Genomic DNA, 57,077 nt, shown 5'->3' with positions numbered 1-57,077 from the left:
TCTTATGATACACTGAAGGAAATGGATTTTGGGAGGTAGCATCATGCGATTAACTGTTTATCTTGCTGGAGAAATTCATAGTTCGTGGCGCGAGGAAATCAAGAAAAAATCACTGGCGCTAAAGTTGCCGGTCGACTTTGTGGGGCCGATGGAAGACCATGAGCGTTCTGACAACATCGGCGAGGAGATTCTAGGTGAACAGCCGAATGCTGTTTTCAAAGACGAAGCCGCCTCAAGCTTCAATAACCTGCGGACCGGCGTCCTGATCCATAAAGCAGATCTCGTCATTGCCCTTTTCGGCGAGCAGTACAAACAATGGAACACAGCAATGGATGCCAGCAGCGCAATTGCATCCGGCAAACCGCTGATTCTGATCCGTCCAGAAAAATTGCACCATCCACTTAAGGAACTGTCGCGCAAAGCAAGCGCCACCGTCGAGACTGTCGACCAGGCGATTAAAGCTTTGGCTTATATTCTCGAATAATAGAAAACCCGGCCATCTATACTCATCGATGGCCGGGTTTTCTATTGGTTTTAGAAATGCGATTCATTCATCTAAAAATACGACCAGTAACAGATAAAATACGACTCATTACTCGTAAAATATGACCAGTAGTGGCAAAAACACGACTCTGGAGAAGTTTCCCACAAAAAAGCCCTTAAAAGGGCTCTTTTTTATTGGTACCAAGATCCAACAATCGGATAATCGAATTTGTCGTTGTTCAATGCTCTGACAATGCCCATAATCGGCACAATAACTGTCATTAAACCGAAGATGATTAGCATCGGAATTCCAATGACCACAAACATCAGCAAGAACGAAATAAACAACAAGACACTCATCACAACTTGAAACAGCAAAGCTTGGATTGCCAACTTTTTCACTTCACGGTCTTCGGTAATGAGAAACACAATAAACGGCACCAAAAATGGGGCAAAGAACGCACTGGCATGGACAAGTACTTTCAAACCGGTATTCTCCATTACATTCATCTCCAGTCTTTTTCTAATAATATACTTACGGCTGACTGGCTGAAAAGTTTCAAAAGTTGAACATTATTTAATGTGCAAAACAACTTTGCCGAATTGTTTTCCACGGCTCAAATGGTCAAACGCCTCCTGCGCATTTTCCAGATCAAAAACCTGGTCGATCACTGGATGCGTATTGTGTTTTTCCATATGCGCCAGCATGTCGCGCAGTTCTTCGCGGCTGCCCATTGTTGAACCGAACAATTGGTATTGCCCGTAAAAGAAACTGCGAAGATTAAAATCGACGTTGTCATCCGTTGTAGCACCAAAAATGACAATGCGGCCGCCTTTTTTCAAGACATCCAACGACCGGTTGAATGTTGCTGCACCGACACTGTCAATCACGAGATCGATGGTTTCATCCGCCAGTTCCTGCTTCCAGTCGCTGTCTGTCGCAATGGCACGATCCGCCCCGATTTCAAGTGCGTGTTTTCTTTTTTCATCGCTTCTTGACGTGACAATTACCCGAGCACCTTCATTTTTAGCAAATTGAATCAAATACGTTGCGACACCGCTGCCGGCACCGGGAATAAAAAGCGTCTCCCCTTTTTTCACTGCGCCTTTTGTAAACAACGCCCGGTATCCTGTCAAGCCTGCCAGCGCCAAAGAACCGGCTTCTTCCCACGATAAATACCCAGGCTTTTTCTCAACTTGTTCCGCAGACAACGCTACCTTTTCAGCAAATGTTCCGTGATCAGGCATCCCCAGAATGTCAAACTCGGCTGGCGGCGCTTCACTATTCTCATACCAACGGAGCGCCGGATTGATGATCACTTCATCTCCAACGGAGAGTCCACTGACTCCTTCTCCGACCGCTTCAATAATGCCTGCTCCATCAGAGCCGATGATGAGTGCTTCCGGCCGGTTGCCATAACGCTTCGGCAGCCCTAAATCGCGCCGATTAATGCCTGCGGTCTTTAACCCAACCACCACTTCGCCGGCTTTCAATTCCGGCTCCTTCATATCTTTCACTTTCAATTCACCAGATTCTATGACAAATGCTTTCACTTACATCACCCTTCCTCTGTTATCAACTTACTCTATCTTCAGTTTAACAGTTCTCAGGATGCTTTTTCCTTTAAAAGCCTTTTTTAAACAGGTATGCCTTTTTATATCAGCATTGTTCCGGCTGGACAGCTTCCGCTAGCAGCTTCTGTATCGCCAAACTTTATTCTCTATTTCCCGTTCACATTCTCCTGCATGACGCAGAAACTCCAAATGAGCCAAGGTTTCACCTACCGCAAAACGCATTTCATGAACCGTCAATGGCCGCTTGAAAAGCCGTTCACATGTTTCGTAGACTGTCGAAGCTGCTTGAATTGCATCGAACGTTTCTTCGAGCCGCTCGCTATGATGTCTCTTCAATTCCTCAATACGGCTATTGGCGCCGTAAAACGGCTTGCCGTGCGACGGGATCACAAATTCAGCATCCAGTTTTTTCATTTTGTCTAAGGATGCTAAATAAGATGCCAGCGGATTTTTATTTCCATGGTACCAATAAGAAATATTCGGCGTGATTTTCGGAAGAATATGGTCTGCGGAAAGCAGCACATTTTTATCTTTATTATAAAAGCAAACCATGCCGTCTGAATGGCCTGGCACAAAGATTACTTCATATTCAAAGAGCCCAATCCGGACTTTTTCGCCTTCTTCGAAATAGTGGCCAATTTTCGGCAGCGGATTTACAAGCTCTTGAAAACCTGCAGTATTGCCTGCCAGTTGTTCTGACATCTCATCCGGCACTCCAGAAATGCTGTAATGCTCAGGCATCGTCTCTAAAAAACGAGACTGCCAAGAAGACAGACCCAAATCGGCATCTGTCTTCGTCATTGACACTTTTGCTCCCGTCCTTTCCTGAAGTCCTCCGGCATATCCAAAATGATCCGGATGGTAATGGGTAATCAGCAAATTCGTCACATTCCGCTTTCCAATGGTCTGCTCCCATAACTTTCTTGTATAGTCATTGTTCAATCCAGCATCGATAATCGTCCAGCCCGTCTCATCTTCTGCCATAAAGCAATTAACATGGTTCAAGCGGAATGGCAAATCGATGCGGACAGCCTCAATCCCTAATTGGTCAAGCATGTAACCCCTTCTTTCCAGAAATTACGGTTTTAACACCAGTTTGCCGATGGTTTTTCGCCCTTGCAATAATCGATGTACTTCTGCTGCTTCTTCAAGCGGATAAGTCCCGCCGATTGTCAGTTTCAAATCGCCGTTCGCCATGTAGCCAAGCAATTCTTTAAAGCTGCTTTGGAACAATTCGGGTTTGCGCATGATCTGCGGCAGGAAAAAGCCGATAACGGACTGGTTTTTCCGCATCAACTGGCCGGGATGGAACGTTGCCTGCTCGCCGCTGGCCGCACCGAAAATCACCAGCCGGCCGAACGGAGCAAGACATTTTACTGTCTGATTGAATACTTCACCGCCGACCATTTCAAGCGCTACGTCGACGCCTTTGCCTTCAGTGATTTCTTTTACTTTGTCCACCCAGCCGTCTTCGGAGTAATTCACTAGATGTGTCGCTCCCATGGATTTAGCATGGGCAAGCTTTTCCTTGGTACTTGCCGTCGCAATGATTTTTCCCGCTCCGAATAGCTTCGCGAGCTGAACCGCAATCGTGCCCACTCCGCCGGCAGCCGCATGGATCAAGACACTTTCTCCCGGTTCCAGGCGCCCCATCGTTTTCAAGATGTGATAAGCGCTCAAGCCTTGAAGCGGCAAAGCGACCGCTTGTTCATCATCCACCCCGTCCGGGATAGGCGTTAATATCCGTTCATTTACTGCGACGTATTCAGAGTAGCCATCGGATTCAACCAACGCCACCACCCGGTCTCCTTTCCGGAATTTTCTTACGCCGCTTCCGGTTTCCACAATAACGCCGGCTATTTCTGATCCGGGCACATACGGAAGCTTCGTCGGCACTACATATTTCCCTTCGCGCCTTGCGGTATCAGCATAATTGACGCCGCTCGCCTTCACTTCGATCAGCACTTCATTTTCTGCCGGCTGAGGCTTGGCGGTTTCTGTCCACTGCAAGACCTCCGGACCGCCAAACTTCTCAAATTTTATAACTTTCATCCATGTTCCTCCTAGGAAATATATTGTTCTGCAGACAGTATTTTTTCTGCAATGGCTCGTTTTGCCGCTTTTCCGCCTGCCCGCTGCAATCGGCTCAGCTCACCCGAAAGCATCCGTACATTGTCGTGAAGACCTTTTTCTGAAACAGTTCCTTGAAGCAATTTTCGGGCATTCATTTCCACTTCCAATAACGCATCATCCACCAGCGATTTTACCAGCTGTATTTTAAAGGCCGCTGTTTCCTCACCTTGTGCTTTAACGGATTTTACTGTTCTGAGCACGGCCGATTCTACTGCAAACAGGGTGATGCCAATGCCTGCAAGTTTCATCAATGTTTCCTGTTCTTCACTAAGTGCGCTTCCATATGTCTCGTAGGCAGCTCCTGCGCATAGCAGAAACACTCGCCGTATGGCACGGACCGCCTCTATTTCCCGGGAAATAACGCCAATCGACTCCACTTTCGGCGACTTGAGTTCTGACAGTGCCTGTTTGACCGCTTCTGTAAGCGGTGCTTGGCCTTTCACAGCTGCTTTTAGAAGATTGCCTGGAATGATCAGGCGATTCACTTCATTGGTCCCTTCAAAAATCCGGTTGATGCGCGAATCGCGGTACATTTGCTCAATTTTATACTCTTTGATAAAACCGTAGCCTCCATGCAATTGCAGCGCTTCATCGGCAATATAATCAAGCGTCTCGGAACCATACACTTTGCAGACAGCACATTCAGTGGCATATTCCGTCATCCGTTTCGCCACGAGCCCCTGGTCCTCGGATTCATATAATCCGCCAAGCGCTTCCTCTAAATAACCAGCAGTCCGGTATTGGAGCGATTCAGAAGCATAAATGCGGAGCGCCATATCGGCAATTTTCTCCTGAGTCGCTGTAAAGTCGGCAATGGCTCTGCCAAACTGGTGGCGCTCTTTCGTATATGTGACCGTTTGCTCTAGGCCGTATTTTGCTGCCCCCATCGTTGCAGACCCTAAATTATAGCGTCCGAGATTCAGCACATTCAAGGCAATGACATGCCCTTTCCCAACTTCCCCAAGAAGGTTTTCAACGGGCACTTCACAATCGTCAAAAATCACTGTCCTGGTGGATGAGCCTTTGATGCCCATTTTCTGTTCTTCCGCTCCAAGCGATAAACCTGGAAAATCTTTTTCCACGATAAACGCTGTAAATGCCGTGCCATCCACTTTTGCGTACACGATGAATGTATCGGAAAATGCCGCATTGGTGATGAACATTTTCATGCCATTCAGTATGTAATGGGTCCCAGCTTCGTTAAGCTTTGCAGTGGTCTTTGCCGCCAAGGCATCCGACCCCGCATTCGGTTCGGTTAAGCAATAGGCTCCGATGAATTCTCCTGAAGCAAGCTTTGGCAGATATTTTTCTTTTTGCTCCGCTGTTCCAAAATAGGTAATGGGCAATGTCGCAATGCACGTATGATTTGAATGCGCTACACTATAGCTTCCTGCTGCCCCCAACACTTCCCCGACAATGCCTTTGCTTATTTTATCGAGACCCAGGCCTCCATATCGCTCTGGTATGCTATGCGCCAAAAGCCCAAGTGCGCCGGCTTTTTCAAGCAGCTCTTTAACTGCTCCAAAATCCTGCTGCTCGATTTGTTCATTACGGGGGCGCACTTCAGTTTCTAAAAACCGCTTAGCAGTCTTTGCAATCAGCGTATGCTCTTCCGTGAAATCCTCTGGTGTAAAAACCGACTTCGCGTCTGTTTCTTCATATAAAAAGCTCCCACCCCGGTGAGTCAATGTTTTATGCTCCATGCCGTCCAATCCCCTTTACGTTTTCTTCGCGGTTGCAAGTGCATGCTGAATAAGGCTTTTGACAAAACCGCCAAAATGGGCGAAACGCGGATCCGATGTCTGGCCCTTCTTATACCGGTAATAAATTTGCTGGCAAATGACTGCCAGTTTGAAATATGCGAATGTCAAATAAAAATGGATATTTGAGACATCCCGGCCACTTTTCTCTGCATAACGCGCAATAAACTCTTTCCGCGAATAAAATCCTTTCCCTACCGTTACGGGAGCCTTGCCAAAACCTGTTTTCAAGAGTTCAGGGTCATCGGCTTCAATCCAATAACTCATCGCCGCTCCTAAATCCGCAAGCGGATCCCCCACTGTCGTCATTTCCCAATCGAACAAGCCGGTAAGCTCTGAAAAATCGTCTGCGAACATCACATTGTTAAGCTTAAAATCATAATGGATGATGGTCGGTTCCGGCGATTTCGGAATGTTCCCAAGCATCCACGCTGACAAGTCTGCCACTTCCGGGATATCATCGGTTTTGGAACGATCATAGCGCCCTATCCAGCCGTTGACTTGGCGTTCCATAAACCCTTCCGGCTTCGCCAAATCAGCTAATGCAGTTTGGGTATAATCGATGGCATGCAGTTTGACCAGCGTATCCACCATGAGTTCTGAAATTTTGCGGCCCAGTTCTTCTGACGGTTCTGTTCCTTTTGGAAATTCTGTATCAATCACTAGGCCGTAACGCCTTTCCATGATGAAAAACGGGCTACCGACGATTGCTGAATCTTGCGAGAAAACATACGGTTTCGGTGCTGCCGGAAAAATCGGATTTAGAGCAGACAGGATTTTGAATTCCCGTTCCACGTCATGTGCTTTTGGCGCAACTGGCCCAAGCGGCGGCCTCCTTAATACTGCTTGCCATCCATTGATGGAAAGCGCATAAGTCAAATTCGAATGGCCTGCACCAAACTGACGGATTTTCAGTTCGCCATCCGGCAGCCCTTTTATATGCTCTTCCAAAAACTGCTGGAGCAAGACGCTGTTCAGCTCTTCCCCCGATCGTACAGGAATCGTGTCACGTGTTCTCCCAGCCATTTTTCACACCTCTTTTAGATGCATCTCAAGTTTTTCACGGATATGGTCGGGAAGCCGTTCACTTTTTTGCGTAGTAAAGTCAAAATAAACCGCTCCGGCATCCCCTTCCGCAATCAATTCGCCAGTTGCTGCATCCGTGATCCGATGACCGATCTTGAAACTGGAGTTGCCGATTTTCGTGACAAAAGAAGTGATTTTCAAGCGCTGATCAAAATAAGCTTGCTTGTAAAACAGGCAATTCGCTGAAATCATGATGACATTCCATTTATCAATTGTTATTTCCAGCCCCAATTCTCTAAAAAACTCAACCCGTGCTTCTTCCAGATAGATGAAATAACTGATATTGCTGACATGCCCTAATGCATCGGTTTCACTGAAGCGAACTTTTACTGTGATGTCATGTGCCATCATTCTTCACTCCTTTATCTATTCTGAAATGCCGGTTTTCTTTTTTCGATAAACGCTTTTACTCCTTCCTGCACGTCTTCAGTCTGGAAGACTTCTTCAAAAAGTTCTGCTTCCAGGTCAATCCCTTGGTCAAGCGGCAATTCCAGGCCTTGGTCAACCGCTTTTTTGATGCGCGACAAAGCCGGCAATGAAAAACGGCCAATGCGATTCGCCATCTTCCGGGCCGTTTCCAGACCTTCTCCGCTGGCGGCCACTTTATTGACCAATCCAATACGCTCCGCTTCCACTGCAGAGACCGCTTCTCCCGTAAACATCAGTTCTTTTGCTTTCGCTTCTCCAACAAGCCTCGGTAAACGCTGAGTTCCACCACCGCCAGGAAATAGCCCAAGCGTAATTTCCGGCAACCCAATTTGTGCATGCTCTTCTGCAATCCGAATATCACAGCACAGAGCCACTTCAAAGCCGCCACCGAGCGTCAATCCGTTCAGCATAGCAATCACCGGCTTCTCAAAATGGTCAATCCGGTTTAACACAGCATGCGTTTCAAGAAATTCCTTCTTAATTCCTTGTTTCCCGATCAATTGCGGAAACTCTTTGATATCGGCACCGGCCGCAAAAATTTTCTCTCCTTGTCCCGTAATAATCACCGCATTGACTTCTTCATCTTTTCCCAGCTCCTGAAACGCTTTGTCCAGTTCTTTGAATACTCCATTGCCGATGACATTCATCGGTGGATTGTTTATCGTGATGACCGCATAATGGTCTATCTTTTCAATATTCAGCAGTTGTGTCATGGCGCTTTCACCTCATCTTTTTTATAATCATAAAAGCCCTTTCCGGTTTTCCGGCCAAGTTCCCTAGCCTTTACTTTCTCTTCAATAAAAGCAGGAGGCTTATCCGCCGGGTCTCCGGTTTCCGAGTATTGCTGTTGCATGACGTAATAAACCACGTCTATGCCGGACAAATCCATTAATTCAAATGGACCGATTGGATGCCGAAGTGCTTTTTTTACAATTAAATCAATTTCCTTGAAATCGGCAATGCCTTCTTCGTACAAATGAATTGCTTCTTTTTGAAGCGCTCCGAGAATCCGGTTCGCGACAAAGCCTGAAATTTCTTTCCGCAGCAACACTCCTGTACGGTTGATCCTTTTGCATAATTCGAGTGAAATTTGTGCAGTGTCTTCGGATGTTTTTTCGCTCATGACCACTTCGACACAATCCATGACCAGCGGCGGAAAAAAGAAGTGCATATTGCAGACTTTCTCAGGGCGACCTGTCACTTCTGCCAGCAATGAATTGACGATTGTTGAACTGTTTGATGCAAGGATGGCATGTTTCGGAGCAATATGATCCAATTGCTTGAAAATCTCACGCTTTACCTCTAATTTTTCGGTCACAGCTTCAATCACGTAATCGGCATCGCCAGCCGCTTTTTCCAAGTCACTGGTAAATTGCAGCCGATTAAAAGCTTCTACTTTTTCGGGTTCCGTGATTTTCTGTTTCAGCACCCACTGGCCCATGAGTATTTCCAATGCTTTCCGAGCTTTTATCAAAGCTTCTTCATCAATATCAAAAAGCGCTGTATGAATGCCGCCAAGTGCGCATAGCATCGCAATTTGATGTCCCATCTGCCCTGCTCCGATTACCGCTATTTTATGGATCCGCAAATCATTCACTGCTGTTCTCCTCCTTCAAGTTAAGTAATCCCGTTCAATATCAGGTCGCTGTAGATTGCTGCCAAACGCTCGGCGGATATTTCGCCGTTCGGGTTGAACCATTGGTAACTCCAGTTTGTGACTCCCAAAATAGCGAATGCCACAATATCAGGCGGCATTTCATTCCGAAACTCCCCTTCCTCAATTCCCTGGGAAATCAGCTTTTCAATATTCAGCCGGAATTGTTCCCGTTTCTTCTTCACTTTTTCTGCATTTTCGGAAGCCAAATGCCTCATTTCTCTGAAAAAGACCCGGGCGCTCGGCCCATGATCTTGGATGTCGCCTATCAGCAGTTCCACAATCGCTTGAAGCTTTTCCCGATTGTACATCTCGGTTTCCTGGATTGCTTCCTGTCTTCTCAGCAAATCGTCGATATAATTTGAATGGATATCCATTAAAAGCTGCTCTTTACTTGGAAAGTAATAATAGAAAGTTCCCTTTGTAACTCCGAGAACATCCACGATATCCTGAATGGATGTCTCACTAAAGCCCTTTTGCTCGAATAGCAGTATGCTTTGCTGTTTGATTTTTGCTTTCATGCTTTCCCCCGCCATTCTTTATCTCGCTTAATATTGAAGTTTCTCTTTATCCCGCTTTAACGGGCAGTAGGACTCCCGCTTCAGATGGCGTGCATGCCGCCGTCTACAATCACTACATCTCCGGTCACATAATCCGAAGCCTTTGAAGCTAAAAACACTGCTGCCCCTTTCAGGTCTTCTTCCGTGCCAAACCGACGCAATGGCGTCTGATCGAGCAATCGGTCGCCGCCTTGTTCAATCAGCGCTTTCGACATTTTTGTCGGGAAAAATCCTGGTGCTAGTGCATTGACGTTTATATTGAACTGGCCCCACTTGGCTGCTAAATCCTTTGTGAAAGTGATGACAGCCCCTTTGCTGGTATTGTAGCCAATAGTATCCATCAAGCGCGGATCGATTCCACCAAGGCCGGCTACAGACGCAATGTTGATGATCTTGCCGCTTTTTTGCCGGATCATCGTTTCTCCCACTTCACGGCTCATGAGAAATGTACCGGTTACGTTGACTTCCATAACTTTATGCCAGGCATCCAGCGGCATATCGAGGACAGGAGCCCCCCATGTAGCCCCGGAATTATTGACTAAAATATCGATTGTGCCAAACTCCTCCAGCGTTTTTCGGACTACTCTTTTAACGTCTTCGGGATTTGTAACATCACAGACAAGCGCAAGAGATTTAACGCCTTTTTGCTTCAACTGTTCACTGATTTCTTCGCAAGCGTCTAATTTTCTTGAGCATACAACTACATTTGCGCCTGCCTCTGCGAAACCTTCAGCGATTTGTGCTCCCAATCCCCGACCGCCTCCTGTTACAATTGCCGTCTTGCCTTCCAATTTGAAAAGATCCAGTACGTTCATCCCATCATTCCCCCATCCGTCTCTTATAGCGTTCCGTTACTAACCGGTCGGTATGTTCAGAATACTTAAATATATGTTAACGCTTTCATTTTTAGAATGCAAGACACGGTACGAGGATTTTCTCCATAAAAAATAACCGATAGACTGGCTCTTCACCAATCCATCGGTCATTCCGGCAAAAACGTTTGAATTTGCTTTAAATCCACATTGCCTCCAGATAAAACAATGGCAATTTTTTTGCCGTGAACTCCTAATTTCCCTGCCAACATAGCAGCGACTGCGGCAGCACCCGAAGGTTCAACCAATTGCTTCGTCCGCTCCAGCATGAATTGAAAAGCTTCTTTGATTTCTTCCTCCGTGACTAACACCAAATCGTCCAGATATTCCTGCAAAATAGGAAACGTCAACTGTCCAGGTTGTGAAGTGCGCAAGCCATCTGCAATTGTCGAGGTTCTGGAAATGGCAGTGATGTGTTTGTTCGCCAGAGACAAGTATGTATCGTTGGCGGTATCCGGCTCAACCCCAATGACCCGGATATCCGGATTAATTCCTTTTATGGCAATCAAGATTCCACTGATTAATCCACCGCCGCCGATTGGAACGACAATGATATCGAGATCCGCTACTTGCTCCAGCAGTTCGAGGCCAAGCGTTCCTTGACCGGCGATTACATGCGGATGATCATACGGCGGGATGTAGATGCCATTGTTTTCTTCTGCCAATTGCGTGGCTTTTGGAATCCGTTCAGCCGAAGTCAGCCCACAGTAAATAACTTTTCCGTTATACCCTTCAATCGCCAACACTTTTGCCCGGTTCGCGTCTTCCGGCACAACGATAGCCGCGGGTACTCCAAGCTGATCGGCAATGTACGCCACTGCTTGTCCATGATTCCCGGAAGAAGCCGCTGTAATGAATTCCGCCCCTTCTTTGACAGCTTGCTTCACTGCATTCGCAGCTCCTCGTATTTTGAATGAGCCCGTTTTTTGCAGATGCTCCGATTTTAAATAAATTTGGTTTCCAGTCCGTCCATTTAAAAGACTAGACGTTAAGACAGGCGTTTTGTGGATCATCCCCGCAATCTCATTTCGTGCTCTTTTTACATCATCAAGGTTTACCATATAGTCCCCCTCCTTATAATGGCCCCATCTTATCACAGTTAGCAAAAGCAGTAAGACTTTTCAGTTTTCACAAGCAGGCAGCACGGGTACAAATAAGGGAAAGAGTGAGGTAAAATGATAAGCTAAGCATTCTGCTTGAAAGGAGAATTATAAATGCTGAAACGATTGGTTATTACCGGATATAAACAACATGAACTTGGAATTTTCGACGATAAGCACCCCGGCGTTCAATTTATCAAAAAAGCGCTTGAAAATCGCTTGCGTGTTCTGCTGGATGAAGGTTTGGAATGGGTCATAATAAGCGGCCAACTTGGGGTAGAAACATGGGCAGCAGAAGTCGTTTTGGATTTGCAGGAAGAATTCCCTGAATTAAAATATGCAGTGCTCACGCCTTTTCTCGACCAGGAAAAGAAATGGAATGAAGCGAAGCAGGAAAAATACCAAATGATTCTTGAAAATGCAGATTTCCACCGCAGCTTGACTAACCGCCCATACGAAGCGCCGTGGCAATTTATCGAGAAAAACAAGTTTTTCTTGCGCAATTCAGACGGCATTCTGATTGTTTATGATGAAGAAATGGACGGCTCTCCTAAATATACCAAAAAAGAAGCTGAGCTTTACGCTGAAAAGAATGACTATGAAGTCATGACAATAACTGCCGACGACTTGCGGGTAGTGACCGAAGAAGAGCAGATGAACGAATGGGACTGAAGAAACTCTTCTTTCAGGAACTTCTGCGCTTTCCGGCAATTAGTTGACCCAAACAATTATTTTCGGTAACCTTATGAACTATGCCTTATAAAAACCTGAAGGAGGAATTATGAAGAAAGCTTCGAAAGTATTTTACATCACGTTTGCTTTAGTTATTTTGACTGTCGCCTTTGGCGTCATAGCACCTGGAACCTTTGAAAAAGCGACTGGCAGCATCCGCAGTTTCATCGATGCAAGCTTTGGCTGGTATTACTTGATGTTAATGGGAGTAATTCTGATTTTAGTCTTTGTTATCATCATCAGTCCTTACGGAAAAATCCGGCTTGGAAAAGATACGGACCGGCCGGAATTCTCGACAATCTCCTGGGTCTCCATGCTGTTCTCTGCAGGGATGGGAATCGGACTTGTGTTTTATGGCGCTTCTGAGCCGCTCAGCCATTTCGCGGTGCAGCCGGCCACCGCTGAACCTGGAACCGATGAGGCTTTTAAAGAATCTCTTCAGCGCACTTACTATCATTGGGGAATCCATGTTTGGGCGATGTACGGAATCGTTGCATTGGCATTAGCCTTTTTCCAGTTCCGCAAAGGAGAACCTGCGTTAATTTCATCAACACTGAAGCCGATTTTCGGTAAGAAAATGGAAGGGCCATTAGGAACACTTGTTGACGTGCTTGCTGTTTTTGCTACCGTCTTTGGTGTTGCAACTTCACTCGGCTTTGGCGCTGCTCAAATTAACGGCGGACTTGCATACCTGTTCGGTGTGCCACAGGAATCATGGGTCCAATTTATCATCATTTTTATCGTTACTGTCCTTTTTATCGCTTCAGCTTGGTCAGGGTTAAATAAAGGCATCAAGTATTTATCCAACACTAACATGGTGCTGGCTATCATCCTGCTAATTGCGGTCATCATTATTGGACCGACTTTGCTGATTCTCAATTTGTTCACTGAAACATTTGGAATCTATATACAAAACTTGATCGGTTTGAGTTTCCAATCAGCGCCGCTAGATGCTGAAAACCGCTCATGGCTGAATATGTGGACTATTTTCTATTGGGCTTGGTGGATTTCATGGGCGCCATTTGTCAGTATGTTCATTGCCCGGATTTCCAAAGGAAGGACCATTCGCGAATTCTTGGTTGGCGTTGTATTGACACCGACCATTTTCGGTGCTTTCTGGTTTTCTGTTTTTGGTACGACAGCAATCGATATTCAAAAAAGCGGCGTCGACTTGACTGTATTCCCTACTGAACAAACTCTGTTTGCGATGTTCAATGAAATGCCGCTTGGCTTCACGATGTCACTTTTCGCTATACTGCTGGTCGGTACGTTCTTTATCACGTCTGCTGACTCAGCTACCTTCGTTCTTGGCATGCAATCAACCAACGGTTCACTTTTGCCAAGCAACCAAATTAAAATTCTTTGGGGCATTGCACAGTCGCTCGTTGCCGCCATTCTATTATCTGTTGGCGGATTGGCGGCTGTCCAGAATACTATCATTGTGGCAGCTCTTCCATTCTCTTTTGTCATGATTTTAATGATTTTCTCCTTATTCAAAGCTTTGAATGAAGAAGTTAAGCACAGCAAACCCGCAAAAAAGTAATAGCAACTCCCCTCTGGTTTCATTGCCTGGGGGCTTTTTTGTGCATAAATACTGGCAGGATGGGTATAGAGAGAATAATTAAAATATTTTGGAGGTGTCTGACAAATGGATGGAAACATTAAATCAGCTGGTCCCGGAACAGAAAACCCAACCGGTGTAGAAGAAATCGAAGGGCAGACGCGGGCGATTATCCAGAGCTCGTTGAATGCATTACTCGACAGCAAAACTTTCTTGCCGGAACTCAAAGACAGAATGCGGACACAGGCCTTCACCTCGATGAGCGCAATCCTTTCGACTCCGAACAAAATACATAAATCATTCCTTCGTATTCCGCTGGATGATGGCAGTGTAGTTCGGATTCCTTCTTTCCGTGTTCAGCATAATGACGCACTAGGGCCTTATAAAGGCGGCATCCGGTTTCATGAAAGCGTAAACGAAGAAGAAGTCGTCAATCTGGCTTTTTTGATGACTTTAAAAAATGCGCTTCACAATGTCCCATTCGGCGGAGGCAAAGGCGGCATCATCCTGAATCCGAGGCATTATTCGGAAAAGGAACTCAATCTGATTTGCCGCAAATACGTCCGTTATTTTTCAGATGTCATCGGCCCGGACAAAGATATTCCTGCACCGGATGTAGGTTCCGGGGAACGTGAAATGGACTGGATGATGGCTGAGTACAAGAAAATCAAGCATGGTTCTCCTTATCTTGGCAGTTTTACCGGAAAAAGTGTTGCTAACGGCGGATCGTTAGGGCGAAGAGAAGCCACCGGCAAGGGAGTTTACTTTACTTTCCGCTATTTGTTTTCCGACTACGTAAGGGATCACGCGGAAGAATTGGCAGCATCGGACAACCCTTTCGCTGCTACTGCCCTTGCTCACTCAAATCGGCAGCTTAAAGTGGCTGTTCAAGGATTTGGCAATGTAGGCTCTATTGCAGCATGGGAAGCTTATAGCAGCACGGAAATTGATAACCGGGTTGTCGCAGTCAGTGACCGCAATGTCACACTTTACAACGAGGACGGCTTAGACATTCCTGCGTTGATTGCCTTTGCCAACACGAATCGCGGAGATTTGCCGTCTACAATGGACCAAATAGCTCAAGCCGGGGTAGCCGCAACCCTTAAAGGCCGGGATGAGCTTCTAACATTGCCGGTTGATGTCTTGATTCTCGCCGCTTTGGAAAACCAGATCCACGAGGGAAATATGCGGGACATCCATGCACGCATTATTGTGGAAGGTGCGAATGCCCCTACCACTCAAGAAGCAGATGAATACTTAAGTGACCAAGGCGTCATTATCGTTCCGGATATTCTCGCCAATGCGGGTGGCGTTATCGTATCTTATTTGGAATGGCTGCAAGGCCGTGAAACGCAGTTCTATACCGAAGAAGAAGTATTCCGGCTGCTTCTGGCAAAAATGAAGTCGACGATGGATATCATTTTGCCGCAGTTTTTCGGAGACCCCTTCCCGCTTCGGCAAAATTGCTTTATCCATTCCGTCATGAGACTGACAACTGTCTTATACCGCCAAGGAAAACTGTACTAAACGAAAAAATGTTGAAGCCTTAATTGGCTTCAACGTTTTTTATTTTTCGCTGTTTCTCCGTTCATGGGAAATGGAATATGCGGCTCTTCGAAAATTGAGGATTTGGTCTTCTGAACATTCTATTCCTTCTGTAACAACGGTCGGATCAAATTTCAGTGAATCTGCACGCTCTGCCAGCTGAGTAAGAGTCAATTGGCCAATAGTGACTTTGCGCCGGTCTTTTGGCCAGGCAATCGTCGGATCAGCCGTTGGATCGCCTTCTTCCCCCAGCACGATATTCAACCGGAAACTGACAGGTTCTTTCTGCAAGCGGTCTTCAATTTCCCATTCATAATAGCCAAAAGGCAATGAGCCAGCATCCTTAGGCGATAAAGTTTCCATTCCTGCATCCGGCTCCCATTCATACTTGATCGGAATGCGTTTACCTTCTTGATCAATAAAGTAAAAAGCATGGATTGAATGATAGCGGCCTGTCGCAAAACTGGCAGGCGCATGCATTTTCTTAATCACTTTGATGGCAGCCCGGCTTTCCGGATATTGAATCAGCAGCTTCGCCAATTCACGAAGACGCGGCTTTCCTCTTTTGAACGATGTCACAATACCCAAAATCTTAGTAAACGCTTCCGGTGTTTTGGCAAGAAAGATTGGAGAATTGACGCCTACAATATTGGTTATCTCTCCTTCAGGCAGTTGAAATTGCACGGCCAGTCCTTTTACGGGCGACATGATATCTGTCCAAGTAGGATCCGGCGAACTATGGGAAAATCGTGCAACGGCTTTTATCTCCCCGCCTTGAAGATGCGGAGCTGTCGTATACTCTTTTGCAAGGCCATTTGCTGAAAATATTGCTTCGTATATCACACCTCTCGCATGCGCCCGCCGGTACTCAGGGTGTTCACCAAATACTTTTTCAATCCGGTCCACTGCTACTCCAGCTAGTTGTTTTTTTTCCATTTTCTCACCTCTTAACCTATGCTATACCCTTTTGATATGTAAATATCCATTAGATGGCTTCTGTTATTGCAGTAAAAAACTGATAAACAAAATACCCGGAAAAACCAATTAATACAGCTCCTGCAATGACAGAAAACCCTTTAATCATGGACCGGCTCATTACTTTCCGAGTAGTGGCCACAATGGTCAATAACCCTATATCGTGCAATACAATGCCTGTTAAAACACCTGTTGCGATCATTATAAAACTGCTTGGGTCTGCTGCATCATACGAGTTAGTCAGTACTGCTCCAAATACACTTAACCAAAATACGATGTTGCCCGGGGATATGGCCACAAGAAATCCGTTTCGATAAGAAGAGCTTAACGATTTAGCAGACTTCTCACCTGCTAACGCAATGTCGCTATCGGCGTTTTTAATTGAACCCCAGCCTATTAAAAATAAAAACACAGCGCCAATGAGCCACATCGGTATTTGAATAAAAGGAAGCTGCAGAAGAGAAGCTAATCCAAAGTACAAAGCGACGATTAAAACAAAATCAACAGTGAGACCGCCTAATCCAACTACCCATCCATGCATGAATCCATTTTTCAGGCCTTGTTTTGTCATTTCTATTGTAATTGCTCCTACTGGCATTGCGATAGCCAGCCCTGCAATAACATATGTAAAAAATAACACCATCACCTTCACTCCTCCAGCCAAAATTCAATCTTTTTTTATATTATCATAAAATATCAAACAATTTATAATCATTCTATTAACTTAATAATTATTAACATCTCTTTCATAAAGATAAAAAAATAGAAGGAAGAGAGGTTGCCGGTTTGAACTGAGCACCTTCTCTTCCTTTGTATTCAAAAAATCATTAGTTGGCATTTCAACTTAACAGAAAAATCATTACTGTGGCTCCACATGAACATGCACGTCAATGACATCATGTTCCTTCATCAGCACATTTTCCACATTTTCGGAGATATCGTGAGCCGCTCCTATTCCCAATTTGGAATTAACCAGTATGATGACATCCACTACAGGATTGTTTCCATACTTGCGTGCTTTTATGCTTTTAATTCCCTTAACACCGGATACTGTATAGATGGATTCCTTATACACTTCCAGCTGATTCTCATCAAATCCGTCTGTTAAATCATGGGAAGCCTGCCTGAAAATATCCCATCCGGTTTTACATATCAGCAAACCTACAGCTAGAGCTGCGACCGGATCCAGCCAAGGCAATCCAAGCTGAGAACCGAGAATCCCGATTACGGCTCCGATACTGACCCATGCATCGGATAAATTGTCCTTCGCCGCAGCCATTACGGATTGGCTCTGGATTTTCAAAGCCAGTTTCTTATTATATCTATATACTAAGTACATAATGGCAGCGCTAAACAACCCGATCCAGGCTGCAATCGGATCCGGCTCTTCCACTTGTCGGAAAAATACAGACAAAGTAGCACCGTATAGCACTTGAAGTCCTACTGCTACCATGACAAAAGCTGCTATTAAAGAAGCAACGGGTTCCGCTTTCCAATGGCCATAACGATGTTCTTTGTCCGGAGGGCGCTGGGAAATCTTTAAACCAACGAGAACAGCTACGGAAGCAACAATATCAGTAGTATTGTTCAGTCCATCTGCTTTCAATGCTTCAGAACCTGCTATATGGCCAACCGTTAATTTTAATGCTGCTAAAAAGAGATACACAATAATGCTTAGACGGGCTCCCCGCTCGCCCATTTTTAAATCAAGGTATTTTTGCTCCACATGCTATCCCTCCAACATCATTCCTAAAACAGCATACCAGAGGGCTATTGAGTGGGTCTACAGCAATCTTCTTTCCCGAGTTAATGAAAATAGTTCTCCTAAAATAATGTTTCCTGCGGGAAACAGCTTAAAGATTTCGACTATATCATTAACTATCCAGATACTTGTCTTGTTAAATTTTTAACGCAAATAACAATAAAAAAACCGCAGGAAAGCTGCGGCTTTAATGTTTCTTCTATTTAATAGAAATCTTTTCGTATTCCTCATTGATGTTATCCATCGTTTGGGATAGTTGCTCTCCCCACTGATCATTGGCCTCATTAAATACAACAGTGATTCAATCACGTAGTCGATCCGCTTATTTTATCGGTTCCACAACTGGAAATTACTACAGTAGAAATCAATAAAAGTAAAAGCAATTTGAAATTCATTTATAATATCTTTTCTCTTTACGGACTGGCCATGAATTTGTTCAAATATATCATCTGCCCATTTAACCCCCTCCACGCTACTGGTGGTCCGCCCATAACCACCAGCCAAAAGTCGCTGCAATGCCCGCCAAACTCGTTCCTAAGACAACCAGCAAACTGCCGAACGGCAAAACCGGCTCATCCCCTGCTACTCCACTATACAAAGCCGGAACAGCCCAAGGAAAATAGTGGCCATAACCGATTGCTGCAATAATTTGAGCCACCACCACCATAAAAATGACGAAACCGAGTGGAGCCAGATATCCTCTTCCAAAGCATGCAAAAAAAGCTGCAGGTGTACTTAACGCTATAGTTAGAAGGGTGGTAATAAGCAGAACGTATAAGCCGTTGCCTAGGATATTAGCAGACCATCCAGGAAGCCCAATAAAAAAGCCGATTAAAATACCCAGAATTATTACATGCCCGCTTAATAATAGAGTCGCTATAAAAACAGCTAAAAATTTTGCAATTACAATGATTGAGCGGTGGTATGGAAGAGCCAATAAATCTTTTAAGGTCCGGTCTGCATACTCTCTTCCGAATATCCAACTGGTGACAAAACCAAAGATCAGAATGCCTCCAACAGCAATGATTTGCGCCAACATACTGAAATAAGCCGGCCAATTCGCTTCACCCAGAATTTGAGCTTTTTCCCCTACCAATCCCGAACGTTCCGCAAGTTCAGGGTTTTTCAAAATGAACATAAAAAATCCGCCCATTAAAGGAGCAACAGTAAAAGCCGCCAAAGTAATCCAAATCATTTTCGACTTGCGCACCTTCAGATTCTCGATCCAGAATGCTGTAAGTAAATTATTCACTGCCTCCCTCTCCTTTTTTGCCAATCGCCCTTAAGAAATAGGACTCCAGATTCTCTTCCTCCACCGCTAATCGAGTTGGAGGACATCCTTTATTGACGAGTAAACGAGCGATATTGTCGGGATTTTGAATAGCAGATTGATCATAGCTTTCGATTAATCCTTCTTCATTCAGGAAGCAGTTGGTTCCCGCTTCCGACAAAGCCGATATAGCTAATTTTTTATGCCGGGAGTCGAGCAATAGACGCTGTTTCAAAAGCCGGCTTAGTCGGGCTGATTCCACTTCCTGAAGCAGGCAGCCTTCGTGGATGATGCCGATTTTGGTGGCGATTTTTGCAACTTCATCCAGTAGATGGCTTGAGATGAAAATTGTCTTATTCTCATTCACGGCTAAATGCTGAAGCAGTTCCCGCACTTCGACTATGCCTGCTGGATCAAGTCCGTTGACCGGCTCATCCAGAATTAAGATATCGGGATTGTGCAAAAGGGCTTTAGCAATTCCGAGACGCTGGGCATTGCCTAACGAAAGGTGTTTTGCTTTCTTGTCTGCATATGCCGCTAATTTAAGGTGGTCCATCACCCGCAAAATTGCCATAGGGTCGGATATCCTACGAAGCCGGCAAAATATATCCAAATTTTCTTTGACGGTCAGTTCTGGATAAGCATACGGCGTTTCCACCATATAGCCCACTTTTTCCCATAAACTGAAATTCGACAATTTAACTTGCTGACTATTGAGAAAACAGCGCCCATGTGTCGGCCGGATTAATCCAAGCAGCATTCGGATAGTTGTCGTCTTTCCTGATCCATTCAGCCCAATAAAGCCATAAATTTCCCCTTCGGCTACTTCCAAAGAAACATTATCCACTGCTCTGATTTTTTGATAATGTTTTGATAAATGCTCCGTTTGAATGATTTTCTTCATAAGCCACCTCTTTCATAATTCAAAAACCTGAAATTCTCCTGTTTGAATTGAGGGCTTTATGCACACATTATGATCTTATTAACAAGAAAATTCAATTTATCATTTGCTGATCCGCCGCAGATTGAATATCTTGTATAAAAACGGGAATACAGAAAAGGAACTTTAAAATTAAAGGAGGCAGCTGCATGGATATCAAACATGAAAACGATCGATTCGTGGTAATGGAAGACTCAGAGGAACTTGGATTTATCTCTTATGTTGCAAACGGGGATGTATTGACCGTGGACCATACCGAAGTTTCACCTCAACTGGAAGGCCAAGGTGTAGGGAAAAAACTGGTAGAGCGGGTTGTCCAGTATGCCCGTGAAGAAGGCAAAACCATCGATGCCCAGTGTCCGTTTACCAGCGCCGTTATTGAAAAAAATCCAGAATTCCAGGACATCCTGGCAAAATAGCTCGAGCATCCGCGAAAGCGGGTGTTTTTATTTTGTCCGCTGCCCTGTTTCAGACGTCTCAGTGCGGGAACAATAGGAATAAGTAATTGAAGAGAAAGGGGTTTTTTAAGTGGAACAGTCACTGGAAGAGGCAGTGAAAATACACGCTCGTCCCTTTGATTCAGATGAAGATTTATCCCCAATTATCGAAGCGATCGGAGACGCGAAAATTGTCATGCTTGGTGAAGCAAGCCACGGGACGTCGGAATTCTATACGGTTCGAGCCGAACTATCCAAACGCTTGATTCAGGAAAAAGGTTTTTCGATTATCGCCGTAGAGGGAGACTGGCCATCAGCCCAGCAAGTAAACCGCTATATTAAAAGCTATGGGGATGCCAAAAAAACTCCTCATGACGTCTTGCAGGCTTTTACCCGCTGGCCGACCTGGATGTGGGCCAACGAAGAAATCGTCAATTTTATCGGCTGGTTAAAGAAGCATAATGCGCAAAGCGCCCACAAAACCGGATTTTATGGAATTGACATTTACAGCTTATGGGAATCTATGGACGAAGTTGTCCATTATTTGACTCATACCAATCCCGCCGGTGGGGACTTAGAGCTGGCAAAAAAAGCATTTTCCTGTTTTGAACCATTTAATCGTGAACCGGAAGGCTATGCCATTTCATCTACTAATTTCTCAACCGTTTGCATCGATGAAGTCACTAAGCTGCTGTCTTCCATCCGGGCCAACGAAGAACATTATAGGGATGAGCAAGAAAGCGATTTGAATCTGGAAATCAATGCATTAGTCACAAAAAATGCGGAGGATTATTACCGGGCAATGGTAAAGAGCGGCGAAATTTCCTGGAATATTCGCGATGAACATATGGTGGAAGCAATCAATGAAGTTCGCGATTATCATGGAAAAGATGCCAAAATCATTATCTGGGAACATAATACGCATATCGGAGATGCCCGGGCAACGGATATGAGAAATGATGGCATGCTCAATGTCGGGCAGGTTCTCCGTGAACAAAACCGGCCGGAAGATGTTTTCGCAGTAGGGTTTGGCACTTACGAAGGGACCGTAATCGCATCGGAAGCGTGGGGTGTTCGCTATAAGGTGATGGATGTTCCGCCTGCCCGCCTCAATTCCTGGGAAGAAATTCTGCACCGCACCGGAGCTCACAATAAATACCTCATTTTTGATGCCAACAACTTTTCGTTGTTTGATCGATGGACAGGCCACCGGGCTATCGGAGTGGTCTACAACCCTAAATACGAAGCACGCGGCAATTATGTGCCCTCAAGAATTTCCAGCCGCTATGACGCTTTTATATTCATTGACCGGACTAAGGCGTTGACTCCTTTAGAAGTTAGAAACCCTATTCTTTAAATAAAAATTGATGAAATCAATAGCATAGCAATACACGAAAGGAGACCAAATAGCGATGAAAAAAATGATGGTTCTCTTATTGTTTGCTGCAGCCGCCATTCTATTGATGCTATTCAGTTTTCAAAACGGCATAGGAACCTCTTGGGACAAACTTCTTAAAGAGAATGGGCAATCTGAAAAAGCGATTCCGGCTGCTGGACAGAAAGCCCAGGCAGAAGAAGAAAAACCAGCAATCGAGGAAATGTTTGAAGCGGAAAAAGAAGTGGTCATCCATATCGAAGGCATGGAAGAGAAAGTGAAAATGCAGTTGAACAAAGGAAAAAATGAAGACTATGTGATTTACATCGATGAAGAGCGCTACAAAATGATTAAAGGTGAAGGCGATGAACCGGATGTCATTACTACAAAAGAACCGCTCCCTGAACAATATCCGGAAGTGTTGATGACAATCGAACAAGTGCCGGAAATAGACCCTGACACCTTGGTTGATCAAGTTGAAGCTGATTTAAAAGAAGAGTTTCCGGATCTTCGGGAAGTTGAACAAGTGACTGAACCGGTGGAAGGCTATCAGCTCCATGGCATTGCAAACGGAGGACAGAAATGGGATGATCCGGTCGTCCATGCATACGTCATCAGCAATGGCCAATCCGGCAGTTTCGTCATTACGGAACGTTACTTCCTTGAAGCTGCAGAAGGGCATGGTGCCCGTTTCTACGCTATGCTGCAGGAATTCTATATTGTGGAACTTGAATGATCCAAAAAGGATGGCCTGGAACTGTGTCCCGGCCATCCTTTTTCGTTTAGTTAGTTTAGCTATCCGTACTGTTGATGGAGTACAAGTAATTCCAACTGTCCGACTTGTATAAAGCATGGAAAGTCAGTTTGTTTCCTGTTCCCAATGTCACCATATCCTGTTCAATAGCCACGACCATTGCCGTCGAACCATTGTCTAAGTTCAAGTAAACATCCCCGATAGAAGGTTTGATCGCATTTTCTTCTCTCAGCTTATCTTCCAGCTGGGCATCTTCTTCTAAATGGGCCTGTGAAACTTTTGATTTATCCAGATAAGTGATATCATTGCTTCCCGGTTCCTCTCCCGGAACCATAACAAAAAACTCTTTGGCTTTCACTGTGTTTTGGCGAGTTGTCACGACATCCCGGCCTTCTACAGATTCAACTTTCTCAAACTCATTCAATGAATAATGATCCATGTAATCGGGATCCGGCTTCACTATGAGGATATAGCCACCTGGCTCTGCCGGAATATCGCCCCGGAGTGTGTACCTGGCACCTAAGAACAGGAAAGAATCCAGATGCTTCGGTTTGTAATAAGTGATATCTTCCGCTTTGCTTGCGACTTGCTCCATGTCCTTTATGCGGAACATCAGTACAGACTGCCTTGCTAACGGCTTCACTGAGTAGACTTTATGCAGTTCATTATTAAAATAAACAAGCTGTCCCTTTCTCACTTGAAGTAATTTCATTTTTTAGCCTCCGATACTATCATTGCTTCTGGGTTCATTCTAGAGGAAAAAACAAGAGAAGTCCATGCATCCACTCGAATTGTCTCGTTCAATGTGGTATAACGGGAAAAGAAACCTGCAAAGGAAGTGACCGCATGGAATATGAAAGCCGTGATGAATATATTATTAAAAAGTACCAGCAAGATGAAAATACCATGATCCAGCTTTTCGTCCACTGGTGCATCAACCACCAATTGGACCCCGTCTTGCTCTACACACGCGCTTATCCTTATCAGGAAAAAAACGAAGCGCTCTTAAAGGCAGCAGAAGAAGCGGCAGCTGAACCTGAAGAAATTGAAATTAGCACTGGTACTTTGCTGGAAATTTTGCAGATGTTCGGCAATGACGATCTCGCTTTTGTGGTATCAGAAGAAATTGAAAAAAGTAAAGATTGAGTGCAACAGGCACCCAGCTTTACTTTTTTCTTTTCCGAAGCTTTTTCGCTTTGATTTCAATATAACTGGTGCGCAAGTTTTCATAACGGTTGGACGCTACATTGCTGTAAATTTTATCGAACTTCAAATCATCTTCCGTAGCTTCATTTGCTTCTGTTCCGGTTTCCTCGGGGTTCAATTGCTCTTCTTTCCGCTCTTTTTCCATACTCCATCTCCTCTTCTGTACTAGTATTGTCATTAAATTTTTCCCTTAAGCTTGCAGTCTTAAACGCGTATAAAAATGGACATCACTGATCATTCGTGATGTCCATTTTATTTTATGCAGTTACTTTTGCGCCTTTTAATTGTTTGCCTAGGAATTTCGCCAATTCCAGCATACCATACGTTCCGTAAGCCGCTTCGGCATCGGAATTATAATTGGTATTCGTGTTTACATCATAAGTGAAAACTTCACCGTCCGCATTGCGAATAAATTCAATCCCTGCCACTGCGATATGGTTTTGGCGAAGAAATTCTTCGTATTTCGAGATGATCGGATCATCAAATCCTTTAACCACTTGGAATTTTGGTTTTTCTTCCACTTGTTCACCGACCGGGCAGAACAAGTCATCAATGCGGCAAGCATCTGCAGGACAAAGTTCAAAGCCTTCAGAAGTATCGACCTGCACTGCATAGACGAATTTTCCGCCGACAAATTCGCAGCGCGTGATAAACGGTTCCGGCGCCTGAATATACTGTTGGACCAGCGTAATGCCATCGATTGATGGTTCAAAACCACCGCCGTTCAAGTATTCATGCAAAGCTTCCATGGAATGGAATAATTGCACGCCCAGCCCTTTTCCAGCGCGATTGTGTTTGATGATGAAAGATGATTCACCCAGTTTTCCCGCAGCTTTCACGATTTGTTCCTTGCCGTTGGCTGCAATCGTTTTAGGCGTGCGGATGCCTGCAGCATTCAAAGCCATATACTGGTTCACTTTACTGACTTCGAGGCGCAGCGCACGGCTGCCGTTAAAGACTTTGCGGCCATGATGCTCCAGCCAGACAAGCAGCGACTCTGCGAGTTCCGGTGCGTAGCGATGGCCTCTTGTATGGGAAGAAGCACTCATTCGGCTATAGAACACACCTTCCGGCGGAACTTCGTTCAAGTCGACAAGCCCTTCGTTGATAAACCAGTTTTCATATGGTAATTCCAGTTCATCGAGACGTTTGAAAAGATGGGTTGTCCATTCTTCGTTTTCATGAATTACATATATTTTTTCAGTCATTTAAGTTCCTCCTAGTTGGAAAGTGTTTCGATGGTTTTGCGTTTTTCTTCCACCAGCGGCATCACTTTTTGTGAAAAGCGTTCCATCTCTTCCAGTTGCGGCGAGAATTGCAGCAGCAATAAATCCAGTCCAGCTTCTTCATAAGCAAGAATGCGGTCTGCAATCTGCTCTGGCGTGCCGATCAAATCCGGGCGCAACCCGCGATTTGAAACCGAATAGTCCTCCAGCTTCACTTGCTGTTCCAATTGCGATTTTGAGACAAAGTCATTGTAGCCGACATAGCCGCTGGCATCTTTCATATCTACGATACGGGCATATTCCGCCTTCACTTCTTCTTCCGTATCACGGCACACGATATAAGCGGCCATGCCGAAAGATTGCAGCGGAGATTTTCCGGCTTCTTTGCGCAGCTTCTTCATGTCTTCGATTTTCATTTTGATTTCTTCGACGGTGCCGCCATGCATAACATAAGCATCACACGATTCCACAATCGACTTTTTGCCCCGAGGGCTTTCTCCTCCTGCATATAAAATCGGGTTGGGCTTTTGGACCGGTTTTGGTTCTAAGCGGGCGTTCTGGATATCGTAATACTTTCCTTTAAACGAAAATTCCTTTTCAGACCACATGCCTTTGACGACTTGGAGGAATTCATCTGTCCGGTCATAGCGCTCATCATGCTCTGTAAACTCACCGCCGTATTGGCGCGCTTCTTCTGCCCACCAAGCGGAAACGACATTGAGAGTAAAGCGGCCATTGGAAATTTGGTCAATGTTAGCAGCCATTTTTGCAGTAACAGCGGGATTATGGAAGGCAGGGCGAATTGCCGTCATGATTTCGATTTTTTCTGTTACAGCAGCGAGTGCCGCAGCAGTAGACCAAGCTTCAAGCGAATCGGCTTCCATCCCTTTTATATCATTCAAGTTCAGTTCAGCGATCAATGTGGTATCGTACCCCCACTTTTCAGCTGACTGCACCACTTGTTTTGCATAGTCAAATGTTGCCGGCATCTTCTCATCTTCTACATTGCGCAGCCATCCACCGAAAATCGGCAGCCAAAAGCCATATCTCATCTTGATTCGCTCCCTTTATCTATGAAGTTCTAATCCTTGAAACTTTCAATTTATTCAAAAGAACTTCTTGATTATACTATAAACCCAGGTATTCTTACCAGTAAACTAGGTTATAAAATTTCACTCTCTTAAGACGGTAATATAGGCTTTTTTTCGGCTGCTCATTAATCTTTTATGCACTTTCTTATCACTATTTTGAAAACGATTCCGGCATTACGACTGCTTTTACTTCGCCTGTTGCGCAAAGCGTTTCATCGGCGAACACTTGTACCGCCACTTTAAATTTCTTTGGATGTATTTCTTCCACCGTGCCGATTGCTTTTAAAACTACCCCTTCAGGAGTCGGTTTTAAAAAATCCACATGTAAAGAAGCGGTCACAAAACGCGGTGGTTCTTCTCCGCTTCCAGGTTCAAAACCATTTTTCCGGTGCAAGGCAAGCGAAGCCGAACCGGTTCCATGGCAATCAATCAGGGAAGCAATCAACCCTCCGTAGACAAATCCCGGTATCGCTTTATGGGCAGGATCCGGCTTGTATAACGTAACCGTTTTTTCTCCGTCCCACCTTGTCCGGAAATGATGCCCTTCTTTGTTTAGACGGCCACAGCCATAGCACCAGGCAAATTCTTCCGGATAATCGTCTTGTATCGCATTCATGATTGCTTCATTCATTTGAGTCCCTCTTTTCTATGTATTTATTGACTTTAATCATCTTTTTTTAGTTTATCACATTGTTTTATGAACATAAAAACTATTCAGATTTTGAATTCCGCTTAGCAGATTTAAAAATAAAAAGGAAAAAGCATGATCCTTTTCATCAGATCATGCTTTTCCTTTTTCTGTCCCTCAATAAACCGTAGAGGGATTTCGCACGCGGAAAATTTTTATTCAATTCCTTCTACAACTTGTTGATGCTCTGACGAATTTTAACTCTCGCCAATGCAATTTGTTGCGCTAACTGTCATTTGCCATTAAGGCTGGTGCTTCGCATATACATCTCAGCGAATTTTTGTTTCTGCAGTTAGACGTTTAGGTGCACTTCCACAAAAAACTTACTTTTTTTACTGATTTGATACACTTCTTTCGGAGAGAAACCATCGGTACTATCGGTCTCTGACAAGAGTAACTATCGCCAGTAAAGCAAAATTTTCCGCCAAGGCTGTGCAATTCATCGTTTGGATGCGTTCATAAACTTACTTCGTTTATACGCTTTTCCCTACGTTAGTTCCGCCTTGTACTATATATATTCCACATCTTTTTATTCTTAAACCTGTTTTTTAAAATTTTTAAATTTATTTTTAATTTTTTTTACTTTTTCTGTACCGAACTATATACTGGACATTAGTTCGATAACCGTAATAAAAAGGAGAGATATCATGGCCAAAAGTTTACCGTTGCGTTCAGAAGTGCCTGTAGAAGAGACGTGGAATTTGGAGAGCTTGTTTGCATCTGATCAAGCTTTCAATAAAGCTTTGGACAGCCTGGAGCAGGAAGCTGCTGCGTTTCAGGAACAACATAAAGGAAACATCCAAAATACAGCGTCGGTCATTGAAGTGCTGACAGCTTATTTAGCGCTATTAGAAAAGCTGGTTCCCATTAGTACGTATGCAAGTTTGGCTTTAAGCACCGACCAGACAAACGACGTGGCACAAATGCGTGCCAGCAAATATAGCTCAGTCGCTGCAAAGATCAGCAGCCGTTTGTCGTTTGTCACCAGCGAACTTTTGGAGCAGCCGGAAGAAACACTGAAGGCTGCCATGGAGCAATCAGCTGAGTTCGAAGTTTACTTGAAAAAACTGATCCGCAAAAAGCCTCATCAGCTTCATCCGGAAGTTGAAAAAACATTAGCCGCCTATTCTTCTACATTCAGTGCGCCTTACGGTTTGTATAACACCACTAAAATGGTCGATATGGCCTTTGAAGATTTTGAAGTGAACGGCAAACGCTATCCGCTCAGCTATGTATCTTTTGAGGGAGACTGGGAAGCAGAACCTGATGCGGAACTTCGCCGGACAGCCTTTACTGCTTTTTCGAATAAATTAAAAGAGTATCAGCATACGACAGCGAAGACTTATGATATGCAGCTGCAGATGGAGAAAACAACTTCTGATCTGCGCGGCTATGAAACGATTTTCGATTATTTATTGTTCAATCAGGAAGTGGATCGCTCGCTGTACAACCGCCAAATCGACTTGATCACAGAAGAACTGGCTCCGCATATGCGGAAGTATGCGAAATTGCTGCAGAAAGCACACGACCTTGAAAAAATGACGTTTGCTGATTTGAAAGTTTCGCTCGATCCTTCCTATGAACCGGAAATCACCGTGGATGAATCCAAAAAATACATTAACGATGCACTTGGCATTATGGGCGGCGACTACCTGGAAATGGTGGAACGCTCGTATTCAGAACGCTGGATTGATTTTGCTCAAAACACTGGGAAGTCCACCGGGGCCTTTTGTTCAAGCCCCTACGGCCACCATCCGTATATCCTGATTTCCTGGACCGGTCGCATGAATGAGGTATTTGTTCTGGCTCATGAACTTGGCCATGCCGGGCATTTCTACAACGCAAACCGTGAACAAAATCTATTTAACGCACGCCCGTCTCTTTACTTTATCGAAGCACCTTCAACGATGAACGAGATGCTGGTGGCAAACCACCTGCTTCAAAATTCCGAAGATCCGAAATTCAAGCGCTGGGTCATTTCATCGATCGTTGCCCGAACGTATTACCATAACTTTGTGACGCATTTACTGGAAGCCGCTTATCAGCGGAAAGTATACGATCGCATTGATGCCGGACAAAGCGTCAATGCTGGTGTCTTGAATGCCATCAAGCGGGGCGTTCTGGAAGAATTCTGGGGAGACGCAGTGGAAATTACGCCAGGCGCCGAACTGACTTGGATGCGCCAGCCCCATTACTATATGGGACTATATCCATACACTTACAGTGCAGGGCTTACGATTTCCACACAAGTTTCAAAGCGGATTTTGAAAGAAGGACAGCCTGCGGTTGATGAGTGGCTCGAGGTATTGAAAACTGGAGGCACAAAAACGCCGGCCGAACTTTCAAAAATGGCCGGAGTCGACATCACCACCGAAGAGCCTTTGCGCGATACGATTGCCTATATCGGTGAATTGATCGATGAACTGGTTGTTTTAACAGAAGAAATTGAAGAAGTAGCAAAATAAGAAATGGAGGAGCACCGTCTGGATGCTCCTCCATTTTTTTATTTAGCGCGATCTTTTTCTCCAAAGCAGATACTGTTCTACAGCAATCGCAGCTAATGTCCCTGTAATCAGTCCGTTTGAAAATGTGGCAGCAACTACCGCTGGCAGCTCGGCTACGCTTTCCGGTGGTAAAAACATGAAGCCTACTCCAATCATTAAGCCAAAAGCAGAGACTTTATAAGCTTGCTGGCTGTCACTTTCTTCCGTTAGTTCATCAAAAGCCATTTCCACCATTTTTGTAAAGATGGCAAAAATCACTGCATAAGCGACCGGTGCCGGAAGTGCCGCCAGCAGCGTCATCAAATTCGGAAACAGGCTGATGAAAGCAACAATCAATCCACCTATGATAAATGGCTTTAAGGAAGGGTTCCGGGTTGCACTGACAAAGCCTGCGGCGCCTGAAATTGGTACAGGTCCAATTGCAGAGAACACCCCGGCCAGAATATGATTGATGCCGGATGCTACAGAAGCCTGCTTAACGCGGTCTTCCTGCTCAATGGAAAATGTATTTTTCAGCACCATTTCCATTACCCGTACGGATGCCATCATATTGGCAATGAGCAGGATGGTGAGAAACAGCGCAGTAACGAACATGCCGCTGTCCCAAATGAGCGGACCAAACACAAGCATTTCTGGAAACGCCACTACCGCATTCGATGTAAAAGTAATTTCCTTTGTTTTACCTAACAATCCAAAGATCAGCCAGCCTGCTGTAATTGCAAGCAGAATTGAGTAGCGGTTGACCCAGGCAATTTTGTGTCCCATCAGAAAAAATGTGATGCCTACGACTGCAATACCTCCAAGCAAAACTAGGAGATCCACCGGCTGTCCTTCCTCAACTATGCCAAGCAAACCGCTTATAATGGATTCGCTCAATTGCAAAACAAGCAGCACCAAGTAAACAAATGTGATAGTTGGCGTGAGCAGGGATTTCATCTTCCTTACCACTCCGGTATAAGCGAAAATGATGAACAACAAACCGCTGTAAAGCAATCCGCTTTGCAGCGCTTGCAATGACGTCTCCATGGAAGGGTACATGACGCCAACCAGCCCGGCATAAATAACGAATATCCCCCACCATAATCCCGCTGGTCCTTCATTAATGGGCATTCTGTGCCCAAGCCATGCTTGCACCAGACAAGCAATGCCAAGGATAAAAATCGTCCGCTGGACAAATAAAGCGGTATCTCCGCTGTCCATTCCAAATACATTAGCGATGGCAATCGGAGCTGCAATAGACGAAGCCAAAAGAAACACCGCCCATTGTACTCCCCCAAATAAATTTTTCATCATCTCATTGCTCCAATTCCTGCTGTCTGCTATTTCATTTCAGTATACCCACTTTTTTCCCCATTAAAAAGAAGCCCTGATTGACTCAGGACTTCTTATCGCGTTCACTATTATTTTTTCCAGCAGAAATTTTGCGTTCTTCCGGTAATTCAATCTGGTTTTCCTGTTCACTGACAGCGTCGCTATTTTTATGATAAACAACAGGATACCCTTTTTCCTCCAGCTGTTTCACTTGTTTTCGAGATGCTCTTACTAAAAGCCATACGATTAGAATCGACAAGAGAAAAATAATGACTACTGAGATAATCCCAGGAATGTATTCTGATTTATCTTCAGGAAAATATAAAAATTCCATCGCTTTGTTTCCCGCCTTTATATGTTAAAGTTTCTCTTCATTATACAGGAAAGCAAATTCTACTTTAGAAAGGAACGTGAACATTTAGTGGCGAACTTTTGGCAACTCGCGTAACTATCCGGACATAACTTGCCAGGTTCCCTTTAAGGAAACGGACAGGTGTGCAAAGCGCGACTGCTCTGCCGTAATAGAACTGGCTGCATCGCATGCATTCCTGTTAAAATTTCAGGATACTTTTCTGATCCTTGCAATGCTCCTGATATCAAAACCCTAAGCTTCCGTTGTTCCCAGCATTTTCATTCATCCGTTAAACTCCAACATAAAAACCGGCTGCCTTCCGGAAAATTTCTCTTCCTTAAAGCAACCGGTTTGTTCAAAGTTCTTTAGTTGGACTCTGATACAACTGTAAATCGTTTGTTTATGTGTTTAGGATTTTCAATTTCATCCACCAATGCAATCGCATAGTCCGGATAGCTGACATAACTCTTGCCTTTTTTGTTGACCATAATGCTGTCTTCACCAATTTGGTAATGGCCTGTACGTTTGCCTTCGGCATCAAAAAATGCAGCAGGGCTTAAGAAAGTCCAGCGAATTCCTTCAGCCTCTTCCAGATCAGCCAGGTTTTGCCCTTGGTTTGATGCGATCGCTTTAAAAGCATCCGGGAATTCTGGTGTCTCAATCAAACGGGTAGTTCTGGCTTCGTCCACGAATAAGCTTCCGGCCCCGCCAACTACGATCAATCTTGTTTCCGGTGCGTCTTTCAGCGCCTGAATTAACTTTCTTCCTGCTTCTACATGCTGTTCCGCTTTTTCAGGCGGTACACCAAAAGCATTCACGACCACGTCGAACTGTTTTAAATCTTCAGCTGTCAGACTGAATACATCTTTTTCCAGATAAGCAATAGCCGCGTCTTCCATTTTCGAAGCATCTCTAACTATTGCTGTCACTTCATGCCCTCTTGAAACTGCCTCTTCTAAAATGAGGCCACCTGCTTTTCCTGATGCACCGATAATTCCAACTTTCATCCTATTCGCCTCCATTGTTATAGTTGCTCTACCGCTTCTTTCAATAATTCAAATGAACGCTTTCTCTTTTCCTGATCGTAAATATAAGAAACTGCCATCAATTCATTGATTTGCAATTCTTCAATAAATGGCCGCAACTGGCGACTGATTGTCTCGCGGTCGCCTATAAATGTATATTGCGACATACTGCGCGCTATGTTTTCTTCATACAGGCTCCATTTGCTGTCCATTGTATCAACTGGCGGCTGCAGAAGGTTTTTCGTGCCTCTCACCACATTCAAATAAAACAATTGGCTGGAAGTCGATAGTTTTTCCGCTTCTTCGTTTGTTTCTCCCGCCACCACATTCACACAAACAATGACGTAAGGTTCTGCCAAGTATTCAGAAGGCTGGAATTGGCTGCGGTAAATCTGAATGGCTTGTTTTAGCTGCTGCGGCGCGAAATGGGCCGCAAAAGCATAAGGCAGACCGAGGCGTGCAGCGAGCTGCGCACTGGAAGTACTGGAGCCAAGAATAAAGATCGGCACTTCCGTTCCAACTCCTGGATAAGCATGGACCATGCCTTGGTGCTCAATCGGCTTCAAGTAATTCTGTAGTTCCACTACATCTTGCGGAAAGGCATAGGCTGTTTCTTGAGTGGTTCTGCGCAGCGCATGAGCCGTTTGCATATCCGTCCCCGGCGCGCGGCCAAGGCCTAAATTGACGCGATTCGGATACATCGTTTCCAATGTTCCGAATTGTTCCGCTACCACAAGCGGTGTATGGTTCGGCAGCATAATGCCTCCGGATCCCACTTGAATTGAGTTGGTATGATCCAATACTTTGGAAATCAAAATCGATGTTGCGGAACTTGCAAGTGTCGGCGAATTATGGTGTTCTGACAGCCAAAACCGGTGATACCCAAGTTTCTCGACATGCTGTGCCAAGCTGACCATATCTTCAAGTGCATTTTTTGCCGTTTGGCCTTCTGAAATGGCCACTAAATCCAGGACGGACACGGACAATGTATTTGTATTTTGGCCCATCAAATAACTTCCTTTCCATTAAAGCTGCTATTTAACCATAGAATCAAAATATCTTGAATACAAACTATCTGCTCGCCTTGTCTGTAACGCCAAAGTTTATTGAATCATTGAATCCAGGCAGGAGCACTCCGTTCACCTGACAAAACCCTTCAGATGAAGAAAGTACATTAAAGCGATGACATCCTTCAAAACTCTTCTTTAATTTATTGTTCCCGGTTTTTCATTGAAAACACATGAATGAATTTCCAAAGCCGGTTTTAATTTAAATTTCACTAGAATAGCCAATCTTCGCAAATTGCACTTTCCCAGTATATGAAGTTTGGGCGGCTCCAAGAATCTCTCGGATGTCGCCATATTGCGGCAGATGAGTCAGCCATAATTCTTTAACTCCAGCCTTCTCAGCAAGCAGACCGGCTTGGCTTCCGCTCATATGCCCTTTGATAATGCCCACATATTTTTCATATAAATTCGCTTCTGATACCAGCAAATCCGCATCTTTAGAAAAGGCAACCAACTCATCTTTCCATTCCGTATCTGCTGTGAAAACGACTGATTTTCCTTCTGCTGAAAACTTTAGTGCTAGACAATAAACAGGGTGGATTGTTTCGCAAAAAGACACTTCCCACGGCCCAATCTGCATCTTTTGGGATGCGTCGATCACTTGCCCTTCTGTGACTCCTTTATAAGATAAGTTCTGAAACATTTCCGGATCCCGGTCATGGCCATAAATCGGGAAGGGCGTTTTCCACTCCTTCAATTGCATTCCGACCATGGCCGCATGCTGCAGCACCCCGATATCCGCAACATGGTCCGGATGGTAATGGCTGATAACCGCTGCATCCAAATCCCGCAGTTGCGTATAATTCTGAACAGCAGCCAAAACTCCGCTGCCGCAGTCCACAAGACAGCGGAACCCTTCGTGTTCAAGCAAGAAAGAAGAAGTGGCCTCGTTTTTATTCGGATAGCCTCCCCAAATGCCAATCGTAGTGATTTTCAAAAGAATCGCTCCTTTGCTGTTGTTTCTTTAGTATAACGGATTCGAAGACTATTCATCTTGTTTAATTCAAGCACCTTAGTGGTATGTATAGTAGTGAGATTAAATTTAACCATAAAATCTGGAGGGATTATTTTGACAGTTAAAATGACCGTAGAAAATGCATTACAAGCAAAAGCAGAAATCGAAAAATTAGAGGCCCAGGGCTTTACGCATGACGATATTTACGTTTTTGCCCACGATAAACGCCGAGAAGCGGATATTGCTGATGCTCTGGATACTGAAAAAGTCGGCATGGCAGAACAAGGATTTTTAAATAACTTGAAGAATATGACGGTATCACGCGGTGATCAATTACGCGCCGAAATGGCAGCGGCTGGCTTAACCAAAGAAGAAGCCGAAGAGTATGAAGAAGAACTGGACAAAGGCAAGCTCGTTATCATTGCCAATAAAAATGCTTAATGTTTCCTAACAACCACCTTTCTTTTTGAAAGGTGGTTTTTTTGTGGACATTAAAGGTTATATTAAAATAACTCGACAAATACAGCTTTGATATTTATTTCCCCTAACTTTAATGGCTATATCCTATGGAATCGCAATTCCATATCTATAGTTGTATTGCATTATAAAAGCGTTTTCATTTTATATCTTATTCTGTATTGTAACACTCATTAAGTTTTGTTATATTTGAATAAGGTTAATTTTCTAATTATAAAAACAATAGTTTTTTATAATTTAGTAAATAACTTCAAGGGGGATATTTATGAAAAGTTTGAAAATGGCAAGTGCATTCATCGGTATTATTGTCGGAGCAGGTTTTGCGTCCGGCCAAGAAATTCTGCAGTATTTTACAAGTTTTGGAATCATGGGAATTTTTGCTGCTTTTATCTCGACGGTTATGTTTGCTTACTTGGGAATGAGCTTGACTCGCCTTGGGAGCCGAATGCAAAAAACTTCCCATAAAGACGTTATTTATGGCATTAGCGGCAAAGTTTTGGGCACCATTGTAGACTATATCATTATCTTCACGTTATTCGGCGTCGGCGTGGTGATGGTGGCAGGGGCTGGTTCTATTTTCACTCAGCAATTCGATCTTCCTGCTGCTCTGGGAAGTACTGTCATGATTGTTCTAGTGATTCTTACCATTATGCTTAATGTCGATAAAGTGATTGGCATCATCGGCAGTATTACGCCTTTCCTTGTACTGACGGTTGTTATTCTAGCTGTTTACAGCTTATCTACAATGGATTCTTCGTTTTCAGTATTAGATCCCATTGCGAAAGAACAATTGAAAGCAGTTCCAAACTGGTTCTTGTCTGCACTGAATTATGCATCTTTCAATATTGCAGTTGGTGCTTCAATGGCCATTGTTATGGGCAGTACTGAAAAAGATGAAAAAGTTGCTGCACGTGGCGGGTTGCTTGGGGGCCTTGGACTCGGGGCTTTGATTATTTTGAGCCATCTGGCGATTTTTGCGAAAATCGACGAAGTCGGTGGTTCTGAAATGCCTATGCTTCAAATCGCCAATGACATCTCCCCGCTCATGGGCTGGTTCATGTCCATTATCTTGTTCGGAATGATTTTCAATACAGCGGTTGGTATGGTGTATGCGTTTTCAGCGCGTTTTATCCAATCCGGCACGCCTAAATTCAAGATTTTCGTAATCATCGTGGGAGTCGTTTCCTATGTATTAAGTTTCCTTGGCTTTACTGAACTTGTAAATATGTTCTATCCAGTTGTCGGCTATCTCGGGTTCTTCCTGGTTGCGGCTTTGATCTGGACGGATATTAGAAATTCAGGAAAACCTGTTGGTGTAAGTAACAGCTTGAATAGTAATTGAGCAAAAGCCGTCAAAGCATAGAACTCCCGCTTTGGCGGCTTTTCATGTTATGGTTTTATTAAACCATGATGGAAGGAGTAATTTTCATGGACACTTTTATCAAAACAACCGAACAGCAAAAACTGCTCGCTCAAATCCGGAAATTGCAGCCAATCTTTCAACAACGGGAACCGGAATTGGACGCACTTGGCTCTTTTCCTTATGAAAACATACAAGATTTGAAAAACATCAACTATCATACCTTAACGCTGCCAATTGAATATGGTGGGCAAGGGTTTGGCTTATATGAATACATACTGGCGCAAGAAGCGATCTCCGAAGCTTCCGGCCCAACCGGTTTATCGATTGGCTGGCATGTCGGAATTGTGCTCGAGTATGCCGAAAACCGGCATTGGCACCAAACTTCCGCAAATTGGCTGATGAAAGAAATTTCCAAAGGAGCACTGATTAACACCGCTGCCACCGAAAGCAATGCAGGCAGCCCCGCTCGCGGAGCGTTGCCGCGGACAACGGCTGTACGCGACGGTGATGAATGGATTATCAATGGAGAAAAAACCTACACGTCAATGGCTCCCGCCCTCGATTACATTTTCGTAACAGCTGCTACAGAACACTATGAAGTGATTACGGTTATCATTCCGCGCCAAGCACAAGGCGTTTCTTTCGATGAAACCTGGGACATGCTGGCGATGCGCGGGACTGCAAGCCACACACTCGTTCTTGAAGATGTGCGCATTCCGGTTTCTTATGTACTGAAGCTTTCAGACGCCCATGCGGCCGGAAAGGGGTGGCTGCTCCATATACCAGCCTGTTACATCGGGATCGCAGCAGCAGCACGCACTTACGCAATCAAGTTTGCTACTTCCTATGTTCCAGCTTCCCTGGGAAAGCCAATTGCTGAAACACCGAATATCCGGCAAATAATCGGGGAAATGGAATTGGAACTCGCAACCGCGCGCCATTTGTTATATGGCACTGTCGAACGTTATGAACATGCGCATGACAAAGCAGCGATGGACGAAGCGCTCAATGTGGCGAAAATAGCTGTGACCCATGCAGCAATGGGCATTGTCGACAAAGCGATGAAAATTGTCGGTTCCCGTGCCTTGTCCGAATCCAGCCCGATGCACCGCTATTATTTGAATATCCGTGCGGGCCTTTACAACCCGCCCATGGAAGACATGGTCAAAGCGCAAATGGCCGGAAAAGCCATTGAATTCTTCAAAACCAAAACCGGAGGCGAATCAAACATATGAGCATTCAAATTCTCATCAACGATAGAGTCATCGACGCTTTCAGTTTTTCACAAGAAACAGTGGCTGATCCTGCTTCCCAGCGGGATTTACATAAAATTATTTTTGACTTTAAAGTAACCAGCAAAGAATATCACGACATCGCTGTGCTCCTGTATGAAATGGATTTTCGCATCCGCGTGCCTGAAAAAGGCCTGGATTTCCCTGCTTCCATTTCCAATTATTCAACTTCCGTTACCAACCTGTATCACGAAGGGGAAGTAGCTGATTATCATTTGGAATTGATTGAAAAAGCATAAAAGAACGCAAAAAAATGGCCGGAGACTCTCTCCCGGCCATCTTTTGCGTTTATGCCCAACTTTTTGATTTTATACCCAACTTCAAGCTGGCTATGCCCAACTCCCCTTATTCCCGTTTAAAGCGGCTGCTCCGGCGCCGGGATCTTAGTTTCTGCATCAAATCTTCTGCTTCGTTCATTTTCGACTCGGCCGTTTCTTCATCCAATGCAATGGAGATGATTTCCTCTCCGTCCATCACTATCTCAAACCATGAATGCACTCGGCTGCCTTTCGGCAAATACTGGACGGGCAACACAATTTCCCGCTGTTCTTCTTCCAGCAGAATGACGGCTAACTGGCCATCCTCGATCCGGTCTAATGTCCCTCTCATCCAATCACTCCCCTACACAGGCAAGGCCTTGTTCTTTGATCGCGTTAATTTTTCCTTTGCCGATCCCTTTGATTTCATCCAATTCTTCAATCTCTTCAAAAGGCCGTTCCTTAATGATGGAATCAGCCAGAGCCGGTCCTATTCCCTCGATTTCCTGAAGCTCAGCAGATGACGCCGCATTGATATTGATGCAGCGATTCTTCCCTTCAACTGCTGTCCCTTCTTTTTCAGTACTTATTTCATACGTCTTGCCATCAGTCTCAAGTACGATCGTTCCATTGATATCGGTGCCGTATACTTCGGCTCCGGCATTTTCAGTCGCCGCAATCACTTCCGCATGCGGGTGGCCATAGGAATTATCCATTCCGGCGCTGTAGACCGCCACTTCAGGTGATACCGCTTTTAAAAATGCCGTGCTTGTGGAAGTATTGGACCCATGATGGCCGAGATGCAGAATTTCCGCGTCCAAATCTGCTCCATTGTCGATCATCGCCTGCTCTTCCTTCACTCCGGCGTCTCCAGTAAAGACAAACCGGACATCGCCGTAAGTCAGCTTCAGCGAGATGGATTCTTCATTGGCCTTGCCCGTGATTTCTTCGGGGTACAGCACTTCAACCTGTAAACTTCCGACATCAAAAACTTCTCCGCTTCGCGGTTCATAATAATCCGTTCCGGTTTCGTCAATTGCCTTTAACGCATCAATAAAAGTATTCGATGTACTGGCATTTCCAGACATCCATACTTCACCCACTTCAAAGTCCTGGACGACTTGCTCTAATTGGCCAATATGGTCGGAGTCCGGATGGGTCCCCACCACGATATCCAGTTTTTCAAGTCCCAGTTTTTTTAAATAGTCGACTGCAGCTGTGCTGTTCCAGTCACCGGTATCAATCAATAATGCAAATTCTTCAAATTGCAGCAGCGTCGCATCTGCTTGGCCCACATCAATAAAATGAACCGTTAAACCGCCTGGCTTTTTCTCAGAAACAGCAGTTTTCGGGGGTTCAGCAGAATCCTCTTGCGGTGTCGGGGTTTGCAGACATCCCGCCAGCACAAGTGCCAGCACTAAACTAGCTATCAGCAAAAATCTTTTTTTCATCTTCCCTCGCCTCTTTCTATAGTGAATTTTACCATATCACCTACTATCCGTTCTCCAATGAGCTTATTCTGTGGTAAAATGAGGGAAACAATCTGCAGAAAAGGAGGTTGCCTGCATGGAGGACTTATTAAGGCAGATGCTTACTGAATTACGTGAATTCCGGGAAGAAACAAATGGCAAACTGGAGAAACTGGAAGCTGGCCAAAAAGAGCTTAAAGACATGCTGCGGCATAATTATGCCCTGACGGCTGAAAACCTGACAGCTATCCGGCAAGATGCACGTGTGAAGCACCAAGATGTCCAGGCAGACGTTGACCTTCTTTTCAGAGAAGTAGAAGCCGTTAAAAGACAGGCCAATAAACAGAACTTCCAATCACCGGAGGATTTCTCTGCGTTGCAATAATTATTATGGGGTAATAACAGAAATGGAATCTTGACCTATTCTTAAAATGGATCGGATTATGGTGTCCATCTTTAACTTAGAAAACCTAAAGAGGCTGGCCGGGGTTTCCCCGGCCAGCCTCTTTTTCAAGTTTATTCAAGTAGACATATAGTCTCCGCCATTCATATGCAAGAATTGCCCGGTCATATAAGAGTTTTGCGGATCCGCCAGAAAGACAAAAGCTTTTGCCAGTTCATACGGTTGGGCTGGCCGGCCGGCCGGCACATCTTTTCCGAACCCTTCTTCCAGGTTCGGATCCAAGTGGCCGAAAGTTTTGGTAATCAACGGCGTCCAAACCGGTCCCGGTGCAATGCCATTCACCGCGATTTCTTCACGGACAAGGCGACGGGCAAGTGAACGCGTCATTGAGACCATGGCACCATTTGCTCCTGCGTAATCAATCAAATCTGAATGTCCGCGGTACGCATTGATAGAGGCAGTATTAATAATGCGAGCCCCTTTTTTCAAATGAGGAAGAGCAGCCCGCACAAGATAAAGCATCGCAAACGCTTTGATTTCGAATGTCTTCAATAAGTGTTCATCCGTGATGTCCACAGGATTGTTTTGTGGATATTGATAACCTGCATTATTGACCAGGATATCAATTTGGCCAAAAGAATCCAAGGCGAATTGCACAAGCTGATTGCAGTTTTCTGATTTTCCAAGATCACCGCTCAATGCTTTCGCTTCCCCACCGTAGCTTTCAATGGTTTCAATCGTTTTAGCAGTTGCTTCTTCGTCATCCAAATATCCAATGACGACTTTTGCCCCTTCTTTAGCATAGGCAATGGCTACCGCTTGACCAATTCCGCTGTTCCCTCCTGTAATAATAGCCACTTTCCCTTGAAGGGCTCCGCTTGCTTTATAGCCTTTCAAATCGGTATTGTCGAAGTTTCCTTCAGCCATAGTCCCCATCCTTCCCAGTATCCTTATCTGCTGTATATTTTTTCTAAATCCCAAACTTCATCCGAATATTGCTGGATGGTCCGGTCGCTTGAAAAAATTCCGGACTGGGCGATATTGACCGCCGACATTTCCTGCCAGGCAAGTGTATCTTCATAAACTGCCAAAACCCGGTTGTGGGTTCTGGCATAATGCTGGAGATCTTTTAGCACAAAATATGGATCGTTTTCGTCAATAATCTGACTTCGGATAAAATCGATGTTTTCCAGGCCTTTTGACAGCTTACCGCTCAATAGCTCGCTGATCAGCTGCCCAATCTCCCGATCCTTTTCAATTATTTCCCGCGCATGATAGGTTTTTTCTTCTTCAAACTGCATGACTTGCTGCGCCGTCACGCCAAATATAAATGCATTGTCATCTCCTATTTGTTCGACGATTTCTATATTGGCTCCGTCGAAAGTGCCTAAGGTAATGGCACCATTCATCATGAATTTCATATTTCCGGTGCCGGAAGCTTCTTTTGAAGCGGTCGAGATTTGTTCGCTGATGTCGGCTGCCGGAAACATTTTCTCTGCTCGGCTCACATTATAATCTTCCACAAAGACAATATGGAGGTGTTTGCTTGCTACCGGATCGTTATTGATTTTTTCAGCAACTGTATTGATCAGCTTAATAACTTGTTTGGCGAATCGGTAACTTTTGGCTGCTTTACCGCCAAAGAAAAATGTACGGGGATAAGGCCGGTATGCCGAATCTTCTTTGATCCGATTGTAAAGCATTTGGATATGAAAAATATTCATCAGCTGCCGTTTATAGCCATGAAATCTTTTGATGTGCATGTCAAAAATGGATTCTGGATCAATTTTTATTGTTTGGTTTTTCTCTAGATATTCGGTGAGCTGGTTCTTTTTTTGTTGTTTCACAGATTTGAAATCCCCGAGAAAAACCGGATCCTGCACAAATTCATTCAATTGATGCAGTTTTACCGGGTCCTTTGTCCACTCATTTCCGATAACTGAAGTGATCAGGCTTGAAAGTTCGGGGTTTGCTTTCATCAGCCAGCGCCTGTGAGTAATGCCGTTGGTTTTGTTGTGAAATTTATGCGGAAAATGCTCATTCAGCTCTTTCATCTCCCGCATTTTCAGAATTTCCGTATGCAATTTTGCGACTCCGTTAACTTTGTAACTGCCCACTACAGCAAGTGTCGCCATTTTGACTATCCCATCCTCAATAATGGAAAGTTTCTTCTTCGCTTCTGAATCTAAATTTTCCTGATGGCATTTTTCCTTGAAACGGCGGTCAATCTCTTGGATGATCATATAAATACGAGGGAGCAGCTGTTCAAGCATGCTGCTGTCCCACTTTTCCATCGCTTCTTCCAGAATTGTATGGTTTGTGTATGAAATCGTATGAGTGGTGATACCCCACGCTTCTTCCCAGGATAACCCTTCGCCATCGAGCAAAAGACGCATGAGTTCAGGAATGGCCAAAGCCGGGTGGGTATCGTTGATTTGGATGGCTACATGCTTCGGCAAGGCGGAAACTGGAAAATCACGGTTTTTTAATATCGTCTGAAGGGAAGCACTGCACAAAAAGTATTGCTGCTTCAGCCGGAGAATTTTCCCTTCTTCAGTGGAATCATCAGGATACAGGCGATCAGATATGGCTACTACATGTTGCTTATAGGTTTCTACGTCAGCCTTCGGAAGCAAATGCTGTTCTGGAAGTTCCGCTTGCCAGAGCCTTAATGTATTGACCGTTTTCCCGTATGCTCCGACAATCGGCATATCGTATGGCACAGCTTTGACCCACTCGGCATTCGTGAGTGATGCTTTAAAGCGTTGTCCATGCTCAGGCTGTACTTCTCCAAAGAACGGGATATAGGTTGCCAAATCCTCTCGTCTGATATCCCAACCTGCAGAATCATTGATCCAGTCTGTCGGATGCTCGGTCTGGAAACCATCTTTCAAAACTTGGCTGAACAGTCCGCCTCTGTAACGGATTCCACAGCCATGCCCAGGCATCTGCAATGATGCAAGAGAGTCCATAAAACAAGCCGCAAGCCGTCCCAGACCGCCGTTGCCAAGGCCTGGTTCCGGCTCCTGCTCTTCCAGTTCCGCCAAATCATAGCCCAATTCTCCGAGACCTTCGTTTACCAGCTCATAAATCGTTAAATTCATTAAATTCTGGCCCAGCATACGGCCGATTAAAAATTCAATGGAAAAATAGTACAATTGTTTCCGCTGTTCTTTTTGATAAAAATGATTTGTCTCATCCCAGTCCCTTTTGACAAATTCCCGCACCATTCCGGCAAGAATTGAGTAGGCGGTTTGAAGTGTTACTGGCTGTTCTTGCTGTTCCAAGCGCATTGAAAAGTTTTCTTTGAATTCCTCTTTTGAATAAAACATCCGCCACCTTCACTTTCCGGCGAGTCTCTCATATACGTTAGCATATTCTTTTGCAGAACGTGACCAAGAGTAATCGCCCTGCATGCCGTTTTGTTTGATTGTTTTCCAGTGTTCCGGCTGATGGTACAGGGATAAAGCCCGGTTCATTGCTTCCGCGAAGCTTTCTTGTTTTGAAAAATCACTTAAAAACCCATTGCCACTCCGTAAAATCAGATCATATTCCGCTATGGTATCCTTTAAGCCTCCAGTCTTGTTGGCTACGGGTACAGTGCCGTATCGCATCGAGACAAGCTGGCTCAACCCACATGGTTCGAAATGGGAAGGCATTAAAAAGATATCTGCACCCGCATACAGCAAATGGGCAAGTGATTCATCAAAACCGATATGGGCAACCACTTTTTTCGGAAATTCTGCGGCAAGTTCCCGAAAAAATTGCTCATATTGGCTTTCGCCGGAACCAAGCAAGACAAATTGCACGTCTTGTGTTTTCAGTATCCCCGGCAATGTTTGTTGCAAAACATCTATTCCTTTTTGGCCTGCCAGTCTGGAAATCATTGTTAGAAGCGGTACATCTCCACGCTCTGGAAGTCCGAAACGCGACTGGACGGCCCTCTTATTTACCGCCTTATTTTCTATCGAAGTCTGATCATATACCATTTCTATGGCCATATCAGCGGCCGGGTTATAAACCTCTGTATCCAAGCCATTCAAAATGCCAATTAAATCCGGCTCTCTTTCACGCAATAGTGAATCCAGCTTCTCACCATATTGTTCGGTTAAGATTTCGTTCCGATAAGCCGGGCTGACGGTCGTGACTTTATCTGCGTGTAAAATGCCTGACTTCAAGAAATTCAGATTTCCGTTCCGAGACACGGCATCGCTATTAAAATAAGATTCATTCATTTCAAGCTCTTCCAGCAGAAGCGATTTGGGAAACCAACCCTGAAACTGGAGGTTGTGAATGGTTAGAATCGTCTTCAACTTCCCTTTCAAAGAAGCATAGCGCGCATCTTCCTTCAGTAAAAATGGAATCATTGCCGTATGCCAGTCATGTATATGTAAAATATCCACGCCTTCTTTTAGGGATTCCACTACGGCTAAAACAGCCCGGTTGAAAAATGCAAAACGTTCACCATCATCAGGCTGGCTGTATATCTGATTTCGTGCAAAATAGCCTTCATTTTCTACCAGCATATAGTGCACGCCTTGCAGTTCATATTCAAAAAGCTTACAGCTTGTACTTCCACCTTTAAAGGGGACTTCGACTTCTTCCTTTAACGAAAACTCATTTTTATATTCTTCGGGAATCAGGCTGTAATTAGGAAGAATTACCAGGACTTCGTGGCCAAGCGCCACTAACTCTTTTGGCAATGCGCCCATCACGTCTGCAAGCCCCCCAGTTTTCACAAAAGGCACGCATTCCGCGGCAGCCATTACAATCTTCATCGGACTTCCTCCTTTGATACTCGCTCTCCTTTACGGAGAACCACCGGTTTTTCCGGTGTCCCTCTGAGAACTACACCTTCTTCAATATGAACGTTTTTATCGGCAATCACATACGCCAAGTCGCAATTTTCCTCAATCACCGATTTTTGCATAATAACACAATGGTCTAGCCGCGAATTTTTCTTTATGACAACCGCTCGGCTAATTATGCTGTTTTCTACAGTGCCTTCAATCGTACTGCCGTTTGCCAGTAAACTCCGATTTACTTGCGAACCTGGCAAATAGCGGGTAGGCGGTTCATCTTTCACTTTTGTATAAATCGGATGTCCAGGCAGGAACAGCCCGTTTCTTTTGTCGCTGTCCAATAAGTCCATGGATGCCTGGAAATAGCTTTCAATGGAATTGATGATGGCGTAATAGCCCGTATATTCATATTTTCCATATGAGTAAGGGGCTTTTTTCAGTTTAACTACGTCTTCCACACTGATTACCTTTTTTTCACGGTAGGTCTGAATCAACTCCATCAACAGGCTTTTCGCTAAAATATAACTATTCAGCCCAACATCTCTACTGACTGCTTCTGTAATGTCAGCGCCGGAAGCGATGTGAGCATCGAGCATCTCTTCATAATCGATTTGGCATACAGTGGAGCAAGTTGTCACAACTACGTATTTCTGGCGGCTTTTCTCGAAAAACGCTGTATGCTCTTCAAGTGCTGCAAATGCTCCGACTGTAACTTGCCCACCGGCTTTTTGGGAAACGGGCAAAAAGAACAAACCATCTTTGCGGCGGTCCAAGTCCCAGTTTTTCCCTACACCGATATGATCCAGCAAAGAAACGAAAGGATAGGAAGCAAATACTCCTACAGCGTTGATATTGGAATTTACGATATTCGATAAAGTAAAGTCGACCAGCCGGTAACGCCCGGCAAATGGAACTGATGCGGTTGTGCGGTACATCGTCAAATCTTCCAGGCCAGGCTTCTTAACAGCAGCATCAATGACTGCAACTAATCTCATATTCCTGCACTTCCTTTCCATTCATCTATGATGTCTTGGGTCAATAAGACGATTTCGCCATTCTGTTCTTTCAACTCGAAGTTTTCCGGAATTTCAAGATTCGGCTCAATGATGACTCTCGATAATTTCGCCCCTTTGCCGACAACAACGCAGCTCATCACTACACACTCATAAAGAGAAGCGCCCTCTTTCACCTCGACATCCTGGAAGATGACGGATTTCTCCACTTTCCCGTCAATGACGCATCCTTCGTTGATCAGTGCTTCTTGCAGGTAACCAGTTTCGCCGATTACTTGAGGCGGCAGCTGAGGATTTGACGAAAATATCCGCCATGCCGGATCGTTCAAATTCAACCCAGAGTTTGAATTCAGCAAATCCATATTGGCTTCCCATAAACTTTCTACTGTCCCCACGTCTTTCCAATAGCCTTTGTACGGATAAGCCATCATTTTCTCGCCTTGTTCAAGCATCAAAGGAATAATGTCTTTCCCAAAATCGTGAGAGGAATTCTTATTATCGTTATCCAGCTGCAAATACTTCTCCAACTTCTTCCAATCAAAGATGTATACACCCATCGAAGCCAGATTGCTTTCCGGCTCTGCCGGTTTTTCTACGAATTCTTTAATTTGCATATTCTCATCTGTATTCATAATCCCAAAACGGCTGGCATCTTTCCACGGCACTTCAATCACGGAAATCGTCGCTCCTGCATTTTGTTCAATATGAAAATCGAGCATCGTCTGGTAATCCATTTTGTAAATATGGTCTCCGGATAAAATAATCACATATTTCGGATCTTGCTCCGTCAGGTATTTGATATTCTGATAAATGGCATCCGCCGTGCCGTCGTACCATTTGATGCCTTCCATTCCGGCATATGGCGTCAGCATAGTAACGCCTCCAGAGCGTCTATCCAGATCCCAAGGTGTACCCAACCCGATATAATTATGCAAAACGTGCGGCTGGTACTGCGTCAGCACACCTACTGTATGAATCCCGGAATTCACGCAATTCGATAAAGGAAAGTCGATGATCCGGTACTTTCCTCCAAACGGGAGAGCGGGTTTGGCAATCTCATGTGTCAGCGATTTTAAACGGCTTCCCTGTCCTCCTGCCAAAAGCATTGCAACTACTTTTCTTTTCATGCTTCTACACTCCCATCTTGTTTTTGTTTCCAAATGCTCATGGTAAACGCCGGCAATTCTATTTCCATTGAATATCGCTGCTTGTTCCACGGAACTTCCTGTGCCGCAAATTCTGTTTCTCTTCCATTCCCCGGCCCTCCGTATGCAGCATCTGCAGTTGAAAATATTTGCTGGTAAACACCGGCTGCTGGCAACCCTACTTGATATCCTTCATATTTAAGATCAGAGAAATTACAAACGACAATGCAAGTATCTTCAGCCGAATGCCCTCTTCTGATAAAAGAAATTACGCTTTGCTCGCTGTTATCAGCTTCCAGCCATTCAAATCCTTTGAGCTCATAGTCCAACTCAAAAAACGCTTTTTCCTTTTTATAAAAAGTAAGGAGCTCTTTGGTAAACAGCGCCATCTGTCTGTGAACCTTTAAATCGAATAAATGCCAGTCCAGCTGCGGGCGGAAATCCCAAGGCTCAAAATGGCCAAATTCCTGTCCCATAAACAACAGTTTTTTTCCCGGATGAGCAATCCAAAAACCAAGAAGCAACCGTAATTGATGAAACTTTTCTTCTAGCGTTCCAGGCATTTTTCCTAATAACGACCCTTTTTCGGGAATCAGTTCATCATGGGAAAACGTAGAAATATACCGCTCTTCATGGTAATATACCATCGAAAAAGTGATTTTCCGATGAACTTCGGAACGTTCAGAAGGCATAGTTTTCATATAGGCTTGAGCATCGTGCACCATGCCAAAGTTCCATTTATAGTGGAATCCGATGCCCCCTTCTTCCACTTCTCCCGTCACTTTAGGGTAATGCCAAGCATCTTCCGCAATCAAAATAGCCTCTGGATAGTGGAGCTTTAAGCTCGTCGTCAGAATCCGCAAAAATGCTGCCCCTTCTTCGTTATGCGGCCTTTCCGGCCGGTTCGGGATGAACAGCAGATTTACGAGTGCATCCATCCGGCAGCCATCAAATTTATACTCATCAAACCAATAATGCGCACTCGATAAAATGAAACTGACGACTTCACCTTTTTGGACATCAAAATTCAATGTGCCCCAATCGGGATTACTCCTGCGCTCCGGCCGTTTTTCTTCGTAAAGATCTGTGCCATTAAACGAAGCCAAGGCATGAGTATCAACACAGAAATGTCCGGGCACCCAATCGGAAATCAATCCAATGCTGTTTTCAGCACATTTGGCGATAAAATATTTTAAGTCATCCGCTGTTCCATAACGGCTGGTCGGCGCAAAAAAGCCGGTCGTTTGGTATCCCCATGATTCGTCCAGTGGATGCTCGGTAATCGGCAAAAGTTCAATATGAGTAAACCCCTGCTTTTTTACATAAGGAATCAATTCCGCAGCCAACTCACGGTAAGTTAGAAAACCACCTTCTTTGTTCCGCTTCCATGTTCCAATATGTACTTCGTAAATAGCCATCGGTTTTTCAAAATGATTTTTCACGATATTCTTTTTTTGGTACAGCGCAGCCTTTGACCATACATGCTTTGACTTAGCAGACACAATTGACCGGTGCTGCGGCCTTTTTTCATTTGCCCGTGCAAAAGGATCCGTTTTTCTGATCACATCCCCATCTGCGGTTTCAATTTCATATTCGTAAATGAAACCGGCTAATTTCTCCGGTATCCGGACTTCCCAAATAGTTGTGTCGAGCGAAAGTGGAGCCATTTGATGACGCTCTTCATTCAGTTCCTGCGGATCTATAATGACGACTGCCACGCTTTTCACATCCGGTACCCAAACTGCAAAGAGAGTCTCGTTGTGATGAATATGCGAGCCGAAATATAAATAGGCATCTATCATCTTTCCATTATGAAAATCCGACAATGTTTCAGGTGTAAAAGAAACCAAGGTATCGCTCAAAAAGAACACCTCCAAAAGTACTGGCAATTTTCTTGTTCCTATTACCATTATTCTACATTAAACAATAAAAATCCTTGCAAAAAATCGGAATATTTAAAAATTGAATCAAATAAGTAACAAACACTTGTATTAACTTGGGGGGTGTTCGCAATTTTTACACAAAATTGATGACACAAGCCCTTGTTTGCTGGCTTATTTTCTACTAGGCTTATGGAGGCAGGTCATTTCAGAAAGGAAGAGGAATCTTGCGGAAAACCTTTTGGATTTCGTCACTTTTGCTATTCAGCTTATTGCTTGCCGGATGCGGCCAGGCAATTGAAGATCCCCTTAACTGGGAAATAGAAGATTTTACTTTTACAAATCACGAAAACGAAGAATTTGGGTTAGCCGATTTAAAAGGCGAAGTATGGCTTGCTGACTTTGTCTTTACGAACTGCACCACCGTTTGTCTGCCGATGACATCGAATATGGTGGATCTGCAGCAACAGTTTAAAGATCAGGGGCTGGACGTGAAAATTGTTTCATTCAGTGTTGATCCTGCTGTCGATAAACCGGAAGTCTTGAAGTCCTATGCCGAGAATTATGGAGCGGATTTATCTTCCTGGAATTTGCTGACCGGTTATTCTCCTGAAACCATTGATAAATTCGCTATGGAAAATTTCCAGACACTCGCCCGAAAACCCGAAAATACCGACCAGGTCATTCACGGAACTTATTTTTATCTGGTTGATCAAAATGGAGTGGTGATGAAAGATTACGATGGTGTAAATCTTTCAGCTGGAGATATAATTGCGGACGCAAAAATCCTGCTTTCGGAGGAATAGAGGATGAACAAGAAAATTTGGATAGCAGTTTCCTTACTCGCAGCAGCCTTACTCGCTGCATTGATTTTCATGCCGCGTGATAATGAACCCCCTCCGAATACACGCATCGTGCTTGAACACACTTACCGGACATATATCGCACCCTCTTGCTTTGATGAAGCAGATGCCACAAACTTCTTAGAAGATGCAACTTTGGCGGATGCCAAAGAACTTGGCTATCTTCCCCATTCAACTTGCACTGAAGAATCGCTGCAAGGCAATAATGACAGCTTTTTTATCGATTTGATGAAAGAGCTTGGCATTATGGAAAGAGATTCCAAAGATTGGTGATTAGAAAAAGCAGGCAGAGAAATTTCTCTGCCTGCTTTTTCTTTAGCTAACCACTTTTACACAAACCGGCTTGTTAGTAGGAATTGGTTCAATAAACTCTTTTGGAATCCCGGATGCACCAATTTTCAACATATTTATAGAATCCGATTTTTCATTTGCAACTGCCAGCCATTGCTTGCCGGGCAAGAGTGTGAAGTGGCGCGGTCCTGCTCCTCCTGTTGTTGCATAATCTTCAAACTTCAATATGCCTTTTTCTTGAATTGCAAAAACAGCAATACTATCATGGCCCCGATTAGAGGCATAAAGATGCTGTCCATCTTCAGACACAACCACTTCTGCACTCGTATTTGTGCCGGCAAACTGCTTCGGTATCAGCTCAACCACTTGCACAAATTCCAAGAAATCCTCTCCCCCTATTCCATAGACCGATAACGTCGAACTCAGTTCTTCAAGAGAGTACACTACAGTCATTTCCGGATGGAAAGCCAGGTGGCGCGGTCCCGATCCCGGGGTAGTTAAAATCGATTTCTTTAATTTCAGCTTGCCCGTTTCTCTATCTAATTCATAAACAGAAATCATATCCGCTCCAAGATCAGAAACGAAAAAATCATTGCTTCCCGGCTGCTGAAAAACGGAATGGGGGTGGGGAGCATCCTGTCTTTCCACATTGGCTCCACTGCCTTCATGCTTTATCGAATCTGTCCTTTCTCCAATTGAACCATCCTCCTGAATGGGATAAACATTCACATTGCCGCCTGAATAATTGGTGGACAGCAGCCATTTTCCGGAAACATCAATACAAACATGAGACGGATGAGCCCCGTTAGCCGATTGACGATTAATCTCTGTTATAAGATGGTTCTCAAGATCCAGTCGATAAGACACCAGTTCGCCATCTTCCACTTCACTTGTGGCGACAAAGTTAACACCATTTGGATGTGCCGCAATAAACGATGGGCGTTCAATGCCTCCGATGCCTGTTTTCTCTATACATGTCGCTTCTACTGGATTGAATTCCCAAAGCTTGATTCCTTGTTCATGTGAAGATGAGTAAGATCCAGTGAGCAAATATATACCAGTCATAAACTTCCTCCTTATTTTTTGAAAAATGAATGAATTTTTATACAAGCTAGTGTAAAGTAAAGGTTGTAAACTCAGCAATTCCATTTACTAATTACAAAGAAACGAGTGGTTGTCAGTGAGAAATTTTGGATTATCAATTCGTGAAAAAAGCATTGTTTGCATCGGCTTTATGGGAGTAGGAAAAACGACTGTCGGAAAACTGCTTGCCCAAAAGCTTTATCGGAATTTTGTCGATATCGATGCGGAAATTGAAAAAGAATTCTCGATGCCGATTCCTTTAATATTCGAGACATACGGTGAAAAAGCCTTCCGTAAAAAAGAGAAAGAATTAATCGAGTATTATAGCCATCAGCCCCTTTATATCATTTCTGTCGGAGGCGGCGCTTTCTTACAAAAAGAAATACAAGCCATGTGCCTGGCAAACTGCATTGTGCTATTCTTGGATATTTCCTGGGATTCTTGGAAAGAACGAATCCATATTCTTTCCGGCAACCGGCCATTGCTGCAGGGCAGGTCTATCGAAGACATCAAAGAGCTTTTTCTTGAACGGCAATCTATCTACTCACTCAACCATTCAAAATTTCAAATAGATCATTTTGAAGCAGAAGAAGCAGCGGAATACCTGTCAGACGCCTTAAAACTATCATGGGAAATCCATGCCCCTCAACGTTGAAAAGCGGAAAGAGCCGTTTAGCTTCGATAGGCATAAGACGGTCTGGCGAAGCGGCGCTTTTTGCCGCACAGCCGGAGTGGCTTATGACCCGAGAAGCTGGCTCTTGCAGCTGGACATTAAGAAAAGCGAAGGCGGCTCGTTCAGCCCCGACAATCATTAGAGAATTCAAAAGGAATGGCGCTCTTTGCCATTCCTTTTGAATTTCAAAGCGGAGAATTTAGATTAAGGTGCATTATTTCTAAAATCGAATTCAACACCCTGGACGTTTTGAGTCGGTATCCTGCTTATAACCGCTATTAATTTTCCCAATATTCCCTCTATTAAAAAGCAAGCCAGTAAAGAAAACCTCATTTAGCAGGAATTATCTTTATCCCTCCCTGACCGCTAAAGTAGAATAAATCGATCTGGGGATTTCAGTGGCTTCCATGTTAATTGATTTAATTTATTCGAAAGCGTGAATTTCATTAAAGTTTTTTCTATCTTTGAATTTATTTGTCTTCTTCCCTGCTATATAACGTTAGGAGGAATTTAAACTATCGATTATAATGAGAAAAGGAATGAATAAAGTTCCTTTTTTAAATTGCTCTAGTGGATTTCCTTATCGATAATCTTTGCTTAGTAAGTAAGCTTGGATAAAATATACCGTCTTTCACATCATTTAAAGCTTGCCTTGAATACGTTTTCATTAGCATAGGAGGAAAAACAGTGAGTTTGACACGAGATTTTTTTATTGCTTTATCTAAAAATCAATTATTGAATAACGGGGCAAAAAAATGGGGCTTAAAATTAGGCGCTAGTAAAGTTGTCGCTGGAACTGATATTAATAGCATGATGAAATCCGTGAAAGAATTGAACGCCAATGGCATTGGAGCCACAATTGATAATCTCGGTGAATTTGTCTACAGCAAAGAAGAAGCACTTGAGGCAAAGGCGAGTATTCTGGAAACATTGGAAGCAATCCAACAGCACGGTGTGACAGCCCATATGTCGATCAAACTGACACAAGTCGGATTGGATGTCGACTATAAATTCTGCTTAGAAAATATGCGGGAAATTGTAGCGGCAGCTGCAAATTACGCGATTTTCATCAATATCGACATGGAAGATTACAGCCATTTGCAACAGACACTTGATATTCTCCATGCGCTTCTAGAAGACTATGACAATGTCGGCACTGTGATTCAATCCTACCTTTACCGTTCCGAAAAAGATTTGGAAAACTTGCAAAATGTGCGCTTGCGCCTTGTCAAAGGAGCGTATAAAGAACTCTCGGAAGTTTCCTACCAAAGCAAACAAGATATCGACATGAACTACTTGAAGCTGATTAAACTTCGTTTGCAGCAGCCCGCATTCACTTCTATCGCGACTCACGACCATCATATTATCGATGCTGTGAAGAAGTTTGCTAAAGAAAACAGCATTCCGCGTGATCGTTTTGAATTCCAAATGCTTTACGGTTTCCGTTCTGATATGCAAAAAGAACTTGCTGAAGAAGGTTATGCGTTTACTACCTACGTTCCATTTGGCCAGGACTGGTACGGCTATTATATGCGCCGTTTGGCTGAACGGCCGCAAAACATCAATCTGGCTTTGAAGAGCCTTGTATCTAAGTAAATTCCCTAGAAAAGAGCGTCCGGAGGAAGAATAACTTCCTCCGGACGCTCTTTCTTTTTTATCTCAATCCAATTCTTTAACGTTAATCGGCATCAAATCATCATTCAGCCGTGCCCGGTAATGCTCGTACTGTTTCGGCAGCATCAAACCTTCTCCCAGGGCCTCAGGTGCTTCGTCAATAGCAAAGCCAGGTGGGTCTGTGGCGATTTCAAATAATAGATCGCCATATTCCCGGAAGTAAATCGCATTAAAATAATTGCGGTCTTGGACTGGGGTTACCTGCAGGCCATAATTTTCAATATGCCGCTTCCAGTCCAGCTGGTCTTCATCATCTTCTGCCCGCCAGGCGATATGATGGACGGTGCCAACTCCCATTTGCCCTCTGCCGACAGAAGTGAGTTTTACATCAATCACATTTCCAAGGTCTGCAGGAGCGTGGAAGCGCATCAAATCGTCTTCTTCTCCGATTTTTTTCAAACCCAGTCCTACCTCCAGTAATTCTGTTGTTTTTTCGGGGTAGGAAGTAAGCAAAGTTGCTCCGCCAAACCCTTTGATTGCAGTATTCGGACTGATTTCACCAAAACTCCAGGCACTCGGTCGTCCCGCTTCCCTCGCTACCAATTCCAAATGCAGCCCATGAGGATCCTCAAAAGTTAGAAATTGCTCCCCGAAACGCTCTGTTTTTTCAAAAGATACACCAAACTTCGATAATCGCTGTTCCCAAAAACGCAAAGCCCCTGCGGGTACAACATAAGATATTACACCAACTTGGCCATCGCCAATTCTGCCTTTATAAGCATTGTCCCAAGGGAAAAAGGTGATAATTGTTCCCGGTTCCCCGGTTTGATTGCCGAAATAGAGATGATATGTGCCCGGATCGTCAAAGTTGATGGTCTTTTTTACAAGCCGCAACCCCAGTACTCCAGCATAGAAATCCACGTTTTCCTGGGGATTCCCTACAATTGCCGTAATATGGTGAATTCCTTTTGAACTTTTCGCCATACTGCATTTCCTCCAATTCAAGTAGTCTTCTTTTATAGTATCACTCACTTATCTCAAACTAAAGATAGTAAGCGCCATTCCTATTTCTCCTTTTTCTTTTCTTTTATTTCTTCTTTTTCCTGTTCTTTCTGCTCTTTCAATACTTCCTTTTCTCGTTCTTTTTGTTCTTCAACTTGTTCTTTTTGATGTTCTTTCAATTCTTCTATTTTCTCCATCTCTTCTTGGTATTCTTCTTCTACCTCTGTTGTCGATGGAATAAAAGGTTCCTGATTATAATCAGTGCGCCGGCCATAGCGCAGCATTTCATAAATAATAAGGCCGTTATTGGGCTTGCCATTTGCCGTCTTCATAGGCACTATATCAAATAACACGTAATAAAAAGCATAAAAAACAAACCGGTCCCAAAACGTTTTATATTCTTCAAGATAGCCATTTGCTATGAGGGCGTTGATGACCAATGCCAGCACAAGGTTGACCAGAATCGGACCGGCATAAATGCATACGTAGACAAACTTGCTTTCCCTTTTTAAAGAATCGTAAGAATACCAACTATATAGATGGTAATATTTCCGAATATCAAACATTCCTAGTTTAATAAGTCGGGGGCCTGAACCAATTGTCAGTCTCGGATTGTTAACCCCAAATATTACACTGACAAGCAAATAACCAGTTTCACGCAGAAACACCACCACTGGCAAAATTATAAACGCAGAAATGATTAATGACAGTAAATCAGCGAGACCGAACATTTATTTCACATCCCTTTAAAAGCTTCAACTCTTTAGATACCCTTTGTTTAGCACGGCAAATCATTCACAATGCAGAAAAATGTTCTTATTTCCACTTCATACAGGTATTTAGTATCTATCTTTTTACCGTTCTCACTCGATAATATAAAGCTATTGTTCTATCCAAAAATTTATTTATTAAAGGATGCTTGCCATGCCAGCCACTAAGAAACTTAATATGCAAAAAAAATGGATAGCCCTTTGGTCTTTTATTGCCTTTTTAACGTTGATTATTATAATGGAACAAATACCAGCACCCCTGGACGCCTCTGCCTCTAAGCAGAGTCCTGACGCTGCTTTGTTTGATCTTGAAGATATTTACCAAGAAGTTCAGGTAGTCAAAAATCTAGTGTATAGCAACAAAAAAGATAGCCTCTTAGACATTTATTATCCAAAAACAGGAGGACAGAACCTTCCCGTTATTTTATGGATTCACGGCGGCGGTTATGTCGGTGGCTCAAAAGACAGCCGGCAAGAATATGGTATGGCTTTGGCACATGCCGGATATGTCGTAGCAAATATTGATTATGCCTTGGCACCTGAACAGAAATATCCAGGGCCGATTATCCAAGCTAACGAAGCCCTCAACTATTTGCAATTGCACGCCGCGAAATATGGAGGCGATATGGACAAGGTATTTATCGGCGGCGACTCAGCCGGAGCTCAGATATCAAGCCAAGTTGCGGCCGTCATTTCAAATAACGACTTATCCGAAGCAATGCAGATTGTTCCGGCCGTTCAAGCAGCGCAACTCCAGGGAGCTCTCCTTTTTTGCGGTTTATTTAATATGAAAACCGTAAGAGCAACGGAATTCCCTAATATTGACGGGTTTTTAAATACATATACCGGAGTCGAACCTTTCGAAACTTTTGAAGACATTGATCAATTATCAACAGTAAACCAAATCACTTCAGCTTACCCGCCGGTGTTTATCACGGCTGGCGATGCTGATCCTCTTGTATCACAATCGGTTGAATTTGCCGAAACACTTGAAACCACGGGCATTGCGGTTACTAGTGTATTTTTCAATGGCACGGACAAAGAGCTAAAACATGAATTCCAATATGCTCTGGATACGCTGGAAGCTCAAGAAACTTTAGCAAAAGCCCTGGACTTCCTATTTGTTAACAGTAATTGAATGAATAGCAAAAAACGAACCGTTGCTTATACAGCGGCTCGTTTTTTAGATTATATTGAACTGTGATTTACGGCAGCACTTTTTTGTACTGGAACCGCAGCTTTCGCTTTTCTTTTAGAAGGAATCATATGGAAGAGAATGTTCAGGACGATTGCCGTAACGCTCCCTGCTACAATCCCGTTGCTTGTCAAAATTTGAAGGCTTCCAGGCAATTGGGCGAAAATTTCAGGCACTACCGTAACACCAAGACCGATCCCAACCGAGCAAGCAATAATCATTGAATTCTCTTGAGATTCCGTAATGACTTTGCTGAGCATTTTAATGCCTTGCGAAATGACCATACCGAACATAGCAATCATTGCTCCGCCGAGAACAGCTGTTGGAATAATGGTCGTAGCTGCTGCCACTTTCGGCAAGAAACCAAGAGCAATCAGCATCAATCCGGTGATTAAAATAACTTTTCTCGATTTGACGCCAGACATTTGAATGAGTCCCACGTTCTGAGAGAAAGCTGTGTACGGAAAAGAATTGAAAATTCCTCCAAGAATAATGGCAAGCCCTTCGGCCCGATATCCTTTTGATAAATCTTTCTCCGACAGTTTCTTTCCGGTGATATCACTCAGCGCAAAATAGGTGCCCGTCGATTCAACCAAAGAAACTAACGCAACCAAGGTCATTGTAATGATGGCAGACCATTCAAATGTTGGTGCACCAAAGTAAAAAGGTTCCACCATGTGGAAGTAAGAGGCTTCATTGATTGCAGTGAAATCGACAACTCCTATTAGGGTTGCTGCAATTGTTCCTGCTGCCAAACCAAGTAAAATAGAAATGGCTTTTACAAAACCAGTAGCAAATTTATAAACCAAAATGATGAACAACAAGGTACCGAAAGACAAGCCAATATTGGTTAATGAACCAAAGTCGCTCGCTCCTTGTCCACCGCCCATATTATTGACAGCAACGGGAATCAGCGTGATACCAATAATTGTTACAACGGAACCTGTGACAACTGGCGGGAAAAACCGAACAAGGCTTCCAAAAAATCCGCTGATCAGAACTACGATCAACCCTGAAACCAGAATGGAACCGTAAATAGCTGAAATTCCGTATTCCC

General features: G+C 44.1%; 58 protein-coding genes (1 of these 58 running past the window's edge). 19 read left to right on the top strand and 39 right to left on the bottom strand.

The features are described from left to right. Positions 1–43: 43 nt before the first annotated feature. Positions 44–484, top strand: coding sequence for a YtoQ family protein (locus tag QWY16_RS01825; protein ID WP_300991159.1), 441 nt, complete (start codon positions 44–46; stop codon positions 482–484). A 191-nt stretch (positions 485–675) separates the two neighbouring features. On the opposite strand, the gene QWY16_RS01820 is transcribed toward QWY16_RS01825, so the two are convergent. From QWY16_RS01820 to QWY16_RS01765, 12 genes are all read right to left on the bottom strand, one after another. Beyond that, positions 676–984, bottom strand: coding sequence for a DUF4870 domain-containing protein (locus QWY16_RS01820; protein ID WP_300991158.1), 309 nt, complete (start codon positions 982–984; stop codon positions 676–678). A gap of 72 nt (positions 985–1,056) precedes the next feature. Then, a complete protein-coding gene (locus tag QWY16_RS01815) occupies positions 1,057–2,037 on the bottom strand; it encodes a zinc-binding dehydrogenase (protein WP_300991157.1) in 981 nt (326 codons plus the stop codon). 135 nt (positions 2,038–2,172) lie between these two features. After that, positions 2,173–3,114, bottom strand: coding sequence for an MBL fold metallo-hydrolase (locus QWY16_RS01810; RefSeq protein ID WP_300991156.1), 942 nt, complete (start codon positions 3,112–3,114; stop codon positions 2,173–2,175). A gap of 21 nt (positions 3,115–3,135) precedes the next feature. Next, positions 3,136–4,110 carry a quinone oxidoreductase family protein gene (locus QWY16_RS01805; protein ID WP_300991155.1) on the bottom strand — a complete coding sequence of 325 codons (975 nt, stop codon included), beginning with the start codon at positions 4,108–4,110 and terminating at the stop codon, positions 3,136–3,138. An 11-nt stretch (positions 4,111–4,121) separates the two neighbouring features. Then, a complete protein-coding gene (locus tag QWY16_RS01800) occupies positions 4,122–5,894 on the bottom strand; it encodes an acyl-CoA dehydrogenase FadE (RefSeq protein ID WP_300991153.1) in 1,773 nt (590 codons plus the stop codon). 15 nt (positions 5,895–5,909) lie between these two features. Next, positions 5,910–6,977 (bottom strand): phosphotransferase family protein, encoded by a 1,068-nt coding sequence (locus QWY16_RS01795; protein ID WP_300991152.1) that lies wholly within the window; start codon positions 6,975–6,977, stop codon positions 5,910–5,912. Positions 6,978–6,980: 3 nt separating this feature from the next. Next, positions 6,981–7,388 (bottom strand): acyl-CoA thioesterase, encoded by a 408-nt coding sequence (locus QWY16_RS01790; protein ID WP_300991151.1) that lies wholly within the window; start codon positions 7,386–7,388, stop codon positions 6,981–6,983. Between the two features lie 11 nt (positions 7,389–7,399). Then, complete coding sequence (locus tag QWY16_RS01785) at positions 7,400–8,179, bottom strand: enoyl-CoA hydratase/isomerase family protein (RefSeq protein ID WP_300991150.1); 780 nt, start codon at positions 8,177–8,179, stop codon at positions 7,400–7,402. Then, on the bottom strand, positions 8,176–9,063 hold the full coding sequence (locus tag QWY16_RS01780) for a 3-hydroxyacyl-CoA dehydrogenase family protein (RefSeq protein ID WP_300991149.1): 888 nt from the start codon (positions 9,061–9,063) through the stop codon (positions 8,176–8,178). The genes QWY16_RS01785 and QWY16_RS01780 overlap by 4 nt, the downstream gene beginning before the upstream one ends. Positions 9,064–9,083: 20 nt before the next feature. Continuing rightward, a complete protein-coding gene (locus QWY16_RS01775; RefSeq protein ID WP_300991148.1) occupies positions 9,084–9,641 on the bottom strand; it encodes a TetR/AcrR family transcriptional regulator in 558 nt (185 codons plus the stop codon). 80 nt (positions 9,642–9,721) lie between these two features. Next, entirely contained in the window at positions 9,722–10,495 is a 774-nt protein-coding gene (locus QWY16_RS01770) for an SDR family oxidoreductase (protein WP_300991147.1), read from the bottom strand. 167 nt (positions 10,496–10,662) lie between these two features. Continuing rightward, positions 10,663–11,613 (bottom strand): threonine/serine dehydratase family protein, encoded by a 951-nt coding sequence (locus QWY16_RS01765; protein WP_300991146.1) that lies wholly within the window; start codon positions 11,611–11,613, stop codon positions 10,663–10,665. A gap of 153 nt (positions 11,614–11,766) precedes the next feature. On the opposite strand from QWY16_RS01765, the gene QWY16_RS01760 reads away from it, so the two are divergent. From QWY16_RS01760 to QWY16_RS01750, 3 genes are all read left to right on the top strand, one after another. Continuing rightward, positions 11,767–12,324, top strand: coding sequence for an SLOG family protein (locus tag QWY16_RS01760; protein ID WP_300991145.1), 558 nt, complete (start codon positions 11,767–11,769; stop codon positions 12,322–12,324). 109 nt (positions 12,325–12,433) lie between these two features. Beyond that, positions 12,434–13,927 (top strand): glycine betaine uptake BCCT transporter, encoded by a 1,494-nt coding sequence (locus QWY16_RS01755; protein WP_300991144.1) that lies wholly within the window; start codon positions 12,434–12,436, stop codon positions 13,925–13,927. Positions 13,928–14,092: 165 nt separating this feature from the next. Beyond that, on the top strand, positions 14,093–15,472 hold the full coding sequence (locus QWY16_RS01750) for a Glu/Leu/Phe/Val family dehydrogenase (RefSeq protein WP_300993233.1): 1,380 nt from the start codon (positions 14,093–14,095) through the stop codon (positions 15,470–15,472). Between the two features lie 39 nt (positions 15,473–15,511). Here QWY16_RS01750 and QWY16_RS01745 read toward each other — a convergent pair whose 3' ends face one another. From QWY16_RS01745 to QWY16_RS01725, 5 genes are all read right to left on the bottom strand, one after another. Beyond that, entirely contained in the window at positions 15,512–16,426 is a 915-nt protein-coding gene (locus QWY16_RS01745) for a catalase family peroxidase (protein WP_300991143.1), read from the bottom strand. Positions 16,427–16,475: 49 nt separating this feature from the next. Then, entirely contained in the window at positions 16,476–17,108 is a 633-nt protein-coding gene (locus tag QWY16_RS01740) for a LysE family transporter (RefSeq protein WP_300993231.1), read from the bottom strand. Positions 17,109–17,324: 216 nt separating this feature from the next. Next, complete coding sequence (locus tag QWY16_RS01735) at positions 17,325–18,164, bottom strand: cation diffusion facilitator family transporter (RefSeq protein WP_300993229.1); 840 nt, start codon at positions 18,162–18,164, stop codon at positions 17,325–17,327. A gap of 535 nt (positions 18,165–18,699) precedes the next feature. Next, a complete protein-coding gene (locus QWY16_RS01730) occupies positions 18,700–19,479 on the bottom strand; it encodes an ABC transporter permease (RefSeq protein ID WP_300991142.1) in 780 nt (259 codons plus the stop codon). Next, on the bottom strand, positions 19,472–20,401 hold the full coding sequence (locus QWY16_RS01725) for an ABC transporter ATP-binding protein (protein ID WP_300991140.1): 930 nt from the start codon (positions 20,399–20,401) through the stop codon (positions 19,472–19,474). Before QWY16_RS01725 ends, QWY16_RS01730 begins: the two co-directional genes overlap by 8 nt. Positions 20,402–20,586: 185 nt before the next feature. Here QWY16_RS01725 and QWY16_RS01720 point away from each other — a divergent pair, with 185 nt between their 5' ends. From QWY16_RS01720 to QWY16_RS01710, 3 genes are all read left to right on the top strand, one after another. Continuing rightward, complete coding sequence (locus QWY16_RS01720) at positions 20,587–20,856, top strand: GNAT family N-acetyltransferase (protein WP_300991139.1); 270 nt, start codon at positions 20,587–20,589, stop codon at positions 20,854–20,856. A 109-nt stretch (positions 20,857–20,965) separates the two neighbouring features. Continuing rightward, positions 20,966–22,231 (top strand): erythromycin esterase family protein, encoded by a 1,266-nt coding sequence (locus tag QWY16_RS01715; RefSeq protein ID WP_300991138.1) that lies wholly within the window; start codon positions 20,966–20,968, stop codon positions 22,229–22,231. A 55-nt stretch (positions 22,232–22,286) separates the two neighbouring features. Then, a complete protein-coding gene (locus tag QWY16_RS01710) occupies positions 22,287–22,985 on the top strand; it encodes a hypothetical protein (protein WP_300991137.1) in 699 nt (232 codons plus the stop codon). Between the two features lie 55 nt (positions 22,986–23,040). Here QWY16_RS01710 and QWY16_RS01705 read toward each other — a convergent pair whose 3' ends face one another. Then, on the bottom strand, positions 23,041–23,715 hold the full coding sequence (locus QWY16_RS01705) for a hypothetical protein (RefSeq protein ID WP_300991136.1): 675 nt from the start codon (positions 23,713–23,715) through the stop codon (positions 23,041–23,043). 134 nt (positions 23,716–23,849) lie between these two features. On the opposite strand from QWY16_RS01705, the gene yxiS reads away from it, so the two are divergent. Then, positions 23,850–24,149, top strand: coding sequence for a protein YxiS (gene yxiS / locus QWY16_RS01700; RefSeq protein ID WP_300991135.1), 300 nt, complete (start codon positions 23,850–23,852; stop codon positions 24,147–24,149). A gap of 19 nt (positions 24,150–24,168) precedes the next feature. Here the strand turns inward: yxiS and QWY16_RS01695 are convergent, their stop codons facing one another. From QWY16_RS01695 to QWY16_RS01680, 4 genes are all read right to left on the bottom strand, one after another. Next, entirely contained in the window at positions 24,169–24,354 is a 186-nt protein-coding gene (locus tag QWY16_RS01695) for a hypothetical protein (RefSeq protein ID WP_300991134.1), read from the bottom strand. 112 nt (positions 24,355–24,466) lie between these two features. Then, entirely contained in the window at positions 24,467–25,417 is a 951-nt protein-coding gene (locus QWY16_RS01690; protein WP_300991133.1) for an ATP-grasp domain-containing protein, read from the bottom strand. Positions 25,418–25,428: 11 nt separating this feature from the next. Then, a complete protein-coding gene (locus QWY16_RS01685) occupies positions 25,429–26,487 on the bottom strand; it encodes an LLM class flavin-dependent oxidoreductase (RefSeq protein WP_300991132.1) in 1,059 nt (352 codons plus the stop codon). A 190-nt stretch (positions 26,488–26,677) separates the two neighbouring features. Next, on the bottom strand, positions 26,678–27,157 hold the full coding sequence (locus QWY16_RS01680; protein WP_300991130.1) for a PaaI family thioesterase: 480 nt from the start codon (positions 27,155–27,157) through the stop codon (positions 26,678–26,680). A 704-nt stretch (positions 27,158–27,861) separates the two neighbouring features. On the opposite strand from QWY16_RS01680, the gene pepF reads away from it, so the two are divergent. Continuing rightward, entirely contained in the window at positions 27,862–29,679 is a 1,818-nt protein-coding gene (gene pepF, locus QWY16_RS01675; RefSeq protein WP_300991129.1) for an oligoendopeptidase F, read from the top strand. Positions 29,680–29,721: 42 nt separating this feature from the next. Here the strand turns inward: pepF and QWY16_RS01670 are convergent, their stop codons facing one another. The 5 genes from QWY16_RS01670 to QWY16_RS01650 all read right to left on the bottom strand — a co-directional run bounded on the left by QWY16_RS01670 (position 29,722) and on the right by QWY16_RS01650 (position 34,410). Beyond that, a complete protein-coding gene (locus QWY16_RS01670; protein ID WP_300991128.1) occupies positions 29,722–31,011 on the bottom strand; it encodes a purine/pyrimidine permease in 1,290 nt (429 codons plus the stop codon). 82 nt (positions 31,012–31,093) lie between these two features. After that, positions 31,094–31,363, bottom strand: a complete 270-nt coding sequence (locus tag QWY16_RS01665; protein ID WP_300991127.1) for a hypothetical protein — start codon at positions 31,361–31,363, stop codon at positions 31,094–31,096. A 383-nt stretch (positions 31,364–31,746) separates the two neighbouring features. Continuing rightward, positions 31,747–32,388 carry an NAD(P)-dependent oxidoreductase gene (locus QWY16_RS01660; protein ID WP_300991126.1) on the bottom strand — a complete coding sequence of 214 codons (642 nt, stop codon included), beginning with the start codon at positions 32,386–32,388 and terminating at the stop codon, positions 31,747–31,749. 17 nt (positions 32,389–32,405) lie between these two features. Continuing rightward, the gene (locus QWY16_RS01655; RefSeq protein WP_300991125.1) at positions 32,406–33,413 is read right to left on the bottom strand and encodes an LLM class flavin-dependent oxidoreductase; all 1,008 of its coding nucleotides are present in this window, start codon (positions 33,411–33,413) and stop codon (positions 32,406–32,408) included. Between the two features lie 262 nt (positions 33,414–33,675). After that, positions 33,676–34,410, bottom strand: coding sequence for an MBL fold metallo-hydrolase (locus tag QWY16_RS01650; protein WP_300991124.1), 735 nt, complete (start codon positions 34,408–34,410; stop codon positions 33,676–33,678). Positions 34,411–34,542: 132 nt separating this feature from the next. Here QWY16_RS01650 and QWY16_RS01645 point away from each other — a divergent pair, with 132 nt between their 5' ends. The 4 genes from QWY16_RS01645 to QWY16_RS01630 all read left to right on the top strand — a co-directional run bounded on the left by QWY16_RS01645 (position 34,543) and on the right by QWY16_RS01630 (position 37,799). Beyond that, positions 34,543–34,869 carry a YflT domain-containing protein gene (locus QWY16_RS01645; RefSeq protein WP_300991123.1) on the top strand — a complete coding sequence of 109 codons (327 nt, stop codon included), beginning with the start codon at positions 34,543–34,545 and terminating at the stop codon, positions 34,867–34,869. Positions 34,870–35,170: 301 nt separating this feature from the next. Beyond that, entirely contained in the window at positions 35,171–36,247 is a 1,077-nt protein-coding gene (locus tag QWY16_RS01640; protein WP_300991122.1) for a YkvI family membrane protein, read from the top strand. 86 nt (positions 36,248–36,333) lie between these two features. Continuing rightward, positions 36,334–37,503, top strand: a complete 1,170-nt coding sequence (locus QWY16_RS01635) for an acyl-CoA dehydrogenase family protein (protein ID WP_300991121.1) — start codon at positions 36,334–36,336, stop codon at positions 37,501–37,503. Further along, the gene (locus tag QWY16_RS01630) at positions 37,500–37,799 is read left to right on the top strand and encodes a DUF3219 family protein (RefSeq protein ID WP_300991120.1); all 300 of its coding nucleotides are present in this window, start codon (positions 37,500–37,502) and stop codon (positions 37,797–37,799) included. Before QWY16_RS01635 ends, QWY16_RS01630 begins: the two co-directional genes overlap by 4 nt. A 106-nt stretch (positions 37,800–37,905) precedes the next feature. Here the strand turns inward: QWY16_RS01630 and QWY16_RS01625 are convergent, their stop codons facing one another. Together QWY16_RS01625 and QWY16_RS01620 are read right to left on the bottom strand one after the other, a co-directional pair. Beyond that, a complete protein-coding gene (locus QWY16_RS01625) occupies positions 37,906–38,169 on the bottom strand; it encodes a DUF3006 family protein (protein ID WP_300991119.1) in 264 nt (87 codons plus the stop codon). Positions 38,170–38,173: 4 nt separating this feature from the next. Then, on the bottom strand, positions 38,174–39,268 hold the full coding sequence (locus QWY16_RS01620) for an MBL fold metallo-hydrolase (protein ID WP_300991118.1): 1,095 nt from the start codon (positions 39,266–39,268) through the stop codon (positions 38,174–38,176). 115 nt (positions 39,269–39,383) lie between these two features. Between QWY16_RS01620 and QWY16_RS01615 the strand changes: the two genes are divergently transcribed. Beyond that, the gene (locus QWY16_RS01615) at positions 39,384–39,671 is read left to right on the top strand and encodes a hypothetical protein (RefSeq protein ID WP_300991117.1); all 288 of its coding nucleotides are present in this window, start codon (positions 39,384–39,386) and stop codon (positions 39,669–39,671) included. 135 nt (positions 39,672–39,806) lie between these two features. On the opposite strand, the gene QWY16_RS01610 is transcribed toward QWY16_RS01615, so the two are convergent. From QWY16_RS01610 to glgB, 6 genes are read right to left on the bottom strand one after another with little or no spacing between them, the layout of a single operon-like run. Next, complete coding sequence (locus QWY16_RS01610; protein WP_300991116.1) at positions 39,807–40,616, bottom strand: SDR family oxidoreductase; 810 nt, start codon at positions 40,614–40,616, stop codon at positions 39,807–39,809. A 23-nt stretch (positions 40,617–40,639) separates the two neighbouring features. Next, entirely contained in the window at positions 40,640–43,021 is a 2,382-nt protein-coding gene (locus tag QWY16_RS01605; RefSeq protein WP_300991114.1) for a glycogen/starch/alpha-glucan phosphorylase, read from the bottom strand. A 9-nt stretch (positions 43,022–43,030) separates the two neighbouring features. Then, the gene (glgA, locus tag QWY16_RS01600) at positions 43,031–44,467 is read right to left on the bottom strand and encodes a glycogen synthase GlgA (RefSeq protein ID WP_300991113.1); all 1,437 of its coding nucleotides are present in this window, start codon (positions 44,465–44,467) and stop codon (positions 43,031–43,033) included. Beyond that, a complete protein-coding gene (locus tag QWY16_RS01595; RefSeq protein ID WP_300991112.1) occupies positions 44,464–45,486 on the bottom strand; it encodes a glucose-1-phosphate adenylyltransferase family protein in 1,023 nt (340 codons plus the stop codon). The genes glgA and QWY16_RS01595 overlap by 4 nt, the downstream gene beginning before the upstream one ends. Beyond that, positions 45,483–46,631 carry a glucose-1-phosphate adenylyltransferase gene (locus tag QWY16_RS01590; protein WP_300991111.1) on the bottom strand — a complete coding sequence of 383 codons (1,149 nt, stop codon included), beginning with the start codon at positions 46,629–46,631 and terminating at the stop codon, positions 45,483–45,485. Before QWY16_RS01590 ends, QWY16_RS01595 begins: the two co-directional genes overlap by 4 nt. Continuing rightward, positions 46,628–48,511, bottom strand: a complete 1,884-nt coding sequence (gene glgB / locus QWY16_RS01585; protein WP_300991110.1) for a 1,4-alpha-glucan branching protein GlgB — start codon at positions 48,509–48,511, stop codon at positions 46,628–46,630. The genes QWY16_RS01590 and glgB overlap by 4 nt, the downstream gene beginning before the upstream one ends. Before the next feature lie 242 nt (positions 48,512–48,753). On the opposite strand from glgB, the gene QWY16_RS01580 reads away from it, so the two are divergent. Together QWY16_RS01580 and QWY16_RS01575 are read left to right on the top strand one after the other, a co-directional pair. After that, positions 48,754–49,335, top strand: a complete 582-nt coding sequence (locus QWY16_RS01580) for an SCO family protein (RefSeq protein WP_436837174.1) — start codon at positions 48,754–48,756, stop codon at positions 49,333–49,335. Between the two features lie 3 nt (positions 49,336–49,338). Further along, positions 49,339–49,665, top strand: a complete 327-nt coding sequence (locus QWY16_RS01575) for a hypothetical protein (RefSeq protein WP_300991108.1) — start codon at positions 49,339–49,341, stop codon at positions 49,663–49,665. A 42-nt stretch (positions 49,666–49,707) separates the two neighbouring features. Here QWY16_RS01575 and QWY16_RS01570 read toward each other — a convergent pair whose 3' ends face one another. Continuing rightward, complete coding sequence (locus QWY16_RS01570) at positions 49,708–50,748, bottom strand: lactonase family protein (protein WP_300991106.1); 1,041 nt, start codon at positions 50,746–50,748, stop codon at positions 49,708–49,710. Positions 50,749–50,863: 115 nt separating this feature from the next. Between QWY16_RS01570 and QWY16_RS01565 the strand changes: the two genes are divergently transcribed. Continuing rightward, positions 50,864–51,421 carry a shikimate kinase gene (locus tag QWY16_RS01565; protein ID WP_300991105.1) on the top strand — a complete coding sequence of 186 codons (558 nt, stop codon included), beginning with the start codon at positions 50,864–50,866 and terminating at the stop codon, positions 51,419–51,421. A 711-nt stretch (positions 51,422–52,132) separates the two neighbouring features. Continuing rightward, complete coding sequence (locus QWY16_RS01560; RefSeq protein WP_436837173.1) at positions 52,133–53,035, top strand: proline dehydrogenase family protein; 903 nt, start codon at positions 52,133–52,135, stop codon at positions 53,033–53,035. 63 nt (positions 53,036–53,098) lie between these two features. Here the strand turns inward: QWY16_RS01560 and QWY16_RS01555 are convergent, their stop codons facing one another. Both QWY16_RS01555 and QWY16_RS01550 read right to left on the bottom strand, forming a co-directional pair. Further along, entirely contained in the window at positions 53,099–54,037 is a 939-nt protein-coding gene (locus tag QWY16_RS01555) for a ring-cleaving dioxygenase (protein ID WP_300991103.1), read from the bottom strand. A gap of 80 nt (positions 54,038–54,117) precedes the next feature. Continuing rightward, complete coding sequence (locus QWY16_RS01550) at positions 54,118–54,786, bottom strand: hypothetical protein (RefSeq protein WP_300991102.1); 669 nt, start codon at positions 54,784–54,786, stop codon at positions 54,118–54,120. A gap of 193 nt (positions 54,787–54,979) precedes the next feature. Between QWY16_RS01550 and QWY16_RS01545 the strand changes: the two genes are divergently transcribed. Then, on the top strand, positions 54,980–55,963 hold the full coding sequence (locus QWY16_RS01545) for an alpha/beta hydrolase (protein ID WP_300991101.1): 984 nt from the start codon (positions 54,980–54,982) through the stop codon (positions 55,961–55,963). A 50-nt stretch (positions 55,964–56,013) separates the two neighbouring features. Here QWY16_RS01545 and QWY16_RS01540 read toward each other — a convergent pair whose 3' ends face one another. Continuing rightward, a protein-coding gene (locus QWY16_RS01540) for a nucleobase:cation symporter-2 family protein (RefSeq protein WP_300991100.1) crosses the window boundary here: on the bottom strand, positions 56,014–57,077 show its 3' portion. Its footprint extends 250 nt past the window's final position; the window shows 1,064 of its 1,314 coding nt (coding positions 251–1,314); the start codon falls outside the window, past its right edge; its stop codon occupies positions 56,014–56,016.

Origin of the sequence: Planococcus shenhongbingii (genome assembly GCF_030413635.1) — a bacterium.
Lineage (GTDB): Bacteria > Bacillota > Bacilli > Bacillales_A > Planococcaceae > Planococcus > Planococcus shenhongbingii.
Note: the sequence above shows the minus strand (reverse complement) of the source record. Positions and strands in the feature narration are given on the sequence as shown.

What these genes read in the sequence shown, in the direction of transcription:
- QWY16_RS01825 (WP_300991159.1), top strand. Translation starts at nt 44, where the DNA reads ATGCGATTAACTGTTTATCTTGCTGGAGAAATTCATAGTTCGTGGCGC.
- QWY16_RS01790 (WP_300991151.1), bottom strand. Translation starts at nt 7,388, where the DNA reads ATGATGGCACATGACATCACAGTAAAAGTTCGCTTCAGTGAAACCGAT.
- QWY16_RS01570 (WP_300991106.1), bottom strand. Translation starts at nt 50,748, where the DNA reads ATGACTGGTATATATTTGCTCACTGGATCTTACTCATCTTCACATGAA.
- yxiS (WP_300991135.1), top strand. Translation starts at nt 23,850, where the DNA reads ATGGAATATGAAAGCCGTGATGAATATATTATTAAAAAGTACCAGCAA.
- glgA (WP_300991113.1), bottom strand. Translation starts at nt 44,467, where the DNA reads ATGAAGATTGTAATGGCTGCCGCGGAATGCGTGCCTTTTGTGAAAACT.
- QWY16_RS01680 (WP_300991130.1), bottom strand. Translation starts at nt 27,157, where the DNA reads ATGAATGAAGCAATCATGAATGCGATACAAGACGATTATCCGGAAGAA.
- QWY16_RS01770 (WP_300991147.1), bottom strand. Translation starts at nt 10,495, where the DNA reads ATGAACGTACTGGATCTTTTCAAATTGGAAGGCAAGACGGCAATTGTA.
- QWY16_RS01720 (WP_300991139.1), top strand. Translation starts at nt 20,587, where the DNA reads ATGGATATCAAACATGAAAACGATCGATTCGTGGTAATGGAAGACTCA.
- QWY16_RS01755 (WP_300991144.1), top strand. Translation starts at nt 12,434, where the DNA reads ATGAAGAAAGCTTCGAAAGTATTTTACATCACGTTTGCTTTAGTTATT.
- QWY16_RS01760 (WP_300991145.1), top strand. Translation starts at nt 11,767, where the DNA reads ATGCTGAAACGATTGGTTATTACCGGATATAAACAACATGAACTTGGA.
- QWY16_RS01670 (WP_300991128.1), bottom strand. Translation starts at nt 31,011, where the DNA reads ATGATGAAAAATTTATTTGGGGGAGTACAATGGGCGGTGTTTCTTTTG.
- QWY16_RS01605 (WP_300991114.1), bottom strand. Translation starts at nt 43,021, where the DNA reads ATGTTTTATTCAAAAGAGGAATTCAAAGAAAACTTTTCAATGCGCTTG.
- QWY16_RS01550 (WP_300991102.1), bottom strand. Translation starts at nt 54,786, where the DNA reads ATGTTCGGTCTCGCTGATTTACTGTCATTAATCATTTCTGCGTTTATA.
- QWY16_RS01820 (WP_300991158.1), bottom strand. Translation starts at nt 984, where the DNA reads ATGGAGAATACCGGTTTGAAAGTACTTGTCCATGCCAGTGCGTTCTTT.
- QWY16_RS01690 (WP_300991133.1), bottom strand. Translation starts at nt 25,417, where the DNA reads ATGACTGAAAAAATATATGTAATTCATGAAAACGAAGAATGGACAACC.
- QWY16_RS01785 (WP_300991150.1), bottom strand. Translation starts at nt 8,179, where the DNA reads ATGACACAACTGCTGAATATTGAAAAGATAGACCATTATGCGGTCATC.
- QWY16_RS01685 (WP_300991132.1), bottom strand. Translation starts at nt 26,487, where the DNA reads ATGAGATATGGCTTTTGGCTGCCGATTTTCGGTGGATGGCTGCGCAAT.
- QWY16_RS01810 (WP_300991156.1), bottom strand. Translation starts at nt 3,114, where the DNA reads ATGCTTGACCAATTAGGGATTGAGGCTGTCCGCATCGATTTGCCATTC.
- QWY16_RS01655 (WP_300991125.1), bottom strand. Translation starts at nt 33,413, where the DNA reads ATGGGCCAAAATACAAATACATTGTCCGTGTCCGTCCTGGATTTAGTG.
- QWY16_RS01745 (WP_300991143.1), bottom strand. Translation starts at nt 16,426, where the DNA reads ATGGAAAAAAAACAACTAGCTGGAGTAGCAGTGGACCGGATTGAAAAA.
- QWY16_RS01765 (WP_300991146.1), bottom strand. Translation starts at nt 11,613, where the DNA reads ATGGTAAACCTTGATGATGTAAAAAGAGCACGAAATGAGATTGCGGGG.
- QWY16_RS01640 (WP_300991122.1), top strand. Translation starts at nt 35,171, where the DNA reads ATGAAAAGTTTGAAAATGGCAAGTGCATTCATCGGTATTATTGTCGGA.
- QWY16_RS01555 (WP_300991103.1), bottom strand. Translation starts at nt 54,037, where the DNA reads ATGGCGAAAAGTTCAAAAGGAATTCACCATATTACGGCAATTGTAGGG.
- QWY16_RS01615 (WP_300991117.1), top strand. Translation starts at nt 39,384, where the DNA reads ATGGAGGACTTATTAAGGCAGATGCTTACTGAATTACGTGAATTCCGG.
- QWY16_RS01635 (WP_300991121.1), top strand. Translation starts at nt 36,334, where the DNA reads ATGGACACTTTTATCAAAACAACCGAACAGCAAAAACTGCTCGCTCAA.
- QWY16_RS01590 (WP_300991111.1), bottom strand. Translation starts at nt 46,631, where the DNA reads ATGAAAAGAAAAGTAGTTGCAATGCTTTTGGCAGGAGGACAGGGAAGC.
- QWY16_RS01660 (WP_300991126.1), bottom strand. Translation starts at nt 32,388, where the DNA reads ATGAAAGTTGGAATTATCGGTGCATCAGGAAAAGCAGGTGGCCTCATT.
- QWY16_RS01725 (WP_300991140.1), bottom strand. Translation starts at nt 20,401, where the DNA reads ATGAAGAAAATCATTCAAACGGAGCATTTATCAAAACATTATCAAAAA.
- QWY16_RS01625 (WP_300991119.1), bottom strand. Translation starts at nt 38,169, where the DNA reads ATGAGAGGGACATTAGACCGGATCGAGGATGGCCAGTTAGCCGTCATT.
- QWY16_RS01545 (WP_300991101.1), top strand. Translation starts at nt 54,980, where the DNA reads ATGCCAGCCACTAAGAAACTTAATATGCAAAAAAAATGGATAGCCCTT.
- QWY16_RS01775 (WP_300991148.1), bottom strand. Translation starts at nt 9,641, where the DNA reads ATGAAAGCAAAAATCAAACAGCAAAGCATACTGCTATTCGAGCAAAAG.
- QWY16_RS01695 (WP_300991134.1), bottom strand. Translation starts at nt 24,354, where the DNA reads ATGGAAAAAGAGCGGAAAGAAGAGCAATTGAACCCCGAGGAAACCGGA.
- QWY16_RS01630 (WP_300991120.1), top strand. Translation starts at nt 37,500, where the DNA reads ATGAGCATTCAAATTCTCATCAACGATAGAGTCATCGACGCTTTCAGT.
- QWY16_RS01800 (WP_300991153.1), bottom strand. Translation starts at nt 5,894, where the DNA reads ATGGAGCATAAAACATTGACTCACCGGGGTGGGAGCTTTTTATATGAA.
- QWY16_RS01735 (WP_300993229.1), bottom strand. Translation starts at nt 18,164, where the DNA reads ATGGGCGAGCGGGGAGCCCGTCTAAGCATTATTGTGTATCTCTTTTTA.
- QWY16_RS01610 (WP_300991116.1), bottom strand. Translation starts at nt 40,616, where the DNA reads ATGGCTGAAGGAAACTTCGACAATACCGATTTGAAAGGCTATAAAGCA.
- pepF (WP_300991129.1), top strand. Translation starts at nt 27,862, where the DNA reads ATGGCCAAAAGTTTACCGTTGCGTTCAGAAGTGCCTGTAGAAGAGACG.
- QWY16_RS01795 (WP_300991152.1), bottom strand. Translation starts at nt 6,977, where the DNA reads ATGGCTGGGAGAACACGTGACACGATTCCTGTACGATCGGGGGAAGAG.
- QWY16_RS01595 (WP_300991112.1), bottom strand. Translation starts at nt 45,486, where the DNA reads ATGAGATTAGTTGCAGTCATTGATGCTGCTGTTAAGAAGCCTGGCCTG.
- QWY16_RS01665 (WP_300991127.1), bottom strand. Translation starts at nt 31,363, where the DNA reads ATGGAATTTTTATATTTTCCTGAAGATAAATCAGAATACATTCCTGGG.
- QWY16_RS01710 (WP_300991137.1), top strand. Translation starts at nt 22,287, where the DNA reads ATGAAAAAAATGATGGTTCTCTTATTGTTTGCTGCAGCCGCCATTCTA.
- QWY16_RS01620 (WP_300991118.1), bottom strand. Translation starts at nt 39,268, where the DNA reads ATGAAAAAAAGATTTTTGCTGATAGCTAGTTTAGTGCTGGCACTTGTG.
- QWY16_RS01805 (WP_300991155.1), bottom strand. Translation starts at nt 4,110, where the DNA reads ATGAAAGTTATAAAATTTGAGAAGTTTGGCGGTCCGGAGGTCTTGCAG.
- QWY16_RS01705 (WP_300991136.1), bottom strand. Translation starts at nt 23,715, where the DNA reads ATGAAATTACTTCAAGTGAGAAAGGGACAGCTTGTTTATTTTAATAAT.
- QWY16_RS01575 (WP_300991108.1), top strand. Translation starts at nt 49,339, where the DNA reads ATGAACAAGAAAATTTGGATAGCAGTTTCCTTACTCGCAGCAGCCTTA.
- QWY16_RS01740 (WP_300993231.1), bottom strand. Translation starts at nt 17,108, where the DNA reads ATGGTGTTATTTTTTACATATGTTATTGCAGGGCTGGCTATCGCAATG.